The organism is Pukyongiella litopenaei, assembly GCF_003008555.2.
Taxonomy (GTDB): Bacteria; Pseudomonadota; Alphaproteobacteria; order Rhodobacterales; family Rhodobacteraceae; genus Pukyongiella; species Pukyongiella litopenaei.
In genome coordinates this window covers 2,795,418-2,853,088 of sequence record NZ_CP027665.1, presented here as the reverse complement: position 1 = coordinate 2,853,088, position 57,671 = coordinate 2,795,418, and the positions used below count along the sequence as shown (strand labels likewise).

Below are 57,671 nucleotides of genomic sequence, written 5' to 3'. Positions count from 1 at the left end.
GCCATCGTCGCCATCGTGTTCCTGCAACTGCCGCTTGCCACCGGGTCCGGGCGCAACGTGCGTTCGGATATGGTGCTGAACCGGCTGGGCCGCAGAGGCGGGCGCGGGGCCGACATGCTGAACGCGTTCCACCATGCGATCGGCACGCTGATGCTCGGCGTTCTTCTCTACTACATCGCGCCGGGAATATTTGCTTCGATCAGGGGGAACGAGACCGTCGGCCTCTACGGCATCTTCACGATGCCGCGCTGGCCTTTTGTGGTCTGCGTGCTGTCGGGATGCGCGCTGACACTGGCGCAATACGCGGTTCTGACCGTCGGTTTCGCGACCCGGGCCTTCGACAGGCGGACCGCATGAGCGGCGTCGAGATCGGGATCTGGTCCATCGTCGCGATCCTCGTGCTGATCCAGCTCGGGATGCATGTCGCCATCGCGCTGATGACGGTTTCGTTCTTCGGGGTCTACCTGGTCAAGGGCAAGATGGCGATTGCCGGCGCGCTGCTGAGCCAGGCGGCGCTGGACGGGGTCGAACGTTATTCCTTCGGGGTGATCCCGCTGTTCGTGCTGATGGGCGTCCTGGTCGGGGCCTGCGGGCTGGGGCGGGACGTGTTCGACGTGGCCGGGCAGATGTTCCGCCGGTTCCGCGGCGGGCTCGGGATCGCCACGGTATTCGCCAACGCCGTCTTTGCCGCCGTCAACGGCACCTCGATCGCGTCGGCGTCGGTGTTCACAAAGGTCGCGGTGCCCGAACTGGTGCGGCAGGGCTACACGCCGCGTTTCTCGGTCGGGGTGGTGGCCGGGTCGTCGGTGCTGGGCATGCTGATCCCGCCGTCGCTGCTGCTGATCCTGTTCGGCATCATCGCCGAGGTGTCCATCGGCGATCTGTTCACCGCCGGGATCGTCCCTGGCATTATCCTGTCGCTGTTCTTCTGCATCGCGATCCTGCTGATGGCCCGGTTCTTTCCCCGCTTCACCGGCAATCCCGGCGCGTCCGACCTGCCGATGATGAGCACGGGCACGATGATCCTGAAATCGGCGCCGATCGTGCTGCTTGTCGTGCTGGTTCTCGGTGGCATCTACGGCGGGTTCTTCACCCCGACCGAGGCGGGCGGGGTCGGTGCGCTCGGCGCGCTGGTGATCGCGCTGGTCAAGGGGCGGCTTTCCGCGCGCGAAATCGGGCGGATCATGATCGAGGTGGGGCAGGTCACGGCCTCCATCACCTTTCTCATCATCGCGGCACATATGTATTCGCGCCTGCTGGCGCTGACCGGGCTGCCGAATTCGATGACCGCGCTGCTGGCAAGCTGGGATCTCGGGCTATACGGTATCCTCGTGCTCTACCTGCTGGCCATCGTCCTGCTGGGCACCATCCTCGACAGTTCGTCGATCATCCTGATCCTGCTGCCGCTGATCCTGCCGGTGATCCAGCCCTTCGGCGTCGATCTCGTGTGGTTCGGGATCCTGACCATTATCGCGGTCGAGGTGGGGCTGCTGACGCCGCCGCTCGGGGTTGCGTGTTTCGTCATCAAGGCGAATATCGACGACCGCCGCGTCACGCTGAACGAAATCTTTGCCGGGGCCGCGCCCTTTGCGCTGATCATGGTGGTTCTGGTCGCGCTCGTGGTCGCGATGCCCTGGCTCGCAACCGGCCTGCTCTGACACGGAAGGAACGACCATGTATTCCGACACGAAACGCGAACTTCAGGATCTCGGCGACGGGCTCTTTGCCTGGGTGCAGGGCGACGGCAGCTGGGGCTGGAGCAATTCCGGCCTGATCACCGGCGCGGATGACAAGAGCCTCGTCGTTGACACGCTGTTCACCGGCCGCCTGACCGAGGACATGCTGGCGGCCTATCGCCGCGCCGATCCGGCCGCGGCGACGATCGACATGCTGGTCAACACCCATTCCAACGGCGACCACACCTTTGGCAACCACCTGGTCGGCGGTGCGCGGATCATAGCCTCCGAAGCGGCGCGCGACGAGATGGAGGAACGCCCGGCCGGGTTCTTCAAGGCGGCGGCGGCCGACCCGGACGCATATGGCGTCTTCGGTGAATTCCTGCACACCTTCATGGGAAAGACCTTCGACTTCTCCGATATCGAACACGTTCCGCCGACCGAGGTGTTCAAGGGCGCGCGCACCCTGACGGTCGGCGGGCGCACCGTGGAACTGACCGAGCTCGGCCCGGCGCATACCCGCGGCGACGTCATCGTCCATGTGCCCGACGCACGCGTCTGTTTCACCGGCGACCTGGTGTTTCACGGCGGGCACCCGATCATGTGGGCAGGCCCGGTCGGCAACTGGATCGCGGCCTGCGATCACATCCTGGGCCTCGATGTGGACGTGATCGTGCCCGGCCATGGCGCGGTGTCCGACAAGACGGCGGTGCGCGCGCTCAGGGACTATTTCGTGCATATTCTCGCGCAGACAACGACATGCTTCGAGGCGGGCCTGAGCTGGGAGGACGCCGCCTACGAGGTCGGCTACGCCGCCTTCGACAGCTGGCTGGATCGCGAACGGGTGGTCGCCAATGTCGCCACGATCTACCGCGACCTATCGGGCGGTTCGGTCGCCCCCGAACAGGCCGAGGTGCTGGCCCAGATGCTGCGTTATTCCCGCGGCGCGACCTGCCCGCATGACGAACCCTGCCAGTGCCACAAGGTCGGTTGAGGCCGCGGCCTTGCCGAGAAACGGATCGGAGACGACGCAATGAAACTCGTGACCTTCGAAAACGCCGCCGGAACGCAGGGCATCGGCATCCTCGACGGCGACCGGATCGCCGTGCTGGACGGCGACGCGAACCCGGCCTTCGCCTCCATGCTCGCGCTGATCGAGGCGGGCGAGGCGGGGCTGGATGCCGCGCGCAAGGCGCGCGCCGGTGCCGGCATGATCGACCTGGCCACCGTTTCCCTCCGCGCGCCGGTGCCGGTGCCGGTGCAGATGCGGGATTGCCTGACCTTCGAGAAGCACATCCGCCAGTGCCGGTCCACCATGTCGAAGCTCGATCCGAACGTGCCGGACCTGGAACCGGACGAGGTGCCGGTCGCGCAGGTCTGGTACGATCAGCCGGTCTATTACAAAGGCAACCGATTCTCGGTCTCGGGCATGGATGACGAAATCGTCTGGCCGCGGGGTGAAACGCGGCTCGATTATGAACTCGAACTGGGCATGATCACGTCCAGGGGCGGCGTGGACATCGCTCAGGCGGATGCGCTGGACCATGTGTTCGGCTTCACCATCTTCAACGACTTCTCGGCCCGCGATCACCAGATGCGGGAAATGGCGGGCGGTCTCGGCCCCGCCAAGGGCAAGGACTGGAAAACCGCGAACGCCATGGGCCCCTGTCTTGTCACCAGGGATGAGATCGGCGACGGATCGGGCCTGCAGATGGTGGCCCGCGTCAACGGCGAGGAATGGAGCCGGGGCAATTCCTCGACCATGCACCATTCCTTCGCCCGCATCCTCGAACATGTCAGCCGCGACGAGGAAATCCGCGCCGGCGAATTCTTCGGATCGGGCACCGTCGGGGGCGGCTGCGGATTGGAGCTGAACCGGTTCCTTTCGCCCGGCGACGTAGTCGAACTGGCAATCGAGGGCATCGGCATTCTGCGCAACCGGATCGGGGCGCGACAGCGATAACCCCGTTATCGGTGCCGGGAACACCGGCGGATGCCCCGGCCGGCCTTCGTCGGCGCGAGCCGGGCTATCTCCCTGTCCAACCCGCGCCTCCGCCGCGCGGTGTTGCAAGCGGTCCGGTTGGCCGTGCGGCAGCGGGTGGGCAGAGGCTTCGGCAAGCGGCGGGCAGATCTCGCCGTTTTATTTGCATCTTTCCGCAGATACTCGTCATTTTCAAATCTTTCCGAATAGAGTTGTTGCTTCTTTGCGGGTGGTCCGGACGGGGTTCGCGGCGCATATCTTGATCAAACAGACTCTTCCCACAGGAGCATCCATGAGCACCAAGTATTTCGCGCCGCGCGGGGGGCACCCCGGACAGGAACAACTCCTTACCGATCGCGCAATTTTCACGGATGCGTATGCCGTAATCCCGAAAGGCACAATGCGGGATATCGTGACGAGCTTTCTGCCGTTCTGGGAAGACACGCGGCTCTGGGTGATCGCACGCCCGTTGAGCGGCTTTGCCGAGACCTTTTCGCAGTACATCATGGAAGTGCAGCCCGGCGGCGGCTCCGACCGGGCGGAACTGGACCCCGAAGCCGAAGGCGTTCTCTTCGTCGTCGAGGGCGCCGCGACCCTGACGGTTGACGGCAAGACTTATGAAATGACCCCCGGCGGCTATGCCTACCTGCCGCCGTCCAGCGGCTGGACCCTGCACAACACGGGCAAGGAGGTTCTCCGTTTCCACTGGATCCGCAAGGCCTATGAAGCGGTGGACGGGCTGGACACGCCCGACGTTCTGGTGCTGAACGAAAACGATATCGAGCCGGCCCCGATGCCGGGAACGAATGGCAAATGGGCGACCACTCGGTTCGTCGATCCGACTGACCTGCGTCACGACATGCATGTAACCGTGGTCACATTCGAACCGGGCGGGGTCATTCCCTTCCTGGAAACTCATGTGATGGAACACGGGCTCTATGTGCTGGAAGGCAAGGCGGTCTACAATCTCAACAACGACTGGGTCGAGGTCGAGGCGGGCGATTACATGTGGTTGCGCGCGTTCTGTCCGCAGGCATGTTACGCGGGCGGTCCGGGCCGTTTCCGCTACCTGCTCTACAAGGATGTGAACCGGCATATGGCGCTGCGGCCGGGCGCGACCCATTCGCAGCCACAACGTCTCAGGACCGCGGCCGAGTAAGGCCACCCCCGATAGCCAGGGTCAGTTGATGGGCCGCCTCGATGACGGGGCGGCTCAGTCGTTCGACCTCGGACGCGCTGACCCTGCTCGTTGGCCCGGATACGGAAATGCCGGCAATGGCCTCTCTGTTCACGTCAAAGACAGGCGCCGCGATGCAGCGCATGCCTTCGTTCCTCTCTTCGTTGTCAACCGAATAGCCGGTTTCTCTTATGACTTCGAGGTTCCGCTTCAACGCGTTCGGATCGACAATCGAATGTTCGGTAAACCGGGCAAGCTCCACCGTTGCCAGCACCCGGCCCAGCCGCTCATCGTCCATCTGCGCGAGCAATGCCTTGCCGATGCCCGAGGCGTGCAGGGGCGACAAGGTGCCGGGCGGAAAGAAGGCGCGAATGCTCGCATGCGTTTCCACCTGGCTCAGGAAAAGCACGGCGCCTTCCTTCTCGATGCCGAGATTTGCCGTTTCGCCGGTCGCTTCCATGAGCTTGCGCATGATCGGGCGCGCGCGGTCAACGAGGCTCGTGCGCCTGAGAAAGCGGGCACCGATGACAAAGGCGCGTGGCCCGATATGCCAGAGCTGCTCCTCGTGATCGAACTCGACAAGCCCCCTGCCCTCCAAGGTCACGAGGATGCGATACACGGTCGCCGGGGATTGGCGCATTTCATCCGCCAGCAAGGTCAACGGCTTGCCCTGCGCTTCGCTGAGATATTCGAAGACCTCCATGGCCCGGTCCAGCGATTTGATGGTGTTCTGGGCGGTCTTGTCTTCCCATCCGCGCGGCCTGCCGCGCGCTTTTCGGGTCGGTCCGGATCTATTTTCTTGAAATTCCATAAGAAGCCTTCGTTTTTACATGAAAGACAAATTCATTATATGAAAAATATAAGACACTGACAATAATGAAGTATTGGCGGGCCTCCACGAAATGAAAGCGTTTTTCAAAATAGTATCCAGCTGATCTCGGGATATCTATTGTCAGGGCAACGACGGAAGGAGACCATCCATGAGCTTTCAAAATCCCGTTTTCATCCCGGGCCCGACCAACATCCCCGAGAGCCTGCGCAAGGCCTGCGACATGCCGACGATCGACCATCGCTCGCCGCTGTTCGGCCAGATCCTGCATCCGGCGCGCGCTGGTGTTCGCAAGGTCCTGAAAAGCGACAAGGCGGAAGTGTTCATTTTCCCCTCGACCGGAACCGGCGGCTGGGAAACCGCGCTGACCAACACCCTGTCCGCCGGTGACAAGGTCCTGGCCGCGCGCAATGGCATGTTCAGCCATCGCTGGATCGACATGTGCCAGCGGCACGGGCTGGAGGTTCACATCGTCGAGACCACCTGGGGCGAGGGCATTCCGGCGGATCGCTACGAAGAGATCCTGACCGCCGACAAGAACCACGAGATCAAGGTCGTTCTCGCCACGCATAACGAAACGGCAACCGGCGTGAAGTCGGACATCGCCGCGGTGCGCCGCGCCCTGGATGCCGCGAACCACCCGGCGATGCTGTTCGTCGACGGTGTGTCGTCGATCGCCTCGATGGATTTCCGGTTCGACGAATGGGGCGTGGACGTTGCCGTGACCGGCTCGCAGAAGGGCTTCATGCTGACCGCGGGCCTCGCCATCGTGGGTTTCTCGCCCAAGGCGATGGACGCCACCCGGACCGGCACCCTGCCCCGCACCTTCTTTGACGTCCATGACATGGCCAAGGGCTATGCCAACAACGCCTATCCCTACACGCCCGCGGTCGGCCTGCTGAACGGTCTCAACGAATCGTGCCGCATGCTGCTGGACGAAGGCCTGGAAAACGTGTTTGCCCGTCACCATCGTATCGCCGAGGGCGTGCGCGCGGCAGTGGGCGCATGGGGCCTGGATCTCTGCGCCGCCGATCCGTCCGTCTATTCCGACACGGTCAGCGCCATTCGCACGCCCGAAGGTTTCAACGCGACCGACATCGTGACCCATGCGGCAAACAATTTCGGCGTCGCCTTCGGCGTTGGTCTGGGCGAGGTCGCGGGCAAGGTGTTCCGCATCGGCCACCTCGGCAGCCTGACGGATGTCATGGCGCTGTCGGGCATCGCAACCGCGGAAATGTGCATGGCCGATCTTGGGCTTGATATCAGGCTCGGGTCCGGCGTCGCGGCGGCCCAGGAATATTACCGTGGGCATCCCTCCGCAGCACAGAAAGACGCTGCGTGATGAAGGGCACCGACATGCATATCCCTACTTACGAGGACATGCTCGAAGCTCACAAGCGGATCGAGCCGTATATCCGCCGCACGCCGGTTCGGACCTCGGACTACCTCAACGAACTGGCGGGTTGCGAGCTGTTCTTCAAATGCGAGAACTTCCAGGAGCCGGGCGCCTTCAAGGTGCGCGGCGCCTCGAACGCGGTGTTCGGGCTGGACGAGGAACAGGCCGTCCGGGGCGTGGCGACGCATTCGTCGGGCAACCACGCGTCCTGCCTGTCCTATGCGGCCATGAAGCGGGGTATTCCCTGCAACGTGGTCATGCCGCGCACCGCGCCGCAGGCCAAGAAAGACACGGTGCGGCGCTATGGCGGCGTCATTACCGAATGTGAGCCCTCGACGACCTCGCGCGAGGCAACCTTTGCCGAAGTGCAGGCGGCGACTGGCGGCGACTTCGTGCATCCCTACAACGATCCCCGCGTGATCGCCGGCCAGGGCACCTGCTCGAAGGAGTTCATCGAGCAGACCGACGGTCTCGACATGGTTGTTGCGCCGATCGGTGGTGGCGGCATGGTGTCGGGCACCTGCCTGACGCTGTCGACCCTGGCCCCGGAAACCAGGATCATTGCCGCCGAACCCGAGCAGGCGGACGATGCCTATCGCAGCTTCAAGGCCGGTCACATCATTGCCGACGATGCCCCCAAGACCATCGCCGATGGCCTTCTGGTGCCGCTCAAGGACCTGACGTGGCATTTCGTCTCGAACCATGTCACCGAGATCTACACCGCCTCCGAGCAAGAGATCATCGAGGCGATGAAGCTGACCTGGAAGCATCTTCGCGTGGTCATGGAACCCTCATCCGCCGTGCCCCTGGCGACGGTTCTCAAGAACCGGGACGCCTTCAGCGGCAAGCGCGTGGGCCTGATCATCACCGGCGGCAATGTCGATCTCGACAAGCTGCCGTGGATGACCGCGGCCTGACCCCGAACACCTTACTGAACTACCGACTGAGGAGCACGGACATGAAAGACATGACCAATCTCGACGACTTCGAAGTGGGCTTTGACATCCCGGCCAAGCCGGGCATGGACGAGGCCGACATCCAGACCCCCTGCCTCGTGCTGGACCTGGACGCGCTGGAACGCAACATCAAGAAGATGGGCGACTATGCCAGGGACCACGGCATGCGTCACCGCGCCCATGGCAAGATGCACAAATCCGTGGATGTTCTGAAACTGCAACAGGAGCTTGGCGCGGCTTGTGGCGTGTGCTGCCAGAAAGTGTCCGAAGCCGAGGTGTTCGCCCGTGGCGGGATCAAGGACGTGATGGTCTCGAACCAGGTCACCGACCCGGCCAAGATCAAGCGCCTGGCCGAAATGCCCAGGCTGGGTGCGCGTATCCTGGTCTGCGTGGACGACCCCGAAAACGTCAAGCAACTGTCGGATGCCGCCGTCGCCGCCGGAACCGAACTGGAAGCCCTGGTCGAAATCGACTGCGGCGCCGGGCGCTGCGGTGTCAGCACCACGCAGGATGTGGTGAACATCGCCAGGCTGATCGACGCCGCCCCGAACCTGAAATTCGCCGGTATCCAGGCCTATCAGGGTGCGATGCAGCACATGGATCTCTATGCGGACCGCAAGGAGAAGCTGGATATCGCGATCGCGCAGGTTGCCGATGCGGTTCAGGGCCTGAAAAGCAACGGCCTGGACTGCGACATCGTCGGCGGTGGCGGCACCGGTTCGTATTACTTCGAGAGCAACTCGGGCGTCTATAACGAGCTTCAGTGCGGTTCCTACGCGTTCATGGACGCGGATTATGGCCGCATCCTGGACAAGGACGGCAAACGCATCGACGAAGGCGAATGGGAGAACGCCCTGTTCATCCTGACCACCGTGATGAGCCATGCCAAATCGGACAAGGCGATCGTCGACGCGGGTCTCAAGGCCCAGTCGGTCGATAGCGGCCTGCCGCTCATCTACGGCCGCGATGACGTCGAATACGTCAAGTGTTCGGACGAACATGGCGTGGTGATGGATCCGAACGGCGCGCTGAAGGTCAACGACAAGCTCAAGCTGGTCCCCGGCCACTGCGATCCGACCGCCAACGTGCATGATTGGTATGTCGGTGTGCGGAACGGCAAGGTGGAATGCGTCTGGCCGGTCTCGGCGCGCGGCCACGCCTACTGACCCGGCCGATCCGAGGCAGGGAGGTCCGGCTCGGGAGGAGCCGGATAGCCGCCCGTGTGTATGCTCTCCTTCCGGCAGTGGCACACGGGCGCATGAGATAGAACGCGTTTCAGGGCTCTCTGATCCGCCTGGACCTGCGGCGCACCGTCTTCAGGGCTATCGGCGATCCATTCGGAGGCTCCTGGAACCGAACACCTGGAGAGAGACATGCTGATCGTACCTGAACGCGATATCGCCGACCTGATGACCCGCGAAGCGGCCTTTGATGCCGTCGAACAGGTCTTTGCCGCTATGGCATCCGGCGATGCCTACAATTTCCCCGTGGTTCGCGAAGCGATCGGCCATGAAGACGCTCTCTACGGCTTCAAGGGCGGGTTCGACCGGGCCGGTCTGACCCTGGGCCTGAAGGCGGGCGGCTACTGGCCGAACAATCTCGAAAAGCGCGGGTTGATCAATCACCAGTCCACCGTGTTCCTGTTCGATCCCGACACCGGCATGGTCAAGGCGATGGTCGGGGGCAACCTCCTGACCGCTCTGCGAACGGCGGCGGCCTCGTCGGTATCGATCCGGCATCTTGCCCGCGACGACGCGAAAGTCATCGGCATGGTCGGCGCGGGCCACCAGGCGACGTTCCAGCTGCGCGCCGCGCTGGAGCAGCGCAAGTTCGAAAAGGTGATCGGCTGGAACTACCACCCCGAGATGCTGCCGAATATCGAAAAGGTCGCCGCCGAGGCCGGCGTGCCGTTCGAGGCCGTCGATCTGCCCGGGATGCAAGAGGCCGACGTGATCGTCTCGATCACCTCCGCCTTCTCGCCGTCGCTGATGGCCGATCATGTCAGCCCCGGTTGCCACGTTGCCTGCATGGGCACCGACACCAAGGGCAAACAGGAGGTCGAAGCCGCGCTTCTGGCGCGCGCCACCGTCTTTACCGACGAGGTCGCTCAATCCGTCAGCATCGGCGAAGCCCAGCACGCGGTTGCCGAAGGGCTGATAGCGCAGGCCGATATCGCCCAGCTCGGTGCGGTCATCAACGGGACCAACCCGGGCCGCGTCTCGGCCGACCAGATCACCCTGTTCGACGGCACCGGCGTGGGACTTCAGGACCTGGCGGTCGCGGCGTCGGTGGTCGATCTGGCGGTCGAAAAAGGCATCGCCATCGAGGTGGATTTCTGATGACGGGCGCATCCGGTCTTTCGGGGCTCACGGGGGTTTCGGCCCTCGACGCCTGCCGGTCCTACCGCAGTTGAGACCCGGCCGGTCCTGTTCCGGCATGGCGGGGCGGCGCTCTGGTCCCTTTGTGTCCTGACCCCCGCCATGCAGCGACGATTTCGACGCCGGATTGCAGCGGCAGACCCGGTCAACGGGGCAGCGCCGGATGCGGGGGTTCGGCTGGAACGACGACGAATGGGGCTGCTCGGCCCGAATGCTTGAAATGGCGGAACGCCGCGCGGCGAGACCCTTGTGATTGGAGGAGAACGACATGGCTCTGGACGAGTCGAAAAAAGGCACCGAGCGGCAGGCCGCTCTGGATTACCACGAATTCCCCAGACCGGGAAAACTGGAAATCCGCCCGACGAAACCGATGGCAACGGCGCGCGATCTGTCGCGGGCATATTCGCCCGGGGTTGCAGACGCCTGCACCGAGATCGCCGGCGACCCCGCGCTTGCGACACGCTACACGGCCAAGCGCAACCTGGTAGCCGTCATCTCGAACGGAACGGCGGTTCTGGGCCTTGGCAACATCGGCGCCCAGGCATCGAAGCCGGTGATGGAAGGCAAGGCCGTTCTCTTCAAGAAATTCGCCGGCATCGACTGTTTTGACATCGAGGTGGACGAAGCGGACCCCGAAGCGCTGGCCGATCTCGTCTGCCGGTTGGAGCCGACCTTTGGCGCGGTCAACCTCGAAGACATCAAGGCCCCCGACTGTTTCACGGTCGAACGCATCTGCCGGGAACGCATGGGTATCCCCGTGTTTCACGACGACCAGCACGGCACCGCAATCGTTGTCGCGGCGGCGGCGCAGAACGCCTTGCAGATCGCGGGCAAGAAACCAGAAGACATCCGCGTCGTGGGCCTGGGCGCAGGTGCCGCGGGCGTCGCCTGCCTGACCATGCTGCACAAGATGGGTGTCCCGCTGGAAAACATCACCGTGTTCGATCGCTCGGGTGTCCTGCATGCCGCCCGCGAAGGGCTCGCCCCCGAACAGATGAGGTTCGCGACCGCGCAGGAGGGCACCACGCTCGAGCAGGCGCTGAAAGGCGCAGACATGTTCCTTGGCCTTTCCGGCCCCGGTGCCCTGCCCGCCGACCAGGTCCGTGCGATGGCCGACAATCCGATCATCTTTGCCCTGGCCAACCCGGTTCCGGAAATCATGCCGGAAGACGCGCGCGAGGCCTCTCCGGGTGCCATGATCGCCACGGGGCGCTCCGACTATCCGAACCAGGTCAACAACGTTCTGTGTTTCCCGTTCATTTTCCGGGGCGCGCTGGACGCCGAGGCCCGGGAAATCAACGACGCCATGAAGCTGGCCTGCGTTGACGCCATCGCCTCGCTGGCGCGGCAGACGACCTCGGCCGAGGTGGGCGAAGCCTATGAAGGCGAAAAGCTGACCTTTGGCCCGGAATACCTGATCCCGAAGCCGTTTGATCCGCGCCTGTTGCCGACGATTGCCGTTGCGGTTGCCCGGGCGGCAATCGAATCCGGCACCGCCCGCCGCACGCTGGATCTCGACGCCTACCGACAGGCGCTGGAGGCCGAGGTCTTCAAGTCCTCCATGATCATGCGTCGCGTTTTCGAGACCGCCCGCCAATCGAAACGCCGTATCGTCTTTGCGGAAGGCGAGGATGATCGCGTGCTTCGTGCGGCGCAGGCGATGGTGGAAGACGGCGTGGATACCCCGATCCTGGTCGGACGCCCCGAGGTCATCGACCAGAGGCTGGAACGCGCGGGCCTGACCATCAAGGCAAATATCGACTTCGAGATCGTGAACCCGGAAAACGACGATCGCTATCGCGACTATTGGAAGGCGTATCATGGCGTCATGCAGCGCCACGGCGTTACGCCGGACCTTGCCAAGGCGGTGATGCGCACGAACACGACCGCGATTGCCGCGACGATGGTGCATCGGGGCGACGCCGACAGCATGATCTGCGGAACGTTCGGCCAGTATCTCTGGCATCTGAACTATGTGGCGCAGATGTTGCAGACCGGCGATCTGTCCCCCGTCGGGGCGCTGTCCCTGGTCATCCTGGACGATGGGCCGCTGTTCGTGGCCGATACCCATGTGAATGTAGAGCAAACGCCGGAGACGCTGGCCGCGACGGTGCTTGCCGCTGCCCGCCATGTGCGTCGCTTCGGGCTGGAACCTCGCATCGGCCTGTGTTCCGGGTCGCAGTTCGGCAATCTCGATTGCCGGTCGGGGCGCACGATGCGGGGTGCCCTGGAAATTCTCGACGGCAAGGCGCGGGATTTCGAATACGAAGGCGAGATGCACACCGATGCGGCGCTGGATCCGGAGCTGCGCGAACGCCTGTTGCCGGGCAATCGCCTGACCGGGCGCGCAAACGTGCTGGTCTATGCGAACACGGACGCGGCGGGGGCGGCACGCAACCTGCTCAAGAGCGCCGCGGGCGGCCTGGAAGTCGGGCCGATCCTGATGGGCATGGGCAATCGCGCCCACATCGTGACGCCCGGCGTCACGCCGCGCGGCCTGCTCAACATCGCCGCTTTGGCCGGCTCGGACGTCTCGAGCTACAGCTGATCTATCAACCCGGCCGGATCTGGAGCATCCGGCCAAACCAAACCCCGACCCCAGCAGATGGGGTTCTGTTTAGAGGAGGAGTGACAAATGCCATCTGATATGACGGTCGATACCGTCGATATGGGAGCGACCCACGCGGTCGATGAAAAACTGCCCGGCGGCAAGCTTTTGACGCTGGGCCTGCAACATGTTCTGGTGATGTATGCCGGTGCCATTGCCGTTCCGCTCATCGTGGGCCGCGTCTTGCATCTCAACCCGGAACAGGTTGCGTTCCTGATCTCCGCCGACCTTTTCGTCTGCGGTCTGGTCACGATCATTCAATCGCTCGGTGCCACCAAATGGTTCGGCATCAAGCTGCCGGTCATGATGGGCGTTACCTTTGCCTCGGTCGGCCCGATGGTGGCGATCGCGGTGGCGAACCCCGGCACCGAGGGCGCGCGCATGATCTTTGGCGCGATCATGGGCGCGGGCATCATCGCGATGCTGATCGCCCCCCTTGTCAGCCGGATGCTGCGTTTTTTCCCGCCGGTCGTGACCGGGACGATCATCCTGGTGATCGGGGTGACATTGATGCGCGTCGGCATCAACTGGATCTTCGGCGTTCCGGTTGGCCCGACCGCTCCGCAGATCGTCGACCCTGCCCACGCGGACTGGCTGAACCAGGTCAAGGACCTTGGCGCGGGTGCGGTTCCGGCCATCCCCGAGGGCCTGAAGCTCGCCGCGACGGTCGACAACGTGAATTACGCCACGCCCCAGAACATGATGATATCGGCCATCGTTCTGGCGACGATCATCACCATCATGAAGTTCGCCAAGGGTTTCCTCGCCAACATTTCCGTCCTGCTCGGGATCGTCGTCGGAGCCATCGTTGCGACCGCGCTCGGGATCATGCATTTCGATCATGTCGCCTCGGCGGACTGGTTCGCGCTGATCACGCCTTTCCACTTCGGCATGCCGATCTTTGATCCGATCATGATCCTGACGATGACGCTGGTCATGATCGTTGTCATGATCGAATCCACCGGCATGTTCCTTGCGCTTGGCGACATCTGCGACAAGAAGATCGAACGCCCGTCGCTGTCGGCCGGGCTGCGCACCGATGGTCTGGGCACCCTGATCGGCGGCCTGTTCAACACCTTCCCCTACACCTCGTTCAGCCAGAATGTCGGCCTTGTCGGCGTGACCGGCATTCGATCCCGCTATGTCTGTGTGACCGGTGGCGTGATCATGATCGTCCTCGGCCTCGTGCCCAAGATGGGCGCGCTGGTTGAATCGCTGCCGGTCGCGGTCCTCGGCGGTGCCGGTCTGGTGATGTTCGGGATGGTGGCTGCAACCGGTATTCGCATCCTCAGCAACGTGGATTTCAAGGAAAACCGCTTCAACGGCCTGATCGTCGCGATAACCCTGGGTCTTGGCATGATCCCGCTGATTGCGCCGCAATACACCATGTGGTTGCCGCATTCGATCGAACCCCTGATCCATTCGGGCATTCTGCTTGCGTCCATCGCCGCGGTTGTCCTGAACGTTATCTTCAACGGCGCGAAAAACGTCGATGAGGACGAGCTGCGCGAAGCCGCTCTCCAGGCCGAAGGCGGGCACTAACCCACCGCAGGCCATCCCGCGAAGCCAACAGCCCCCCGGACGGATCCGTTCGGGGGGCTTTCGTTTGGGAAGACTGGCGTGGACAGGCGGTTCAGGACCGCAACGACCCGTTCATCCCTGTCGCGACATTGCTGCGCAATGTGTCGACAGGCCCAGAACGCAGGCCGATAGTCTGACAGCCGTCATTGCCTTTTCCGCCGCCCTTCATGGCTCCGGAAACTCGGAAAACAGCGCCCCTTGCGTGGTTTGGGCATCCTGACCTCAACCGTCCCGGCGCGGGTTTCCAAAGCTCCGAGCCGGCATCCCCCCGCCCGGCAGGTGGCTGCGCAATCGCCTGCCGGGCAGTGGTTGCGCCGGTTTACCCGTTCGGTGCCGGAACTCCCCTACAAAACGCGCATGAGGCCGTCCTTGACAGGACGGCCTCGTGAGTTGCGAGAAGGATCAATCCACGGGTGCCCTGTCATAGGCTCGACAGGGCACAGCGGATCGGGTCGCTATCTTTTCTTTGGCGGCATCAGATCCGTGATCGTGCCCTCGAACATCTCGGCGGCAAAGTTCACCGTTTCCGACAGGGTCGGGTGCGGGTGGATCGTGTGCCCCAGGTCAACCGCATCGGCGCCCATCTCGATGGCCAGCGCCACTTCGGAAATCAGGTCACCGGCATTGGTGCCGACGATACCAGCCCCGATCACGCGATCGTCTTCGGGATCGAACAGGAGCTTGGTGATCCCCTCGCTCCGACCGATCGACAGTGACCGGCCCGAGGCCGCCCACGGGAACACGCCCTTTGCATATTTGATGCCCTGCGCTTTGGCCTGCGTTTCGGTCACACCGCACCACGCCACTTCCGGGTCGGTATAGGCGACCGACGGGATCAGCTGCGCGTCGAAGAACCGCTTGTGACCGGCCGCCACTTCAGCGGCGACCTTGCCTTCGTGCACGGCCTTGTGCGCCAGCATCGGCTGGCCGACCACGTCGCCGATCGCAAAGATATGCGGCACGCCCGTGCGCTGCTGGTTGTCCACGGCGATGAAACCACGGTCATCCACGGCCACACCCGCCTTTTCGGCGTCGATCAGCTTGCCATTCGGCCTGCGGCCGACGGCGACCAGAACCTTGTCGAACGTGTCGTCAAAACTCTCGCCCTTGTCGTTCTCGAACGTGACCCTGAGACCTTTCTTCTGCGCCTCGACAGCGGTCACCCGGGTCTTGAGCCAGATGTTTTCGTATCGGCCCTCGATCCGTTTGTGGAGCGGTTTGACGATGTCCTTGTCGGCCCCCGGCATCAACTGGTCCATGAATTCCACAACCGAGACCTTCGAACCCAGCGCGTCATAGACGCAGGCCATTTCCAGCCCGATGATACCGCCGCCGAGCACCAGCATCCGTTTCGGGATGTCCGTCAGCTCCAAAGCTCCCGTCGAATCGATCACCCGCGCGTCGTCATGCGGAATGAAGGGCAGGTTCACGGGGTCCGAACCGGCCGCAATGATGCACTGGTCAAAGCTGACATTGGTCCTGCCGCCGTCACCGATCACTTCGATCATGTTCGGCCCGGTGAAGGTGCCGTAGCCTTGCACCACCTCAACCTTGCGCCCCTTGGCAAGCCCGCTCAGGCCACCGGTCAACTGTCCAACCACGCTGTTCTTGAAGTCGCGCAGCTCGTCGAGGTCGACCTTCGGCTTGCCGAAGCTGATCCCGTGCGATGACATTTCCTCGGCCTCGGTGATCACCTTGGCCACATGCAGCAGCGCCTTGGAGGGGATACAGCCGACATTCAGACACACACCGCCCAGCGACGGGTATTTCTCGATCAGAACGACCTTCCTGCCCAGGTCGGCCGCGCGGAAGGCGGCGGTGTAGCCGCCGGGGCCAGAGCCCAGGACCACCACCTCGGCATGCACATCGCCCTTGCCGGATGCGGTGCCAGATGCGGTGCCGGTTGCGGCAACGGGTTGCGGCGCTGCGGGCGCATCCTCTGCCGCCTTCGCAGCCTCGTCCGCCCCGGCCTCCGCGCCTTCGATCACCATGATCACGGTGCCTTCGGACACCGTGTCGCCTTCGGACACCTTGATCTCGGTGATCCTGCCTGCCGCAGGCGACGGCACTTCCATCGTCGCCTTGTCGGATTCCAGTTCGATCAGCGGGTCTTCTGCGCTGACCGTGTCACCCACGCCGACCAGAACGGTCACGACGGGTACGTCCTTGAAATCCCCGATATCGGGTACCTTGATATCCATCGGATCGCCCCCCTTACCACATCAACTTGCGCATATCGCCCAGCAGCGTCTTGAGCGTCACGCAGAAGCGCGCGGCCAGGGCGCCGTCGACGGCACGGTGATCATAGGACAGCGACAGCGGCTGCATCAGGCGCGGCACGAATTCCTCGCCATTCCAGACCGGGGCCATCTTCGACCGGGTCAGGCCAAGGATCGCCACTTCGGGGGCGTTCACGATCGGGGTGAAACTGGTGCCCCCGATCCCGCCCAGCGACGAGATGGTAAAGGTCGCGCCCTGCATGTCCCTGGACTTGAGGTTGCCTTCCCGTGCGGCCCCGGACAGGTCCATAAGTTCCCGGGAAATCTCGACCAGCCCCTTGCGGTCCGCATCCTTGATCACCGGAACCATCAGCCCGTTCGGCGTGTCTGCCGCAAAGCCGATATTGTAGAACGCCTTCCTGATCAGCTTGTCGCCATCGGGATGGATCGACGAGTTGAATTCCCAATGCTCTTTCAGAGCGGACACCGACGCCTTGATGACGAATGACAACAGGGTCACGCGATAGCCGTTTTCCTTGGCCATCGTGTCCATTTCCCTGCGATACCTGTCCAACTCGGTGATGTCCGCCTCGTCATTATGCGTGACATGCGGAATGTTGAGCCATGACCGATGCAGCGCGGGGCCCGAGATCTTCTTGATCCGGGGCATTTCCACGTCTTCGACCGGGCCGAATTTGGAGAAATCCACTGCCGGGATCGGCGGGATGCCCATGCCGCCCTGCGCGACCCCACCGCTGGCCGCGGCAGGCACGGTCTGGGCCTTGAGCGCCTTTTCCACGTCCTCGCGCAGGATGCGGCCCTTGCGCCCGGTGCCGTTCACCTGTGACAGATCGATCTCGACCCGACGCGCATAGGCACGCACCGACGGCGAGGCGTGGACCCGGCCGAAACCGGCATCCGTCTTTGCAGGCGCCGGGGCCGGAGCCGGCACATCGGCAGGCACTTCGGCTTTCGGCGCCTCTGCCGCGGCTGCGCCTTTCGGTTCTTCCCTGGGGGCCTCGCCCGCGCCGTCGCCTTCGAGGACGAGGATCAGTGATCCTTCCGACACGTTGTCGCCTTCCGAGACCCTGATCTCTTTCACCACGCCCGCAGCCGAGCTGGGCACTTCCATGGTCGCCTTGTCGGACTCCAATTCAACGATCGGGTCTTCTTCTGCAATCGTGTCACCGACGCTGACCAAAACGGTTACGACAGGCACGTCCGTGAAATCGCCGATGTCTGGCACTTTTACTTCGATAGTCATGATTTGTTTCTCCTGCCCGTCACTTACACCAGACGGGGGTTCGGCTTTTGGCCGTCGATGTCATATTTCCTGAGAGCGAGCTCCAGGTCCTTTCTGGTCACGCGGCCTTCCTGATAGAGGTCCACGATGGCCGCCGCCGCGATATGGTTCGCGTCCACCTCGAAGAAGCGGCGAAGGTTCACACGGCTGTCGGACCGGCCAAAGCCGTCGGTGCCCAGAACCGTGAACCGCCCCGGCACAAAGGCACGGATCTGTTCGGCGTAGTTCTTCATGTAGTCGGTCGCCGCGATGATCGGGCCTTTTGCCTGCCCGAGCTGCTGCGTCACATATGGCACCTTCGGATCGCTCAGCGGGTTCAAGCGGTTGTGACGCGCACAATCCTGGCCCTCGCGCGCCAGTTCGTTGAGCGATGTCGCCGACCAGATATCCGAGGTCACGCCGAAATCTTCCTTCAGCATCTCGGCCGCCCTGATCGCCTGGACGAGGATCGTGCCGGAGCCCAGAAGATTGACATGCTTCTTGCCCGGCTTCGCGGTTTTCCGGAACCGGTAGAGACCCTTGATGATCCCGTCTTCCGCGCCCATCGGCATCACGGGATGCTGATAGTTCTCGTTCATCAGCGTCAGGTAGAAATAGACGTCTTCCTGATCGGCAAACATGCGCTGCAACCCGTTCTGCACGATCACCGCGACCTCGTAGGAAAAGGTCGGGTCATAGCTGATGCAATTCGGGATCGTGCCGGCAAGGATGTGGCTGTGCCCGTCCTCGTGCTGCAACCCTTCGCCGTTCAGCGTGGTCCGGCCAGCGGTTCCACCCAGCATGAAGCCGCGCGCGCGGCTATCGCCTGCGGCCCAGGCCAGATCACCGATCCGCTGGAAACCGAACATCGAATAGTAGATGAAGAACGGGATCATCGGCACGCCGTGGTTGGAATACGACGTTGCCGCCGCGATCCAGTCCGCCATCGCGCCCGCTTCGTTGATGCCTTCCTGCAGAACCTGGCCGTTTTCGGATTCCCGGTAGAACATCATCTGTTCTTTGTCTTCGGGCGTGTATCGCTGGCCCAGCGGGTTGTAGATGCCGACCGACCGGAACAGGCCTTCCATCCCGAAGGTGCGGCTTTCGTCCGGCACGATCGGCACGACATGCTTGCCGACCTGCTTGTCCCGCAACAGGGTGGTCAGGATCCGCACGAACGCCATCGTGGTCGAGATTTCGCGCTCGCCGGTCGATTCGAGCTGACCTTTGAACCGGTCCAATGCCGGGATTTCCAGCTTGGGTGCGTCGCGCCAATCCCGCTTTGGGAAATCGCCACCCAGGTCTTTGCGGCGGTCGGCCAGATAGGCCTTCTGCGCGTTGTTCAGGCTGACGAACGGAATGTCCTTTTCCAGCTCTTCATCGGTCACGGGGATCTGGAACCGGTCCCGCATCGCCTTGAGCTGATCCAGTTGCAGCTTCTTTTGCTGGTGCGAGGTGTTCATACCTTCTCCGCCAGAGCCCATCCCGTATCCCTTGACGGTTTTCACCAGCAGACAGGTCGGGCTGCCCTTGGCCCGGGTCGCGCGCAGGAAGGCGTTATAGACCTTCTGGGGATCGTGACCGCCGCGCCGCAGCGCCCAGATCTGCTCATCCGTCCAGTCCTCGACCAGTGCCGCCGTCTCCGGATAGGTCCCGAAGAAATGCTTGCGGATATAGGCACCATCCTTGGATTTGAACGTCTGGTAGTCGCCATCGACGGTTTCATCCATCAACTGACGCAGCTTGCCGGAGGTGTCGCGCTCGAGCAGGTCGTCCCAGCCCTTGCCCCAGAGCAGCTTGATGACGTCCCAGCCCGCACCGCGGAAACCGCCTTCAAGCTCCTGCACGATCTTGCCATTGCCGCGAACCGGGCCATCCAGGCGCTGCAGGTTGCAATTCACGACGAAAATCAGGTTGTCGAGCCCCTCACGTTTGGCGAGGTCGATGGCGCCCCGGCTTTCGGGCTCGTCCATCTCGCCATCGCCGAGGAAACACCAGACCTTGCGGTCGGCGGCATCGATCAGACCCCGGTTGTGCATGTATTTCATGAACCGCGCCTGATAGATCGCCATCAGCGGCCCGAGCCCCATCGAGACGGTGGGGAACTGCCAGTAATCGGGCATCAACCACGGGTGCGGATAAGAACTCAGTCCGCCGCCATTCACCTCCGAACGGAACGCTTCGAGCTGCTCGGTGCTGATGCGGCCTTCCATGAAGGACCGCGCATAGATGCCCGGGATCACATGGCCCTGAAAGAACACCAGGTCGCCACCATGGATCGCCGATTTCGAGCGCCAGAAATGGTTGAGGCCGATATCATAGAGCGCGGCAGACGATGCGAAGGACGCGATATGCCCGCCATATTCGCTGCTGACCTTGTTGCGTTTCACGACGGTCGCCATCGCGTTCCAGCGGTTGATGGTCCGGATGCGCCATTCCATTTCCGTGTCGCCGGGGATGTCGACTTCGTCATCCGGCGCGATGGTGTTCTGATACGGCGTCGTCGCCGAGAACGGCAGGTTGGCACCGGCGGCCCGTGCTTGCTGGACGGCCTTGTCGAGTAGCTGATGGGCTCGGTTCGCACCGTCGCGTTCGATGACATCGGCGATGGCATCCTGCCATTCCTGGCTTTCGATCGGATCTATGTCCGCGTGGTCGTTGGGCATGGTTGGTCGCTCCCGCGTCGCAGGTTGAGGGGATTTCGGTGAGGAATTGCTGTTTGTGGTGATCCCGGAAAACGGGAGGGTGGCATCAGTAATCTATGGCAAGGGCGGCACCTCTCTGGATGCCGCCCCTGGTGGCATCAGACGTGGTCGTCCTGCGGCAGCGAGCCGTGGCCGTGACCGGCCATGCCGCCCGAAACCTCCTCGGTGGCTTCGTCCGCAAGCTCCTCGGGCAGGATCAGGTTCAGCGCGATCGCGATCAGGGCCGCGGGCAGAAGGCCCGATGTCAGCAGGATACGCGCCGTGTCGGGCATGTGCTGCAGGGCGCCCGGTTCGAGCTGCAGCCCCAGCCCGATCGACAGGGCGATGGCGAAGATCACCATGTTGCGACGGTTCCAGTTCACGTCCGACAGCATCGAGATACCGGCCGCGACCACCATGCCGAACATGACGATCACGCCGCCGCCCAGCACTTCGATCGGAACGGTGCGGATCACGCCGCCCACTTTCGGGACCAGTCCGCAGATGATCAGGAAGATCGCGCCGCAGGTGACGACGTGGCGGCTCATCACGCCGGTCATGGCGATCAGGCCCACGTTCTGGCTGAACGAGGTGTTCGGGAAGGCGCCAAAGCAACCGGCCAGCGCGGTGCCCAGACCATCGGCATAGGTCGCGCCCTGGATTTCCGTGTCGGTGGCTTCGCGGCCGGCGCCACCCTTGGTGATCCCCGACACGTCGCCAACCGTTTCGATCGCCGAGATGAAGGCCATCAGGCAGAAGCCGATGACGGCGGCGGCGGAGAACTCGAACCCGTATTTGAACGGCTGCGGCAGGGCGAAGGCCGCCGAGCGTTCCCAGGACCCGGTGATCGCGTCAACCGACAGGATGCCGACGAAGATCGCATAGACGTAGCCGACGATCAGGCCGATCAGCACCGCCGAGATCGACACCATGCCCTTGGTAAAGAATTTCAGGCCCAGCGTGACGAGGATCACGACCAGGGCGGCCGACCAGTTCAGAAGCGAGCCATATTCCGGCGTGCCGATCGCGGGGACGCCGCCGGCGGCATACTGGATGCCCACCTTCACCAGCGCCAGGCCGATCATGGTCACGACCAGGCCCGTCACAAGCGGCGGCAGGGCAAAGCGGATCTTGCCGATGAACATGCCGATACAGGCATGGAACAGGCCGCCAATGATGACACCGCCAAACAGCGCGGCGAGCGCGTCAACGCCCTTGCCCGCAACCAGCGGGATCATGATCGGCAGGAACGCAAAGGATGTCCCCTGCACGATCGGAAGCGCCGCGCCAACCGGACCCAGCGTGACCGTCTGCAGGAGCGTCGCGACACCCGCGAACAGCATCGACATCTGGATCAGGTAGAGCAGCTCGGGAAAGTCCGGGCTGTTCGATCCAAAGCCGAACCCCGCCGCCCCCGCAACGATGATCGCTGGTGTTACGTTCGACACGAACATCGCCAGAACGTGCTGGATCCCCAGCGGCACCGCCTTGTGCAGCGATGGAGTGTAGTTTGGATCGCGGAGCTGCTCCGGCGTTCCTATGGATACATCTGCCATGGTTTATTGTTCCTCCCCTGTTGATGCCAAAGCCGGCTCCTCTTTCCGACAAGTTATGTTTCAGCGTTCGATGACAAACGGTTCGTCGAACCAATGTTCTTCGAGGTTGGGCCCATCGGTGACACGGTCGACGACCATGAACAGGCCGGGATCGGACAGCGGGCACAGAACGCCGTGCCAGACGTTCCGACCGATGTTCACGCCCTGGCCCGCCCCGGCGATGAAGGCGCGTGGCGCGTGCGGGGCGCCGTCCCTGTCCTCGGCCAGCACGACCAGATATTCGCCTTCCTGCATCGGCAGAAAAGCCTGGCTGCCATGCGGGTGGCGTTCCATCATTTCCATCCTGAACGGCATGGCGAAGGAATCGGATTTGAAGACGCTGATTCCGGCGTCTCCCGCGATGTCCAGGGTTGCCCGGTCATGGAACCGGCCGCAAAGCCCCTGGTTGATGAGCTTGTCCGGCGTGCCCGAGGCTTCGACCAGTTCGGCAAGCCCCGCGATGGCATCGCTGCTGATGGGTGCGGCTTTCAGCGTCCGGCTCATGATGCGAACTTCTCGATCAGGCGCAGCTCCGCGATACGTTCGACCTGTCGGCAGGCCTCTGCAAACTCGGTGTCACGGTCGTTCCCGATGCGGCGCTGAAAGGCCTCGAGGATGCCGGGCTTTGTGTTGTCCTTGACCGCGATGATGAAGGGAAAGCCGTGGCGTTCGACATACTCGGCGTTCAGCTTCTGGAAGGTCTCGCGTTCCTCGTCGGTCAGCATGTCGAGCCCCGCGCCGGCCTGTTCAGCGGTCGATTCCGCGGTCAGGCGCCCGGCCGCGGCCAGTTTTCCGGCCAGGTCGGGATGCGCGGTCAGCACGCCCAGGCGTTGCTCTTCTGACGCGGTGCGGAACACGCGGGCCAGGGCGTTATGGACGCCGGCCGCGTTGTCATGGGTCGGGCCAAGCTCCAGATCAAAGGCGCCTTCGGCAATCCAGGGGCTGTGCTCGAAGATGCCGCCGAACTCGGAAACGAACGTCGCCTTGTCCATTGTCGAGGGCGTCAGGCCGGATACCGGCGGATGCTGTTTCGCCCAGTGATCGGCGATCTGTTCACGGGTGGCGAACCATACGCCATCATGCTTCATGAAATGTTCGAGCACGCGCTTGAGCGCCATGGCCCGGCCAGGCCGCCCGATGAGGCGGCAATGCAGGCCGATGGACAGCATCTTGGGCGCGCCCGCCTGCCCTTCGGCGTAGAGCATGTCGAAACTGTCCTTGAGATAGCTTTCGAACTGGTCGCCGCTGGTATATCCAGCCTGGATTGCAAACCGCATGTCGTTGCAATCCATCGTGTATGGCATGATCAGCTGATCCTTGCCGCCGGCCTTGACCCAATAGGGCAGATCGTCGGCATAGCTGTCGGCGATATAGGCAAAATTGCCCTCCTCGGCTGCGAGATCGACCGTGTTCATCGAACACCGCCCAGTATACCAGCCGCGGGGCGCGGTTCCTACAACTTCGGTATGCAGGCGGATCGCCTCGCGGATCTGGGCGCGTTCCTCCTCCGCGCTCATGTCCTTGTGCTCGATCCATTTCAGCCCGTGGCTGGCAATCTCCCAGCCTGCGTCTTTCATGGCCTTGAGCTGCTGCGGCGCACGGGCCAGCGCGGTCGTGACACCGTAGACCGTGATCGGCGTATCCCTGAGCAGGCTGTGCACGCGCCAGAACCCCGCGCGGCTGCCATACTCATAGATCGATTCCATGTTCCAATGCCGTTGACCCGGCCAGGGGGCGGCGCCGGTGATTTCCGACAGGAACGCCTCTGACGCGGCATCGCCGTGCAGGATGTTGTTTTCACCGCCCTCTTCATAGTTCAGAACGATCTGAACGGCAATCTTTGCACCGTTCGGCCAATTTGCCGCGGGTGCCTGGCTGCCATAGCCGGTCATGTCTCTGGGGTAACGTGTCACGCAGATGTTCCTTCTTCTCGAGCACTGAATAAACCAGAAAATGCCAGATGTTTTTCAAAAAAAATAGAAAGGAGCCTTCTGTCAGACCGGCTTTGTCACCCGAAGGGCTTTCGGCATAGATACGCCAAACGTATCAGGAGGCGCTCAAAATGACCGGATATCTCACGACCCATGTCCTCGACACCGCACGGGGATGCCCCGCCGAGGGGCTCAGGATCGAATTGTTCCGCATCGAAGGGTCTGACCGGACGCTCCTCAAGACGCTTGCGACGAATGATGACGGCCGGACGGACGAACAGATCCTGCCCGAGGCGGAGTTTGCAACCGGCGAATATGAACTCGTGTTCCACGCCGGCGCATATCTCGATGCAACCGGCACCCCGCCCGAAGATCCCCGTTTTCTTGACATCATCCCGATCCGCTTCGGCATGTCCGAGCCGCTGCATTACCATGTGCCCCTGCTGCTCTCGCCGTTCGGGTATTCGACATACCGGGGCAGCTGAGGCCTCAGCTCCGCTGATCGGTCGCCTTGATAATCGCGGCGACCCGATCGATCATGAATTCCATGAACAATCGCGTCTTGGGGTCCTGTCTCCTGCGATGCGTGAACAGGCAGGCCATCTGGATGGGTTCCGGCGGCGTTTTCCCGGCGACCGGCACCAACGTGCCCGCCCTCAGATGGTCGGCGATTTCATAGACGGGCTTCATCGCCACACCATGCCCGGCGAGCGCCCAGTCTGTCAGGACATCCCCGTCATCGGATTCGTAACGCCCGGAGACGCGAAAGCGCTTTGGGCCGGCCGGGGTGGTCAGCAACCACTGGAATTCGGTGGCGCCCGGGAACCGCAGCGACAGGCATTCATGCCCGTCCGAGACAAGGTCACTGCCACTTTCCGGCATCCCACGGCGTTCGACATAATCCGGCGACGCGCACAGGATGCGTTCGACATCGGCAATCTTGCGGATACGAAGATTGCTGTCTTCGGGCTGCCCCAGGAAAAAGGCGAGATCCAGGCCTTCGGTGGTCAGGTCAACCTTCCGGTCCGTCAGTCGCAACCGCACATTGACCTCGGGATATTCCTTCAGAAAATCCGGAACCTGCGGCGCGATCAGGCGGCGTCCAACGCCCAGCGGCGCCGCGACATATAGCGAGCCCTTCAGGTTCTCGGTGATATTCACGATCTGCGCTTCCGCACTCTCGACCGCCTCCAGAATGTCGGTCGCCCCCCGGTAGAAGGACTTTCCCTGTTCGGTCGGTGTCAGGCTGCGCGTCGTTCTCTGGAACAGCCTGACGCCAAGATGCTCTTCCAGTTGCGAAATCCGCGACGATGTCACGGCCGGAGAAACCCGCAGATCACGGCCCGCGGCCGACATGCTGCCCAGTTCATAGACACGGACAAAGGTGCGGATATTGTCGAAATAGGACATTATTCCGATTTTTTTGATGCTGCTTGATCTTTCACAGCAATACCAGAACAAAGCCGTCTCGCCTAGAGTGCACTGGAATTCGAATCTTGGGAGGCAGGCCATGTATGACTTGGCAATCGTTTGGGACTGGATCGCGTTTTCCGTCCGCTGGCTGCATGTGATCACCGCGATGGCGTGGATCGGTGCATCGTTCTACTTCATCGCGCTCGACCTGATGCTGAAACCGAATGAAGCCCTGCCCGAAGGCGCCTATGGCGAGGAATGGGAAGTGCATGGCGGCGGGTTCTACCACACGGTCAAATACCTGGTTGCCCCGGCCCGGATGCCCGAGCACCTGACCTGGCACAAATGGCAAAGCTACTCGACCTGGCTCTCCGGTGCCGCGCTGCTGATGATCGTCTATTGGGTGGGCGGAGAACTGTTCCTGCTGGACCCGACCAGGGCCGAGCTTTCCCTGTGGCAGGGCATCCTGATTTCGGGCGGCTCCCTGACCATCGGCTGGCTGCTCTATGACGCGATGTGCAAGTCCCGACTGGCCGACACCCCGACGGTTCTGATGCTGCTTTTGTTCGTCATCCTCGTGATCATGTCCTGGGGCTACAACCAGATCTTCACCGGCCGCGCCGCGCTGCTGCATCTCGGCGCCTTCACGGCAACGATCATGACCGCGAACGTGTTCTTCCAGATCATGCCGAACCAGCGGATCGTCGTCGAAGACCTGAAGGCGGGACGCACGCCCGACGCCAAATACGGCAAGATTGCCAAGGTCCGTTCGACCCACAACAACTACCTGACGCTGCCGGTCGTGTTCCTGATGCTGTCCAACCACTATCCGCTGGCCTTCGGGACCGAATACAGCTGGATCATTGCCAGCCTGATCTTCCTGACGGGCGTCACCATTCGCCACTACTTCAACACCATGCACAAGACCGGAACCGGTCCGCACTGGACCTGGGCGGTCACGGTTCTGCTCATGGTCCTGATCGCCTGGCTGTCGACGGTGAAGACAGGCGACACCTGGGAAGAAGCCGAAGCCCGTGAGTTGACCGCCTACGAGCAGAAATACGCCTCGGCGGCGGGATTTGAGGATGCCTATGACACCGTCACGGGCAACTGCTCGATGTGTCACGCGCGCGAGCCCGCCTGGGGCAATATGCAGTGGGCGCCCAAAGGCGTTTATCTCGAGACCCCCGGAGACGTTGCCCGACATGCCGACCAAATCTATCTGCAAGCCGGATTGAGCCACGCCATGCCGCCCCCGAACGCGATCCAGATGGATGAGGAAGCGCGGCAGACCATCGTCGCCTGGGTGCGCGAAGTCCGCGATCAATAAACGCGTTCGGTCGGGGTTGGCAGCATCGGGTGAGAGCGTCACAAGCCGTTCTCTGCCCAGACCGACTGCAGCTGTCCCCCGCCTTGTCGTCCGCTCGGAACGGCAGATCCACCGACCCTACGCCACGAACTGCCGGTTGCCGACCTCCGCTTCTGCGCCTCGGCCGCGATGAACGGGGCGTATTTTGCCACACGGCGGCTCAGGGCAGCGTGGTCGATTTGCACCGATTGCTCGGCAAGGATCTCTCCGAGATTGCAGCAGGAGACGGCATAGCGGACATAGCCAGACGCCGCGTGGAGGATGACATGTTTCGGATACTGGCTGCCCTTGAACCTGATCACCCCCTTCGATGAAAAGTACCCGCACTCATCGCAAGAGCTGCTGACGCCGGGCAAGGCCCGTGTTACACCGCCCCAGACCCTGAAGGCTGCCGCCTGACAAGAGGCCAATGCGACAGTTCAAGCAGGCGGAAAACGAGTTGAACATTCAGGATCACTTGTCCATGAAGGGTGCAGCATGAAGAAATGCGTTGTCATAACGGGCACTGGCCGGTCGGGTACGTCATTGACGGCAGGGCTGTTGTACCGGGCCGGCGTCGTCATGTCAGAGGACATGGTAGAGGCAAGTGCGCAAAACCCACGCGGCAGCTATGAAGATCGGCGCATCCAGCTGCTTCAACGGGAGATGTTATCGCAACTGGGGCCATTGACGATGCCGCCGCCCAAGGACTGGCTCAAAACTCCGGCGGTCGCAAACTCCCTACCGAAGCTCCGTGATGTGGTGCGGGAAGGTATCGAGAGCGCGCGCGGCGCGCCCTGGGGTTTCAAAGACCCCCATTCCGCCTTCACGATGCCGCTTTGGACCCGAATTTTCAACGAACTCAAGGTTGTCCCGTCCACGTTCCTGTGCGTACGAGAGCCATCGGCCGTAATCACCTCACTGATCCGGCAGTATGATTTTGACAGCGCGACGGCCGAAGTGTTCTGGTTGACCAAGATTATCCGGCCCATTCTCGACACCGGCGCCGACCTGTTCATTGTCAACTACGAGACCTTGCTGACGGGTGACAAAGCCACGCTGACGGCGATGTTGGATCACGCGGGGGTCTCCGGCCCCGAATCCCTGGACGAGGTTACTGGTTTCATCGAGCCCAAGCTGAACCGTAGTGGGACAAATTCCTACAAGATCACCAACCCGAGGGTGGATCGCTTGTGGGCCGCCCTCGCAGATTGCCAAGGGGCGGACTTTGATCGTGATGCACTGATGCGAACCGCTCAGGAAATCCAATCAGACATGGCGCAATGGTCAGGTCTGATGAACGAGATCTATCGTTTCCATCAAGCCGCTGTGAATGCTGGTCCGGCCAGACAGGAAAGGGCACAATCCGCAGAGTTGGAGGCGGCACGCCAAACGATCGCAACTCAGCAGCGCGAGCTCGAAACAGCACGCGAAATGGCAGCAACTCAACTGCGCGAGCTTGAAACAGCCCAGGGACACATGCAGGACGCCGCTGAAGAGATTTCCCGGCTGAGAGTGTTTGCAAAATCCCTTGCAAGGAATGAACCCAGTATTCGGGCGGAAGCGCGCAAGAAAGTCGAAGCCTTGAAGCAGGAGCAGGATCGTCAGAAAGCCAAAATTTCCGCCCTTCAGAAAGAGCGGGATCGTTACAAGGACGAGATCATCGGGCTTTATGGATCAACGACATATCAGGCCGGTCGGCATTTGCGCGAGATCCGTGATCGCCCCATAAGCGGCCTCATACGCTTGCCATCCAGGCTCAGAAACCTGCTGCGCGCCCAGCGTTCGAAACAAAGCCGTGGATTGCTTTAGAGACCAGAGGTGATCCCGCCGCCAGGGCGCGCAACAAGATAGTTCGCGCCTCGCATCGCTTCGTCCGATCCCCCGGACGCGCTGGAGGGCCATCAGGCCCGGACTCGGGGCGATGCCCGGGGGCGATATCGCAAGGCGTTCGACGAACTGACCTGATCCGCGTTTCCTGGCACATCAGGTCAAAACAAATTGCGGAGATATGGATTTTCCCATAGTCCTGCATGGGTTAAAGTTTACTCTGTGGCAGACACCTGCGGCAGCACAAGAAACGGGGAAAATATGGGCGAAACCACATCCCCTGGTGATGTTGATCTGTCCCGTGACTGGGGACATCTGCTACCTGGCTTTGCACGGTCCCAAGTTGACGGACCGCGCGCGCTCCGAGGCGTTCTGGCATGGGACGCCCCGATAACACCCACGCCTTTGCGCCAAGCCAACTGGCGGTCGCTCGATGTCGCCGTAATAGGAAGCCGGCGCTTGCTTGATGGGCTACGGCCGCTGTGCTCACCGATCCAACTGACCCGGCAAAACTGGCGCGCCGTCCGCGACATACTCCGTCCGGTCCTTGTCATCGTCGACGCCTTCACCACGTCCGCAGATGGGCGCTGGTCTCTCGATGATCTGAGCAACAGCGCCCCGGATGACGAGAACTCGGTGGCGGCGATCCTGCGCGGGTTCAAGAGCGCCGGGGTGCCAACTGTCTTCTGGAACACGTTCGATGTCATCTATGCAAATCGCCTGGCAGATCTGGCCAGGACATGCGACGTGGCGGTCTGCAGTGACGGTCGACATAGATCTCGCGTCTATGGCGGGCATCTCCCGCCGGCTTGCGCGCCGTCAGTGCAATCCGCTCTGGCTGCGCCGGGGCGGCGTTCAAAAGAAGACAGGGCTCTCATCAATGTTGCGGAACCCGCTTCGCTGGCGGTGTTCGACGGTTGGGCCAATCTTGTTCGCAATCGCTCGGAGTTGTCGTTTCTGGACAAGCTCGGCCCGAAAGGCTTGGCGATTGTAGACTCTCGCTATCGCATCTGGGCCAACCAGAAAGAGGCGTTGGGCGAATTGGGTAGCGCCTTGCTGGGCTGTGTCACGCGCCCCAGCTTGTGGTCCCTGATGCGCAAGACCAATATTCGTCTTGCCTCGACAACGACTCTGACGACTGAACACGAAATTCTGTGGGACACGCTCGAGGCGGCCTCATGCGGCACCGCCACGGCGTTACGCGGCAACCGGCCCAAGGACCTGCCCAAGGCGATGTGTCACGCCTACAAGTCAGACCAAGCCATTGTCGATGCCGTGCACGCTCTTGGTGACGACCCCGTCGAGCAACTGGTCCAAAGCCAGCACGCCTGGCGGCATGCGATGGAAACGGGCACCTTTGCACATCGTCTGGACGCGATTTTTAACATCCTGGGATTGGAGGGTGGTTTTGCCAAACGACCTCTGGTCACGGTCCTGTGCGCGACCTTCCGCACCGAGTATATCGGACATATTCTATCGCATTTTGACGCCCAGACCTATCCCAGCAAAGAGCTTGTGATGGTGGTCAACAGTTCTTCCCTGACCGAAGCCAAGGTGCGCGAGATAGTGGGGCCGCGCAAGGACGTGCGTATCTCTGTCGTGCCGGCAGAACGCGTCGAGGCCGGGAGCCTGAACCATGGCATCGCGATGGCGCAGGGTGAATACATCGTGAAAATGGACGACGATGATATTTATGGCCCACATTACGTATCGGACATGATGCACCACGCCCTGTCCCACGATCTCGATCTCTTTGGGAAAACCAACCGCTTCTTCTATTTCACCGAGCAAGACGCCTCTTACATGCGGCACGCAAAATCAGACTGCACGATGGTCGCGCCCAATGAACTGATGGCAACGCATATCGGAGGTGCGTCACTCTCTGGCCGCCGGGATTTCTTCCGGCGCCACCCCTACCGCGAAGGCAACTTTTCAGCCACAGATTCACATTACTACGCCAACCTGGAAAACCATGTCGCCGACAATCGGGTCGCTGTACTCGACGATACCGGATTTCTCTATCGCCGACGCAGTGCCTCGGAACACAGCTGGACGGTTAATAATGATAAACTGATGTCTGAAATGAGCAGATTTTGCGATGGCATCCTGGAACGCATACTGGACTAGAAAGAAGGTAAGATGGCATTGACCCAAACTGGCACACCCTCCAGGGCCGACCGCCTTCTGGCAAAAGCGACACAGTACAACAAGAGTCACAGTATCGCCGGTTACACCACGCAGACTTTGGCCAATATGGCCCGACAGGTCGATTTCGAAGACGCGCGTGTGCTGGAATTCGGCGGTTGGAACATCCCGACAGACATCACCCTGGGCGATCTGGGGGCCCGCAGCTGGTTGTCGGTGGACATGATCGGCAGCCTGTCCGGCACCTATCAACAGAAACGGTTTTCCCACCTCAAGGACATAGAAATATTCGACTATGTTCAAGGCGCGGACCGTATCGAGAGAGACGGGTTCACAGTTGTTGATGGAGACGCGACGATGCTCCCCGAGCCCTATTTCGGGAAGTTCGATATCGTCGTCACGATTGCCACGATCGAGCATGTGCTGGACATGGTTACCTTCCTGGAAAAGGCGTGGCGGGCGCTGAAGCCGGGCGGGACGCTGGTCACACGGTTTGGACCGGTTTGGGCCAGCCATATCGGCCACCATGCGTTCGTCTCTCCCGAGATCAATTTCCAGAAGCCCGAAGGCCCCATAGGCCCCTGGGGACATCTCTTGCACCGCCCCGGCGACATGCAGGATATTCTGAGCAAGGCGGGTGAACCGGGAAACGTAATCGCCAGGACAATTCACCAGCTTTACACGTCGCCGCGTATCAACCGGTTGTTCAACGAAGATTACCACGCTCTCTTTGCCAATTCGCGGTTCGATGAGACGACCTGGACCCCGTGCTGGGGCAAGAAACCCGACCAAGACATGTTTGACCGTCTACGCCTGGCTCATCCCCACGCGCATGATTTTTCGACCGGGGCATGGGAAACCGTCAGCCGCAAAGGCTGACCATCCGCTTTGCGGGATAGCAAATCGATCCCGCAGGTCGGCGTTGCCTTCACCGGCTGCCGAACACGGGCGGGTCTCGGGAACGAGATCACCCCTGGCCCTTTGGGACCGCGGTTTCCCTGCGGCGGGAACCGGCGTTCAGGCCAGCATCACCACCGGATTTTCCAGGTTGTCCACGATCGCCTGCAGCAGTTTTGCACCCAGCGCCCCGTCGATGACCCGGTGATCGACCGAGAGCGTCACCGACATCACCGTGGCCACGGCCAGTTCGCCATCTTCGCCAACGACGGGTTTCTTCACGCCAGCGCCGACCGCCAGGATCGCCCCATGCGGCGGGTTGATCACCGCGTCGAAATTGTCGATCCCGAACATGCCCAGGTTGGAGATGGCAAAGCTGCCGCCCTGGTATTCATGCGGCGCCAGTTTGCGGTCGCGGGCGCGGGTGGCGAGATCCTTCATCTCGGCCGACAGCGCCGACAGCGATTTGGTGTCGGCGTCCCGCAGGACCGGGGTGAACAGCCCGCCCTCGATGGCAACGGCAACCGCAACATCCGACGGTTTCAGCCGGAGCATCCGGTCGCCGGCCCAGACCGCGTTGGCGTCGGGCACCGCCTGCAGCGCGTTGGCGCAGGCCTTGATGATGAAATCATTGACCGACAGCTTGACCCCGCGCGCGTCCAGCTGCCGGTTCAGCTGGGACCGGAACGCCAGCAGCGCATCGAGGCGGATGTCGCGGCGCAGGTAGAAATGCGGGATCGACTGCTTGGCCTCGGTCAGCCGCGCGGCGATGGTCTTGCGCATGCCGTCGAGCGGGACTTCGTCGAAGTTGCGATCTTCGTATATGCGCGCGACCATGTCGGCGGACGGCCCCGCCGCCAGAGCGGCCACGGGCGCGGGGGCCTCGGAGATCGCCGCCGCCGGGGCGTCAGCAGGGGTCGCAACAGGGGCCGCAATGGCCCCTTCGACATCGGCCCTGACGATGCGGCCATGCGGGCCCGAGCCCTTGACGGCGCCCAGGTCCAGACCCTTTTCGGCGGCGATGCGCCGGGCCAGCGGCGAGGCGAAGACGCGGGCGCCGCCGGTCTGGACAGGAGCGTTGGCAGGGGCCGGTGCTGGCGGCGCGGCTTTCTCGGAGCCCCCTGCCGGGGCCGCCTCGGCAGCCGTGTCGGCCTGGGCGGCCTCCGGCGCCGCGGCAGCGGAGGGCGCGGCCGCGATATCGCCCGGCTCTTCGCCCTCTTCGACCAGAATGGCGATGGGCGAATTGACCTTCACGCCCTCGGTGCCCTCGGCCACGAGGATCCTGCCGACGACGCCTTCATCGACGGCCTCGAATTCCATCGTCGCCTTGTCGGTTTCGATCTCGGCCAGCAGATCACCGGAGTTGACGGTGTCTCCTTCCTTGACCAGCCATTTGGCGAGCGTGCCCTCCTCCATCGTCGGGCTCAGCGCGGGCATCAGGATTTCGGTGGCCATGGGGGCATGTCCTCTTAGTTCGAGAATGAGTAGAGCAGCGTGACGACATCGATCAGCAGGATCGCCGCGCAGAACGTCACGAATAGTCCGATGACCAGCGTCCGCGCGCGCGAGATCCGGGGGTGGTTCCGGTTCAGCCAATGGGCAAAGCCGCCCAGCGCGGTGGCATCGCGGTGTTCATGCACCGCCAGGTAGTCGAGACCGAGTTGCAGCCGCTGCTGGTCGAGCACGATATAGAGCACGGCGGCATAGGATACCGCGCAGGCAACGCAGAGCATGGCCCGGATCGGCCAGGACCCGGTCAGGCTGCCCTGCACGGCCAGCAGATCGAAGCTGATCGCATCGACGGCGCCGAGATTGAACGCGACCGAAACGAAGGACAGAACGAGAAACGCCCCGCAGACATAGAGAAGGTTGCGGTCGTTGTCCTTGCGCGAGGCGACGATGCTTTCGAAAAGCCAGTCGCCGCCTGCCGGCATCCTGTCACCGTCGATCGTCATGTCCTAGCGATAGGTCACTTGCTTGACCGCCGCGATCACCTCGTCGGTGGTCACCAGCGCCAGCTTTTCCAGGTTGGCGGCATAGGGCATCGGCACGTCCTTGCCGGTGCAGTTGATCACCGGTGCATCCAGCCAGTCGAACGCCTCCTGCATCAGCACCGACGAGATGTAGCTGCCCACCGATCCCTGCGGCCAGCCTTCCTCGACCGTGACGCAGCGGTTGGTTTTCATCACCGAACGGATCACCGTGCCGGTATCCATCGGCCGCAGCGTGCGCAGGTCGATCACCTCGGCCGAAATCCCTTCCGCGGCCAGCCTGTCGGCCGCCTCGAGCGCGTATTGCATCCCGATGCCGAAGCTGACGATGGTCACGTCGTCGCCCTCGCGCCAGATCCGGGCCTTGCCGAAGGGGACGGTGAAATCGTCGAGTTCCGGCACGTCGAAACTGCGGCCATAGAGGATTTCGTTTTCCAGGAAGATCACCGGGTTCGGGTCGCGGATCGCCGATTTCAGCAGCCCCTTGGCGTCAGAGGCCGAATAGGGCATCGCCACCTTCAGGCCCGGCACCTGCATATACCAGGCGGCATAGTCCTGGCTGTGCTGGGCCGCGACGCGGGCCGCCGCGCCATTGGGGCCGCGAAACACCATCGGGCAACCCATCTGGCCGCCGGACATGTACAATGTCTTGGCCGCCGAGTTGATGATCTGGTCGATCGCCTGCATGGCAAAGTTGAAGGTCATGAATTCGACGATGGGCCTGAGCCCGCCAAAGGCCGAGCCGACCGCGATCCCGGCAAAGCCGTGTTCGGTGATCGGGGTGTCGATCACCCGCCGGTCGCCGAATTCGTCCAGCAGACCTTGGCTGATCTTGTAGGCACCCTGATACTCGGCCACCTCCTCGCCCATGAGATAGACGGTCTCGTCGCTGCGCATCTCTTCGGCCATCGCGTCGCGCAGGGCCTCGCGCACGGTCTGGGCCTTCACCGCGGTGCCTTCGGGCCAGTCCGGCGACTGGTCGACCACAGGCGCTTCCGGTGCGGCGGCAGCAGGCGCGGGTGCTACGGGCTGTGCTGCGGGGGCGGCGGGAGCAGCGGTTCCGGCAGCCACGTCGCCCACCTCCTCGCCCTCTTCGACCAGGATGGCGATGGGCGAATTGACCTTCACGCCCTCGGTGCCCTCGGCGATCAGGATCCTGCCGACGATGCCTTCATCGACGGCCTCGAACTCCATCGTCGCCTTGTCGGTTTCGATCTCGGCCAGGATGTCGCCGGACGACACTGTGTCGCCTTCCTTGACCAGCCATTTCGCCAATGTGCCTTCTTCCATGGTGGGGCTCAGCGCGGGCATCAGGATTTCGGTTGCCATGTCGTGTTCCCCTCAGGCGTAGATGTCGGTCCAGAGTTCGTCCACGGACGGCTCGGGGCTTTCCTTGGCGAAATCGGCGGCGGAATTCACCACGTCCTTTATCTCCTTGTCGATGGCCTTGAGATCGTCCTCGGTCGCGTGCTTTCCGGTCAGCAGCATCTGCCGCACATGTTCGATCGGGTCGCGCTCCTCTCGCATCTTCTGCACCTCTTCGCGGGTGCGGTACTTGGCCGGGTCGGACATCGAGTGGCCGCGATAGCGGTAGGTCTTGATCTCGAGGATATAGGGCCCCTTGCCCGCGCGGCAATGCGCCACCGCCTTCTCGCCCGCCGCCTTGACCGCCAGCACGTCCATGCCGTCGACGGTTTCGCCGGGAATGCCGAACGCCTCGCCACGGGTGTAGATGTCCGGCGTCGAGGTGGACCGTTTCTGCGCCGTTCCCATCGCGTACTGGTTGTTCTCGATCACGAACACCACCGGCAGGTCCCACAGCGCGGCCATGTTGAAGGTCTCGTAGACCTGACCCTGGTTCGAGGCGCCGTCGCCGAAATAGGTGAACGTGACCCGGCCGTTGCCCAGATACTTGTCGGCAAAGGCAAGCCCCGCCCCCAGCGGCACCTGCGCGCCGACGATGCCGTGGCCGCCGTAGAAATGCTTCTCTTTCGAGAACATGTGCATCGAGCCGCCCTTGCCCTTGGAATAACCGCCCTCGCGCCCGGTCAGTTCCGCCATGACCCCGCCGGCATCCATGCCGCAGGCCAGCATGTGGCCGTGATCCCGGTAGGAGGTGATGCGCTTGTCGCCTTCCTCGGCGGCGGCCTCGAGCCCGACCACGACGGCCTCCTGCCCGATATAGAGGTGACAGAAACCGCCGATCAGCCCCATGCCATAGAGTTGCCCGGCCTTTTCCTCGAATCGGCGGATCAGCAGCATCTCGCGGTAGTAGGTCTTGAGCTCATCTGCGGAAATGTTTGGTTTCTTTGCGCTTTTCCGGGCAGCCATGCGTGTCGATCCCCTTCTGGAAAAGATAGTTTAGCGTTAAACTATCTAATAGCGGAAATCGGCCACGGTTGCGAGTGGAAATTGTGACGCCGGGTCGCCGGCCCGGATCGCGCCGGGCTCAGCGGATCACGATCTCGTCGGCGCGCAGCAGGCCCAGCACCTCGCGTGCCTGCTGGTCGAGCAGGTCGAGATCGAGATAGTCGTCGGACAACCGCCGGGTCAGGTTCTCGATCCGCGCGATGTCTTCGTTCAGGCGGTCGCGTTCCGCGCCCAGCGCCTTGGTTTCGGCCGCCAGCTCGACCCGCCGGAACAGTCCGAAATCTCCCTGCACGGCGGCGAAGGTGAAATAGACACACAGCGCAAATGTGGTCGCGAAATAGATCAAGGTGCCGATGCCGGCACGTCTGGTACGGGTCACTCTGCCTTGCCTCATTGTCGCCGCTTGCCGGGCGTTGATCGCATATTGGCACAGCCGCCCGGCATTGTGAATCCCCGGCTGCCGCGTCCCGCCGACGCGGCGTAAGCTGTGTTCGTGACGCCACGACCGGCTGACGCATCGGCCAGCGGCACGCTATCCTGGGCCCAAAGGAGGAGCCCCCATGACCATGCCCGTATCCGCACCCCGCATCGAGTTGGGCACCCATGACGTGGCGAACCAGCCCGTCCCGCGCGCCGGCCGCGATCTCTGGTCCGAGGACCTGATGCTGCAGGATCACGCGACCGCCCACGGCGCACAGCTGTCCAGCCTCGCAATGGCCGGTGCCAGCTATGGCGCGGCCGAGCAGTTCGAGGCCGCCGCCGAGGCCCGCCGCGACCCGCCGCGCCTGCAGCTGTTCGACCGCGCCGGGCGCCGGCTGGACGAGGTTGCGTTCAATCCCGGCTATCACCGGATGATGGACGTGGCCAAATCCTGCGGCTACGCGTCGGTCGCGTGGGAGGGCCGGCCGGGCGGTCACGTCACCCATGCCGCGCAGGTCTACATGCTGGCGCAGGTCGAACCGGGCGTGTGCTGTCCCATGACCATGACCTACGCCGCGATACCGGCGCTGGCCGCGGATGACAGGCTGAGCGCGGACTGGCGGCCCAAGCTGCTGTCGCGCAGCTATGATCCGTCACTGCGCCCCGTCGCGCACAAGGCGGGCGCGACGCTGGGCATGGCGATGACCGAGAAACAGGGCGGTTCGGACGTGCGCGCCAACACCACCCGCGCCCTGCCCGACGGCGATCATTACCGCCTGACCGGGCATAAATGGTTCTGCTCGGCGCCGATGTCGGACGGGTTCCTGACACTGGCGCAGGCCCCCGGCGGATTGACCTGTTTCCTCGTGCCGCGCTGGCTCGAGGGCGAGCGCAACGGCATCCGCCTGCAACGGCTCAAGGACAAGCTGGGCAACCAGGCCAACGCCTCGTCCGAGATCGAATATGTCGATGCGCTGGCCTACCGGCTGGGCGACGAGGGCGCGGGCGTGCGCACCATCATCGAGATGGTCCACCACACGCGGCTGGATACGGCGATGGCGCCGGCGGGGCTGATGCGCGCGGCGATCACCGAGGCCCATTGGTGGGTGCAGGGGCGCAGCGCGTTTCAGCGGCGGCTGATCGACCAGCCGCTGATGCGGGCGGTGCTGGCCGACCTGGCGCTCGATACCGAGGGCACGCTGGCGCTGGGGCTGATGATGGCCGCCGCCTTCGACCGGGCGGATGACGACAGCCGGGCGCTGGCCCGGATCGGCGTGGCGCTGGCCAAGTATCTGGGCAACAAGCGCTGCATCCCCGTCATCGGCGAGGCGATGGAGGTGCTGGGCGGCATGGGCTATGTCGAGGAAACGCCAATGCCGATGCTCTACCGCGAGGCGCCGCTGAACGGGATCTGGGAAGGGTCCGGCAACGTGATCTGCCTGGACATCCTGCGCACGCTGGCGCGCGAGCCCCGCGCCGGCGAGGTATTGGCGGCGGTGCTGGACGAGGCGCGCGGCGGCGACCGCAGGTATGACGCGGCGCTGGAGGCCCACCGCGCCCGCTGGCCGGGGTTGCCGCCCGAGGCGCAGGCCCGCTGGTATGCGGAAAGCCTCGCCACCCTGCTGACCGCCGCATCGCTGATCCGGCACGCCCCCGCGCCGGTCGCCGAAGGTTATGTGACCGGCCGGATTGCGGGGGACCGCGGGTCGCTGCCCGGCTCGGTCGCGGATATCGACACCGATGCGATCCTGGCGCGGCTGGGGTGAGACGTCTCAGCCCAGCAGCGCGGCCACGCCGGGCAGGGTCTTGCCTTCCATCCACTCAAGGAACGCGCCGCCCGCGGTCGAGACATAGGTGAATTCATCGGCCACGGCGGCGTGGTTCAGCGCCGCCACCGTGTCGCCGCCGCCCGCCACCGACACCAGCCCGCCATGCAACGTGCGCGCGGCGGCCTTCTGCGCGGTCGCGATCGTGGCCGCGTCGAAGGGCGAGATTTCGAATGCCCCCAGCGGGCCGTTCCAGATCAGCGTTCTTGCCTCGGTCAGCGCCTCGTTCACCTCGGCCACCGTTTCCGGCCCGGCATCGAGGATCATCGCATCGGCCGGGCAGGCATCGGCCGGCACCACCTCTTGCGGGGCGCCTTCGCGGAATTCACGCGCCACCACCACGTCCACGGGCAGCATCACCCGGCAGCCGGTGGTTTCCGCCTTGGCGAGAATGTCGCGCGCGGTGCCCGCCATGTCATGTTCGCACAGCGAGGTGCCGACCTCGACACCCCTGGCGGCCAGAAAGGTGTTGGCCATGCCGCCGCCGATCGCGAGGATGTCCACCTTCTCGACCAGGTTGCCCAGCAGGTCCAGCTTGGTCGACACCTTGGCTCCGCCGACCACCGCCATCAGCGGGCGCACCGGGTCGCCCAGCGCGGCATCCAGCGCCGACAGTTCCGCCTGCATCAGCCGACCGGCGCAGGCGGGCAGCAGCCGCGCCAGCCCTTCTGTCGAGGCGTGGGCGCGATGGGCGGCGGAAAACGCGTCGTTGCAGTAGATGTCGCCCAGCCCGGCCATCTCGGCCGCCAGCGCGGGATCGTTCTTTTCCTCGCCGGGATGGAACCGGGTGTTTTCCAGCAGCAGCACCTGGCCGTCGGGCAGGGCGTCGGATGCGGCCTGTGCCGCCGGGCCCCGGCTGTCGGCGCAGAACATCACCGGCACGCCGAATGCCTGTTCCAGCGCCGGGACCAGCGGCCGCAGCGACATCGCGGGCACATGCCGCCCCTTGGGCCGGCCGAAATGCGCCAGCAGGATCGGCCGGCCGCCACGCGCCAGGATATCCGCCACGGTCGGCGCGACCCGCCGGATGCGCGTATCGTCGGTCACGGCGCCGTCCTGCACCGGAACGTTGATATCCACCCGCACCAGCACCCGCTTGCCCGCAAGCTCCATGTCGTCCAGCGTCTTCCAGCCCATGTCGCGCCCTCTTCTCAACGATGGGGGCTTTTCCCCTACCCGGCCGCATGGCGTCAATGGCTCTCTTGGCATTCGGTCCCGCGCGCCTTAGGAACGGGTCCGACCCAAGGAACAGGAGGCCACCATGGCCGAGATCAAAGATCCCGAAAACACCATCCTGATGGAACTCAAGGACGGCACCGTCACCATCGAGCTGCTGCCCGACGTCGCGCCCCGGCATGTCGAGCGGATGAAAGAGCTCGCGCGGTCGGGCGCCTATGACAACGTGTGCTTTCACCGCGTGATCGACGGCTTCATGGCCCAGACCGGCGACGTGAAGAACGGCAATATGGAAGACGGCTTCAACCTGCGCATGGCCGGGACCGGCGGGTCCGACCATCCCGACCTGCCGGCGGAGTTCTCGAAACTGCCGCATGATCGCGGCACGCTGGGCGCCGCCCGGTCGGCCAATCCCGACAGCGCCAATTCGCAGTTCTTCATCAACTTCAAGGACAACCATTTCCTGAACGGCCAATACACCGTCTATGGCCGCGTGGTTTCCGGGATGGAGCATGTCGATGCGATCACCCGTGGCGAGCCGCCCGCGGAACCGGACCGGATGGTTTCGGTCAAGGTTGCCGCCGATGCGTAAGCTGGCCGCACTGTTCGCCCTGCTGGCCGGCCCGGCGCTGGCCACGGGGCTCGAGATCGAGGTCGCGGGCGACGGCGCCAACGGCACTGTCGTGATCGACCTCGCCGATGACGTGGCGCCGGGCCATGTCGCGCGGATCGCCGAACTGGCGCGATCGGGCGCCTATGACGGGGTCGTGTTCCACCGCGTCATCGACGGGTTCATGGCCCAGACCGGCGATGTCAAACACGGCCGCGAGGGCGGCGACCTGAGCCGCGCCGGCACCGGCGGGTCGGACGGCGCCAACCTGAAGGCCGAGTTCTCGGACCTGGATTTTGAGCGCGGCGTGGTCGGCATGGCCCGGTCGCGCAGCGTCGACAGCGCCAACAGCCAGTTCTTCATCATGTTTGCCCCGGCCCCGCATCTGAACGGGATGTACACCGTGGTGGGCAAGGTAACATCGGGCATGGAGGTGATCGACGCGATCACCCGCGGCGACGGCGCGAACGGCGCCTTCGTCACCGCCAGCCCCGACGTGATGAAAAAGGTCACCGTGACCGACTGACCCAGTGACCCGGCGCACCGCGCCGGGCCGCCCCTGCCCCAGATCGGCCTGACCCTGTCGATTCGATATGTCGGATTGGAGCGGGTAGCGGGAATCGAACCCGCGCGTTCAGCTTGGGAAGCTGACAGGCTACCATTACATCATACCCGCCGCGCCGCTTTGCATACTTGGCCATGCGGCGGGTTACAAGACTGTTTCGCGCCCCGCGGTGCCGCGTTTTGGCCCGCCGCTAGCCGGTGCGGCGTTCGTCGAAGCTGAGCGCGATGAAGCTGGGCAGGTGATCGCCCATGCCGACCACGCCCTTGCCGCCGCCCTTGCCATCTCCCTGGCGATCGTGCCGCGGTTTCGACCGCGCGGGTTTCTCGGGGCTGTCGGCCTGCTGCGGGGTTTCGGCGTCATCCGCCGCCTTGCTCTTCGCTGGCTTTTCCCTGGCCGGCTTTTCTCTGGCCGGCTTGTCCCTGGCCGATTTTTTCCTGGCTGGCTTGTCCCCGGAGGCGTCGTCATCCGCATCGGATTTCGCCGCCACGTCATCGGCCGCCGATTTCAGCGGGTTGTCGCGGCGCGGGATTTCCTTCTGAACCAGCCGTTCCACCGCATCCAGCGCTTTTTCGTCGCGCGGCGTGCAGATGGTCAGCGCCGTGCCGTCGCGGCCCGCGCGGCCGGTGCGGCCGATGCGATGCACATAATCCTCGGCATGGCCGGGCACATCGTAGTTGAACACATGGCTGACGCTGGGCACGTCCAGCCCGCGCGCGGCCACGTCCGAGGCCACCAGGATCCGCAGTGACCCGTCGCGAAACCCGTCCAGGGTGCGGGTGCGCTGGCTCTGATCCAGGTCGCCATGGATCGGCGCGGCGTCATAGCCGTATTTCTTCAGCGACTTGGCGACGATATCCACATCCGTCTTGCGGTTGCAGAAGATGATCGCGTTGGTGCATTTGTCGCCCTCTTCCTCGATCAGGGCGCGCAGCAGCTTGCGCTTTTCGCTGCCTTCGCGGTCGCGGCGGCTGGCCTTGAACAGCACGACGCCCTGGGCGATGTTTTCGCCGGTGGTGGCCTGCCGGGCCACCTCGATCCGTTCCGGGTTGGACAGGAATGTATTGGTGATCCGCTCGATCTCGGGCGCCATGGTGGCCGAGAAGAACAGCGTCTGCCGGGTGAACGGCGTCAGCGAGAAGATGCGTTCGATATCGGGGATGAACCCCATGTCGAGCATCCGGTCGGCTTCGTCCACGACCATGATCTGCACGCCGGTCAGCAACAGTTTGCCGCGCTCGAAATGATCCAGCAGCCGGCCCGGCGTGGCGATCAGGACATCGACACCACGGTCGATCAGCGCGTCCTGTTCCTTGAACGACACGCCGCCGATCAGCAGCGCCTTGGTCAGTTTCACATGCTTGGCATAGGTGTCGAAATTTTCGGCCACCTGCGCGGCCAGTTCACGCGTGGGGCACAGCACCAGGCTGCGCGGCATCCGCGCACGCGCACGGCCGCGGGCCAGCGCGGTGATCATCGGCAGCGTGAAGCTGGCGGTCTTGCCGGTGCCGGTCTGCGCGATGCCCAGGACATCGCGCCCTTGCAGGGCGGGGGGAATCGCACCGGCCTGGATCGGCGTGGGGGTTTCATAGCCGGCCTCGTCAATGGCCTTGAGGACCTTGGGGTTCAGGTCGAGATCGCTGAATTTCGTCATATGTGTCCGATTGTTGCGGACACTGATCACGGCCCGCGCGGCTGAACGAGCCGGACCCGGATGGTCCTGCGCAACCTGCGCATGGTGGCTCTGGGCTGCGACTTAGCAAATCATGCACATTGCGTCAAACGCCATGCGGGACCATGGCTGCGCAAGTGTTGCCCTGCCGCCGGCCGGACTCGACAAAACGCACCCGAAACGCTAGAGCAAAGGCAAATACTTTATGCTTGAAATATCTCGGGAGAGCCTGCCGTGACCGATTTTGCAGCAACGCGGGGCATGTTCGATCTGCCCGACGGCGTGATCTATCTGGATGGCAATTCGCTGGGCCCCCTGCCCCGCAGCGCGCCGGGCCGGATGGACGGCGTGATGGTCGAGGAATGGGGCAAGCTGCTGATCACCGGCTGGAACAAGGCGGGCTGGATGGCCAGATCGGTCGCGCTCGGCGACCGCATCGCGCGGCTGATCGGGGCCGAACCGGGCCATGTGGTCGTCGGCGACACGCTGTCGATCAAGGTCTACCAGGCGCTGGCGGCGGCGCTCGAGATGAACCCGGACCGCAAGGTGATCCTGTCGGATACCGGCAATTTCCCCTCCGATCTCTACATAGCCGAGGGGCTGATCGGTTCGCTGAAACAGGGGCACGAGCTGCGCACGGTCGCGCCCGAGGACGTGGAGGCCGCGATCACCGACGAGGTGGCGGTGCTGATGATCACCGAGGTCGACTACGGCACCGGGCGGCTGCATGACATGAAGGCGCTGACCGAAAAGGCCCATGCGCACGGGGTGGTGACGGTCTGGGACCTGGCCCATACCGCCGGCGCAACCGAGGTGAAGCTCGCCGCTTGCAACGCCGATTTCGCGGTCGGCTGCACCTATAAATACCTCAATGGCGGCCCCGGCTCGCCCGCCTTCATCTATGTTGCCCCGCGCCACGCCGACACCGCCCGGCCCGCGCTGGCCGGCTGGCTGGGCCATGACGCGCCCTTTGCCTTCGAACAGACCTATCGCCCGCATGCCGGGATCGAACGGATGCGCGTCGGCACGCCCCCGGTGCTGGCGATGGCCGCGCTCGATGCGGCGCTGGATATCTGGGACGGCGTGGACATGGCGGCGCTGCGGCGCAGATCGGTGGAACTGACCAGCCTGTTCATCGATGAGGTCGAGGCCGCCTGCCCGATGCTGACCCTCGCCAGCCCGCGCGCGGCTGACCGGCGCGGCAGCCAGGTGTCGTTCCGCTTTGCCGATGGCTATGCCGCGATGCAGGCGCTGATCGCGCGCGGCGTGATCGGCGATTTCCGCGCCCCCGACATCATGCGGTTCGGGTTTGCCCCGCTCTACATCGACGAAGGCGACGTGCGGCAGGCGGTTGCGATCCTGTCGGACGTGATGGGCAACCGGCTGTGGGACAGGCCCGAATACAAGACCCGCGCGGCGGTGACATGATCCGCCACCTGCCCGCCAGCGCCCTGCCGCCCCTGTGCCGGCCCGCCGGCTGGATCGCGCTGTGGCGCCGCATCGCGCTGGCGGGCAACCTGAACCGGAGACGTGACCTTTTCCCTTGCCAGACTGATACCGAGGAAAGGACACGACATGACCCAACCCAAAGATACCGCCCGCTATGATCCCGCCGACGATGGCGCCCAGATGGATTTCGACGGGCTTATGTCCTATGGCGACTACCTGCATCTCGACGCGCTGCTGACCGCGCAGGAACCCTGCAGCGACACCCATGACGAGATGCTGTTCATCATCCAGCACCAGACATCCGAGCTTTGGATGCGGCAGGTGATCCACGAACTGGACGCGGCCCGCGATACGCTGATCTCGGGCCAGGCGCGCCCGGCCTTCAAGATGCTCGCCCGCGTGGCCCGCATCTTCGAACAGCTCAACAATGCCTGGGACGTTCTGCGCACGATGACGCCCAGCGACTACACCGCCTTTCGCGACAAGCTGGGACAAAGCTCGGGCTTCCAGTCCCACCAGTATCGCCAGATCGAATTCATGCTGGGCAATCGCAACCGCGCGATGCTGCGCCCCCATGCGCACAAGCCGCAGGTCCTGGCGCTGCTCGAGGCCGAGTTGCAGAAACCGTCGCTCTATGACGTTGCGTTGCGGCAGCTGCATGCCGAGATTGCCCTGCCCGACGCGGTGCTGTCGCGCGCGCCCGAGTTGCCGCACGAGGAAAACGCCGGGGTGGCGGCGGCTTGGACGCAGGTCTATCGCGCGCCGCAGGACCACTGGACGCTGTATGAACTGGCGGAAAAACTGGTGGATCTCGAGGACTATTTCCGCCGCTGGCGTTTCAACCATGTCACGACCGTCGAACGCGTGATCGGCTTCAAGCGCGGCACCGGCGGCACCGGCGGGGTGAGCTATCTGAAACGGATGCTGGCGGTCGAGCTGTTCCCCGAACTCTGGCACCTGCGCACCGAGCTCTAGGCCCGCGCAGGCGGCTGGCGCCTCAGCCGCCCAGCCCGTTCCCGATCAGCCGGGCCAGGCGTGACAGCTTGGCCCGGTAATCCTGCGGCGACGTGATGATGGATTTCAGCCCGTGCTTGGCGGCCAGGATGACAACGGCGGTTTCGGCCGGGTCGTCCACCCCCCGCCGTTCGAGCCATTGCGCGAACAATCCGACGATCCGCGCCTCGCCCTCACGGGCGATATCGGCGGCCGAATTTGCCTTGGTATCAAGCAGCTCTTCGCCATGGGGCGACGACAGCAGCGCCACGAACGCGGCCCCGCCATAGGCCTCGAAGGCGGCGCACAGCACCGCGTCCGCCGGGCCCTCCGCCTCGAGCGCCGCCGCCACGTCCTGCGCCGCCCGGTCGTAGAAGGCGGCAGACAGCGACCGGAAGATGTCTTCCTTGTTGCGGTAATGCAGGTAGAGCGCGGCACGCGACATGCCCGCCTCGCGGGCAATGTCGGCCATCGCGGTGCGACGGAACCCGTAGCGGGCGAACACGGCAAGCGCCGCGTCGAGAATCGCCGCCTGCTTGTCACGGGCCGCCGGATCATGCGCGGCCTGATCACCGAATTCCACATCCATGCCTGACGTGCTGACATCAAATACAAATATTGTCAATTGACATACTGACACTATTGGGCGATTTTGTCAGAGGCTGCGATGAGGAGACCCATGCCATGACCACCACGCTCAGGATCAACGGCGAGACCCACGAGGTCGATCTGCCCGGCGAGGTGCCCCTGCTGTGGGTGCTGCGTGACGAGATCGGGCTGACCGGCACCAAGTTCGGATGCGGCGTCGCCGCCTGCGGCGCCTGCACCGTGCATGTGAACGGCGTGGCCGTGCGCTCCTGCCAGCTGGCGCTGGACGATGTCGACGGCGAGGTGACGACGATCGAGGGGCTGGGCGGCCCCGACGCGCTGCATGCGATCCAGGCGGCCTGGGTGAAACACCAGGTGGCCCAGTGCGGATACTGCCAGTCGGGCCAGATCATGCAGGCCGCCGACCTGTTGGCACGCAACCCCGCCCCCAGCGACGCCGAGATCGACGCGGCGATGCAGGGCAACCTGTGCCGCTGCGGCACCTATCCGCGTATCCGCGCCGCCATCCATGACGCCGCCGCCGCGATGAAAGGAGCCTGACATGTCCCGTATCGGCACGATCGCCCGCCGCAGCTTTCTGATCGGAACCGCCGCCATCGCCGGCGGTGTGGCCTTTGGCGTCTATTACGCGAAAAAGGGTGTCGCCAACCCGCTGAGCCCGCGCGACGGCGAGGCGACGCTGAACCCCTATGTCCTGATCGACCGGCAGGGGGTGACCATCATCGCCCCGCGCGCCGAGATGGGCCAGGGCACCCGCACCACGCTCGCCGCACTGGTGGCCGAGGAACTGGACGTGGCCTGGGAAGAAATCCGGGTGCTGCACGGCCCGCCGGCGCAAGCCTATTACAACGGCGCCATCGGGGCGGCGCTGCTGCCCTATCCCGAATACCGGCTGACCGATCTCCAGCGCAGGATCGGCGGCGGGCTCGGGGTGGTGGGCAAGGCGATGAGCCTGCAGATCACCGGCGGATCGACCGCGATGATCGACGGGTTCAAAAAGATGCGCCATGCCGGTGCCAGCGCCCGTGAAACGCTGAAGGAAGCCGCCGCGAAACGGCTGGGCGTGGCGCGGGCCTCGCTGAAGACCGAAAACGGCCGGGTGATCGCGCCCGACGGCACCGAACTGGCCTATGTCGACCTAGCCCCCGAGGCGGCGGGCATCGACCCGCCAAAGGTAGGCCTGCGCCCGTCCAGCGACTGGAAATATCTCGGCAAATCCATGCCGCGGGTGGACATGGTGGGCAAATCCACCGGAACGGCGGTCTTTTCGATCGACGTGCGCCCCGAGGGGCTGAAATTCGCCGCCCTGCGGCGGAGCCCGTATCTGGGCGGCGGCATGACCGGCTTTGACGCCGGTGCCGCCGAGACCATGCCCGGCGTCGACCGGGTGGTGGACATGGGCGACGGCATCGCCGTTGTCGCTTCGAACACCTGGCTGGCCATGCAGGCCGCCGAGGCGGTCGAAGTGGACTGGGCGCCCAGCCCGCATCCCGCGACCATGGCCGATATCTCGGCGCGGCTGGCGGCCGCCCTTGACGGCGAGGCCAATTCGGAGATGCGCAGCGACGGCGATGCCGACACGGTGCCCGAGGGCGCCACTCTGGTCGAGGAAGAGTATCACATGCCCTATCTGGCCCATGCCACGATGGAGCCGATGAACGCCACCGCGCTCTATACCGGGGACAGCCTGACCATCTGGGCCGGCACCCAGGCGCCGATCATCGCCCGCGACAAGGCCGCCACCGAGGTCGGGCTGACCCCCGGACAGGTCACCGTCTACACGACGCTCATGGGGGGCGGCTTCGGCCGGCGCAACGAATATGATTTCGTGGTTCACGCCGCCCGGCTGGCCAAGGCGATGCCCGGCACGCCGGTCAAGCTCACCTGGCCGCGCGAAGAGGACATGACCCACGATTTCTATCGCCCGATCGCCATGGCCCGCTATCGCGGCGCGGTCAGGGACGGGCGCGCGGTGATGCTCGACGGGCAGGTGGCGACGCAATCGGTCGGCCGGCAGGCCGGTGGCCGGATGATGGGCATGGAGCCGGGCGGCCCGGACAAGTCCAGCGTCGAAGGCGCGTTCGACCAGCCCTATGCGATCCCCAGTTACCGGCTGCGGGCCTATCTCGCCGATCTCGATCTTCCGGTCGGGTTCTGGCGCTCGGTCGGGTCGTCCTTCAACGCCTTCATGTTCGACAGCTTCCTCGACGAGATGGCCCATGCCGCCGGGGCCGACCCGCTGGAGTTCCGCCATGCGATGATGAAGGACGAACACGCGCCTTCCGCCGGGACGCTGGCCGCGGTGCGCGAGATGTCGGGCTGGACCGGCCAGACGCCCGACGGGGTGGGCCGCGGCGTCGGGTTCTGCTTTTGCTTCGGCACGCCCGTCGCCACGGTGATCGAGGTCAAGGACGAGGATAGCGGCATCCGCATCGACCGCGCCTGGATGGCCTGCGACGTGGGCACCGCGCTCGATCCGTCGATCATCGAGGCGCAGATGTTCGGCGGGCTGATCTTTGGCCTGTCAGCGGCCTGTTTCGGTGAAATCACCTTTACCGACGGCGCGGTGGACCAACTGAATTTTCCCGATTACGACGCGCTGCGGATGCACAATGCGCCCAAGGTCGAGGTGCGGGTGCTGGAAACCAACGCCCATATGGGCGGCGTCGGCGAACCCGGCACGCCGCCGGGCATGTCGGCGCTGGCCAACGCCATCTTCGATCTCACCGGCAAACGCGCCCGGTCGCTGCCGCTGATGCACGAATTCGACCTGCTGGCCTGAGCGGGTCAGACGCTGTGCAACTGGCCCGCAGATCCCGCAGACCCCGCAGAGGCTGACGCGGTGCCCGCCGCCCAGCGTCGCACGGCATCGCCGAAGGCCACGAATAGCGGGCGCGACACCGGGTCGGTGGCCGCGTTCCATTCCGGGTGCCACTGCACCGACAGGGTGAAACCGGGGGCGCCGTCGATATAGATCGCCTCGGGCGTGCCGTCGGGCGCGTGCCCGTCGATCACCACACCGCTGCCCGGCCGCTTGATCCCCTGCCCGTGCAGCGTGTTGGTCATCACCTCGGAGGCGCCGAACAGGCGCTGGAACGGGCCGCCCTCGGAGAACCGGACCCGGTGGCGCAGGGCAAATTTCTCTTCCAGCGAGCCATCGGGCGGCATCCGGTGGTTGTCGCGCCCGGGAAGGTCGCGGATCTCGGGATGGAGCGACCCGCCCATGGCCACGTTGACCTCCTGGAAACCGCGGCAGATACCCAGGAACGGCTGACCGCGTTCGACGCAGGCGCGCACCAGCGGCAGCACGATCGCGTCGCGGGCGCGGTCGAACTCGCCATGCGCGTCGGTCACCGGTTCGCCATATTCCTCGGGATGCACATTGGGCCGCCCGCCGGTCAGCACGAACCCGTCGCAGGCCTCGAGCAGTTCGGACACGCTCATGTAGCGCGGGTCCGCCGGCACCAGCAGCGGCAGGCAGTCGGACACCTCGGCCACGGCGGCCGAGTTCATCTTGCCCCCCGCGTGGGTCGGATATTCATCGTTGATCAGGTAGGAGTTACCGATGATTCCGACGATGGGTCGCGCCATGTGGTTTGCCTGTTCGTTTTCCCTGTGGACCACACGATAAGGTGAGCGCGCAGCAGCGACAACCATCGAGCCACCCATCCGGGCGCGCAAGGGGCTGTGCCATGTCGCACAGATAGCCCCCAGCCCCCAGGTCGAACCGTCACAAGCGCCCCACCTCTGCCGCGATCGACACCGGCGAGCTGACGGAAACCCTGAAGGGCGATGGGCCGTTGACCGTGGTGGCGCCGACCGATGCCGCGCTTGCCGCGCAATGCGGTGAATATCGCACCGGTGTCGGTCTCGCCGGCACCGGTTCGCAACCTGAAGCTCGGCGGCGCCTTTGTCACCGGTGCGGGGCCGTTCAGCCCTGCGCCGCCTTCAGTTCCAGCCGGCGCGCATGCAGCACCGGTTCGGTATAGCCCGATGGCTGCTCCCGCCCCTTGAACACCAGGTCGCAGGCCGCGAGGAAGGCGATGCCGTCGAATCCCGGCGCCATCGGGCGATAGGCCGGATCGCCGGCATTCTGGCGATCCACCACGGCGGCCATCTTCTTCATCGCCGCCATCACATTGTCCGCGTCCACGATGCCGTGATGCAGCCAGTTGGCCAGCGCCTGCGACGAGATCCGGCAGGTTGCGCGGTCTTCCATCAGGCCCACATCGTTGATGTCGGGCACCTTGGAACAGCCGACACCCTGGTCGATCCAGCGCACCACATAGCCCAGGATACCCTGCGCGTTGTTCTCGACCTCGCGCGTGACCTCCTCCGCGGACAGGTTGCGGCCCTCCATCACCGGGATGGTCAGCAGATCCTCCAGCGTGCCGCGCGCACCGCCGGCGGCAATCTCGTCCTGCCGGGCCAGCACGTCGACCCGGTGGTAATGGGTGGCATGCAGCGTCGCGGCGGTGGGCGACGGCACCCAGGCGCAGTTCGCCCCGGCCATCGGGTGGCCGATCTTGGTTTCGAGCATCTCGCCCATCCGGTCGGGCATCGCCCACATGCCCTTGCCGATCTGCGCCCGCCCGCGCAGCCCGCAGGCCAGCCCGATATCCACGTTGCGATCCTCGTAGGCGGCGATCCAGGGCGTCGATTTCATCTCGCCCTTGGGCAGCATCGGCCCCGCCTCCATGCTGGTGTGGATCTCGTCGCCGGTGCGGTCGAGGAACCCGGTATTGATGAACGCCACCCGGTCCCTGGCGGCGCGGATACAGGCCTTGAGGTTCGCCGAGGTGCGCCGTTCCTCGTCCATGATCCCCAGCTTCACCGTATTGCGCGGCAGACCGAGAATGTCCTCGACCCGGTCGAAGATCTCGACTGCGAAGGCCACTTCGGCGGGGCCGTGCATCTTGGGTTTGACCACATAGACCGAGCCGTGCCGCGAATTGCCGCCATCGCGTTTGAGATCGTGCATGGCGATCAGCGTCGTGACCAGCGCATCCATCAGCCCCTCGCCGATCTCGGCGCCGTCGCGATCCAGCACGGCGGGGTTGGTCATCAGGTGACCCACGTTGCGCACCAGCATCAGCGACCGGCCCTTGAGCGTGGCGGGCCTGTCATCCGGGGCCGTATAGGCCAGGTCGTCGGCCAGTTTCCGGGTGAACGTGTCACCGCCCTTGGTCACGTCTTCGGACAGGTCGCCCCGCATCAGGCCGAGCCAGTTGGCATAGGCCTGCACCTTGTCGGCGGCATCGACCGCGGCCACCGAATCCTCGCAGTCCATGATCGTGGACATGGCCGATTCCAGCCGCATGTCGTTGATACCCGCCGGATCGGCGGCGCCGATTGTGCCCTGCCGGTCGATCACCAGCTGCACATGCAGCCCGTTGTTCTTCAGCAGCACGAAGGCGGGCGCGCCGGCATCGCCGCCATGGCCGGCGAACTGCGCCGGATCGGCCAGCGCCGGAACCAGCGCGCCGGCGTCGACGCGCAGCGCCCCGGCATCGGCCCAGGAGCCGCCGGCCAGCGGCGCGACCTCGTCAAGGAACGACTTGGCCCAGGCGATCACGCGGGCGCCGCGCGCGGCATCGTAGCCGCCCGGTTCGGGCAGGTCGCCCAGCGCATCGGTGCCGTAAAGCGCATCATAGAGACTGCCCCAGCGGGCATTGGCCGCATTCAGCGCGAAACGCGCATTGGTGATCGGCACCACCAGCTGCGGGCCGGGCACGGTGGCAATCTCGGGGTCGACATTCTCGGTGCCGATGGCGAAATCCTCGCCCTCGGGCAGCAGATAGCCGATTTCTGCGAGAAAGGCCCGATAGGCCGCCGCATCACGGTCCGCATCATGGGCCTGGCCACGCCGGTCGCGATGCCAGCCGTCGAGACGGGCCTGGATCGCGGCGCGTTCGTCCAGCAGGGCGCGGTTCTTCGGGCCAAGCTCATGCACGAGCACTGACAGGCCGGCCCAGAACGTCTCGGCCGGCACATCGGTGCCCGGCAACGCCTCAGCCTCGATGAAACGCACCAGTTCGTCCGCAACCTTCAGCCCGTGCCGCTCCTGTCTGCCGCCCATGACCTGTCTCCTGTCATTTCGTGTGCAATGGTATGCCGGCTGTTTAGGGGCAAAGTTTCCGATAGGCAACATCCGGTCACATCCGCGACAAACCCGCCGGGCGCCCCGCGCTTGCAGCCCGGCATCCTTGCCCCTAACGTCCCCGCGAACACCCATAGCGAGGCCAGAATGCGCGACGCCGCCCCCACCACCGTCCATCTGAAAGACTACACGCCGTTCGGCTTCACCATCGACAGCGTGGAGCTGACCTTCCGGCTGGCGCCCTCGGCCACCCGCGTCATCAGCCGCATCGCGTTCCGTCCCAACCCCGAAACCGGCGACCGCCGGTTCTTTCTGCATGGCGAGGGGCTGACGCTGGTCCGCGCCACCATCGACGGGGACGAGGTGACCCCCGAGATCGTCGATGGCGGGCTGACCTGCCCGGTGCCCGACGCGCCGTTCACCTGGGAATCCGAAGTCGAGATCGACCCGGCGGCGAATACCGCGCTCGAAGGGCTCTACCTGTCAAACGGCATGTATTGCACCCAATGCGAGGCCGAGGGCTTCCGCAAGATTACCTATTACCCCGACCGGCCCGACGTGATGGCGACCTTCACGGTGCGGATCGAAAGCGACCTGCCGGTGCTGCTGTCGAACGGCAACCCCGGCGACCGGGGCGAGACCTGGGCCGAATGGCACGATCCCTGGCCGAAACCGGCCTATCTGTTCGCGCTGGTGGCCGGCGACCTGGTCGCCCATGCCGACCGGTTCACCACCTGTTCGGGCCGCGAGGTGGCGCTGAACCTCTGGGTGCGTCCCGGCGACGAGGACAAATGCGCCTTTGGCATGGAGGCGCTGAAGACATCGATGACCTGGGACGAACAGGTCTATGGCCGCGAATACGACCTCGATGTGTTCAACATCGTCGCGGTCGATGATTTCAACATGGGCGCGATGGAGAACAAGGGGCTGAACATCTTCAATTCGTCGGCGGTGCTTGCCAGCCCTGAAACCTCGACGGACGCCAATTTCGAACGGATCGAGGCGATCATCGCCCATGAGTATTTCCACAACTGGACCGGCAACCGTATCACCTGCCGCGACTGGTTCCAGCTGTGCCTGAAAGAAGGCCTGACGGTGTTCCGCGATGCCCAGTTCACCGCCGACATGCGCAGCGCGCCGGTGAAACGCATCACCGACGTGATCGACCTGCGGGCGCGCCAGTTCCCCGAGGACAACGGCCCGCTGGCGCATCCGGTGCGGCCCGAGAGCTTTCAGGAGATCAACAATTTCTACACGGCAACCGTCTATGAAAAGGGCGCCGAGGTGATCGGGATGCTGAAACGGCTGGTGGGCGACGAAGCCTATGCCGAGGCGCTCGAGCTCTACTTTGCCCGCCATGACGGCCAGGCCTGCACGATCGAGGACTGGCTGAAGGTGTTCGAGGATGTGACCGGCCGCGACCTGGGCCAGTTCAAGCGCTGGTATTCACAGGCCGGCACCCCGCGCCTGACGGTTCGCGACTACTGGACCGACGGAACCTATACGCTGAGCTTCACCCAGGTCACGCCGCCCAGCGCCGCCAGCCCCGATCCGCAGCCGCAGGTCATTCCCGTCGATGTGGGCCTGCTGGGGCCAAATGGCGACGAGGTGCGCCCCACCGAGACGCTGGAGATGACCGGCGCGACCCAGAGTTTCCGCTTCGAAGGGCTGGCGGCGCGGCCGGTGCCCTCGATCCTGCGCGGGTTTTCCGCCCCGGTGATACTGGACCGCGACAGTTCCGACAGCGAACGCGCCTTTCTGCTGGCCCATGACACCGATCCGTTCAACCGCTGGGAAGCCGGGCGCATGCTGGCCGCCGAAACGCTGATCGCCATGGCCGCCGGGGACGCCGCGCCGGGGTCCGACTACCTGGACGGGATGCTGGCGGTGCTGCGCGACGACACGCTCGACCCGGCCTACCGGGCGCTGATGCTGGCATTGCCGGGGCAATCGGAACTGGCCGGGACGATGGCGGATCGCGGGATCACCCCCGACCCCGATGCGATCTGGTCCGCCGCCGAGGCCCTGCGGCTGGCGCTGGCGCAGAAGGCGCAGGACGTTCTGCCGCGCCTGGCCGAGGACATGCGGGTCGACGCGCCCTATCGCGCCGACGCGGACCAGGCGGGCAAGCGGGCACTGGCGGGCGCGGTGCTGGGGCTGGTCACGCGGCTGGACGGGGGCATCGCGGCCGCCGCGCAATACGCCGCCGCCGACAACATGACCCTGCAGCTATCGGCGCTGGGTTGCCTGCTGAACGCGGGCAAGGGCAAGGCGGAACTGGCGGCCTTCCGCGACCAGTGGGGGCATGACCGGCTGGTGATGGACAAGTGGTTCGGGCTGCAGGTGATGCAGGCCGCCCCGGCGGATGCGGCGGATGCGGCCCGGCAGCTGACCGAAGACGCCGATTTCAACTGGAAGAACCCCAACCGGTTCCGCGCCGTGCTGGGCGCGCTGGCGGGCAACCATGGCGGGTTCCATCACGCCGGTGGCGCCGGCTACGCGCTGCTGGCGGACTGGCTGGTCCGGCTCGACCCGGTGAACCCGCAGACCACCGCGCGGATGTGTTCGGCCTTCCAGACCTGGCGGCGCTACGACGCGGACCGGCAGGCGCTGATTCGCGCCCAGCTCGACCGCATCGCGGCCCGGCCCAGCCTGTCGCGCGACACCTCCGAGATGGTCACCCGCATCCTGTCGGCGTGACCCCGCCCGTCTATCGGTTTGCCCGTCATGGGCGGACATGGCGGCTGGGCCTGGTCCTGCTGGCGATCTGGGCCGCGATCCTGGCCGCCGTGGTCCGGCTCGACGCCGCGCCGTGGCTGATGGCGCTGCTCGGGCTGCTGACCCTGCCGGCGCTGCGCGATTTCGTGACCAACGCCTCCAGCGGGCTGCGGATCGGCGGCGGCGACCTGCACTGGCACAGCGGCCGGCGCAGCGGGCAGCTGCCGCTATCCGCGATCGACCATGTCCGGCTGGATACCCGCTGGGATTTCTCGGTCCGCGCCACCGTGCGGCTGAAGGCTGGCAAGCCGGTGCGGCTGCCCGACGAATCGCTGCCGCCGCACCGGGTGTTCGAGGCCGAGCTCCTGGCCCGCGGCATCCGGGTGGAACGGCACCATTTCCGGGTGTTCTGAAGCAGCGCGCGCCCCTTGCCCCGCCCCGCCCGCTGGCCTAGAACCTCACCCTGACCGCAGCCGCAGCGAAAGGCGCAGACCATGCTCGACCTGACCTACGAAACGCCCAAGGCGAAAACCATCGCCGGGGCGAAACATGACTGGGAACTGGTGATCGGCATGGAGGTCCACGCGCAGGTGTCATCCAGCGCCAAGCTGTTTTCCGGCGCCTCGACCGCGTTCGGCGCCGAGCCCAATTCCAACGTTTCCTTCGTCGATGCGGCGATGCCGGGCATGTTGCCGGTGATCAACGAATTCTGCGTCGAACAGGCGGTGCGCACCGGGCTGGGCCTGAAGGCCGAGATCAACCTGAAATCGGCCTTCGACCGCAAGAACTATTTCTACCCCGACAACCCGCAGGGCTATCAGATCAGCCAGCTCTACCACCCGATCGTGGGCGAGGGCGAGGTGATCGTGGACATGGAGCCCGGCATCGCCCGCCGGGTGCGGATCGAACGGATCCACCTGGAACAGGACGCGGGCAAGTCGATCCATGACATGGATCCGAACATGTCGTTCATGGATTTCAACCGCACCGGGGTGCCGCTGATGGAAATCGTCAGCCGCCCCGACATTCGCGGCCCCGAGGAAGCGGCCGCCTACATGATGAAACTGCGCCAGATCCTGCGCTATCTGGGCACCTGCGACGGCAATATGCAGAACGGCAACCTGCGCGCCGATGTGAACGTGTCGGTCTGCCGCCCCGGCGATTACGAACGCTATCAGGAAACCCAGGATTTTTCCCATCTGGGCACTCGCTGCGAGATCAAGAACATGAACTCGATGCGGTTCATCCAGGCCGCGATCGACTATGAGGCGCGGCGCCAGATCGGGATCCTCGAAGGCGGGGGAACGGTCGAGCAGGAAACCCGGCTCTATGATCCCGACCGGAACGAAACGCGGTCGATGCGGTCCAAGGAAGAAGCGCATGACTATCGCTATTTCCCCGACCCCGACCTGCTGCCGCTCGAGATCGAACAGGACTGGGTGGACGGCATCGCCGCCGGCCTGCCGGAACTGCCCGACGCCAAGAAGGCCCGGTTCATGGGCGATTTCGGACTGACCGACTATGACGCCAGCGTGTTGACCGCCGAGGTCGAATCCGCCGCCTATTTCGAGGACGTGGCGCAGGGCCGCGACGGCAAGCAGGCCGCCAACTGGGTCATCAACGAACTGTTCGGGCGGCTCAAGAAGGAAGACCACGCGATCACCGAAAGCCCGGTGTCGCCCGCGCAGCTGGGCGGCATCATCGACCTGATCGGCAAGGGCGACATCTCTGGCAAGATCGCCAAGGACCTGTTCGAGATCGTCTATACCGAAGGCGGCGACCCGGCGCAGATCGTCGCGGATCGCGGCATGAAGCAGGTCACCGATACCGGCGCCATCGAGACCGCGGTGGACGAGATCATCGCCGCCAACCCCGCGCAGGTGGAAAAGGCCAAGGTGAACCCGAAACTGGCGGGCTGGTTCGTCGGCCAGGTGATGAAGGCCACCGGCGGCAAGGCCAATCCCAAGGCGGTGAACGACATCGTGCAGGCCAGGCTGGGGCTGTAGCCCGACCGCCGCCACGCGCCACCCGAGCAGGAGCCCCACATGACCGCCCCCTTCATGTCCAGCCTGATGGAAGTGAAACCGGACTGGATCGACTATAACGGCCATCTCAACATGGCCTATTACAGCGTGCTGTTCGACCAGTGCGGCGATCAGGTCTATGAGCAGCTCGGGCTGGGTCCGGACTATGCGTCCAGCCGGGGCTTCACCACCTATACCGCCGAGTTTCACATCCGCTACAGGCGTGAGCTGCATGTGGGCGACAAGGTGCGCTGCTCGTTTCAGCTGCTCGACCACAATGACCGCAGTTTCCATTCCTATCAGGAACTGTTTCACGAGGACGGCTGGCTGGCGGCAACCGGCGAGGCGCTGGGCCTGCATATCGACCGGTCCGGGCCACGGGTGGCGCCGTATCCGCCCGATATCGCCGAAAAGATGGCCGCCATGCACGCGGCCCATGCGTCCCTGCCCCGGCCCGACGGCGCGGGCGGCTCGATCGCGATCCGGCACCGGTCACGCTGAGCCCGCACGGACCGGCCGCCGGTCGATCCGCGCCGGGAAGCCGTTGTTTCTGTTTCAATACCGGCCGGAAACCGGTTAGGGTTCCGCAAAAAACGCAGCGACGGGGGACTGGACGACCAGATGCGGCGATATGAATACAAGGTGGTGCCCGCGCCTCAGAAGGGGCTCAAGGAACGCGGCGTGCGCAGCGCCGAGGGCCGGTTTGCCTTTGCGGTGGAAACCACGCTGAACGACATGGGGGCCGAAGGCTGGGAATACCTGCGCGCCGAGCTGCTGCCGAGCGAGGAACGTTCGGGCCTGACCGGGTCGGTCACCAACTGGCGCAACGTCCTGGTGTTCCGGCGCGCGCTGGACGGGACCATGTCCGAAACGGCAGCCGACGACCGCCCTGCCCCGGATCCCGAACCCGACCCGGATGACGCGGACGACACCCGACGCGGCCCCGCGCTGCCGCCGGAACCCTTGGGGCAGCCGCAGATGACCGCGGGCGAAGGCGTCGTGCCGCCGGCGGTATCGGCCTCTCCCGCCCCGGAGCCGCCGTTGCGGGCCGTTCGCGATGCCACGGCGGATGACGCTGGCCGCGGCAACGGGGACGCCGCCGGAAACGGCGACAGCGCACGGCGCTGATCTGCGCTGACTTGCGCTGACCTTCTCTGGCCACGAACCGGGTCTGCACTGCCGGGCAGGACGACCGGAGCGGGCAACCGGCCGCAAAGGTGACCCG

General features: G+C 64.4%; 46 protein-coding genes and 1 tRNA gene (1 of these 47 only partly in view). 28 read left to right on the top strand and 19 right to left on the bottom strand.

All coding sequences use genetic code 11. The features are described from left to right. From C6Y53_RS14150 to C6Y53_RS14130, 5 genes are all read left to right on the top strand, one after another. Nucleotides 1-357, top strand: the 3' portion of a protein-coding gene (locus C6Y53_RS14150; protein WP_211299393.1) for a TRAP transporter small permease subunit. It extends 201 nt beyond the left edge of the window; 357 of the gene's 558 nt are visible here — the last part of the coding sequence; its start codon lies off the left edge, out of view; it ends in the stop codon at nt 355-357. Further along, the gene (locus C6Y53_RS14145) at nt 354-1,658 is read left to right on the top strand and encodes a TRAP transporter large permease (protein WP_106473013.1); all 1,305 of its coding nucleotides are present in this window, start codon (nt 354-356) and stop codon (nt 1,656-1,658) included. The genes C6Y53_RS14150 and C6Y53_RS14145 overlap by 4 nt, the downstream gene beginning before the upstream one ends. A gap of 16 nt (nt 1,659-1,674) precedes the next feature. Further along, nucleotides 1,675-2,670, top strand: coding sequence for an MBL fold metallo-hydrolase (locus C6Y53_RS14140; protein ID WP_106473012.1), 996 nt, complete (start codon nt 1,675-1,677; stop codon nt 2,668-2,670). A gap of 39 nt (nt 2,671-2,709) precedes the next feature. Further along, nucleotides 2,710-3,639, top strand: coding sequence for a fumarylacetoacetate hydrolase family protein (locus C6Y53_RS14135; RefSeq protein ID WP_106473011.1), 930 nt, complete (start codon nt 2,710-2,712; stop codon nt 3,637-3,639). A 310-nt stretch (nt 3,640-3,949) separates the two neighbouring features. Next, nucleotides 3,950-4,816: a bifunctional allantoicase/(S)-ureidoglycine aminohydrolase gene (locus tag C6Y53_RS14130; protein ID WP_106473010.1), complete on the top strand. Its 867-nt coding sequence runs from the start codon at nt 3,950-3,952 to the stop codon at nt 4,814-4,816. Here the strand turns inward: C6Y53_RS14130 and bhcR are convergent. After that, entirely contained in the window at nt 4,797-5,645 is an 849-nt protein-coding gene (gene bhcR / locus C6Y53_RS14125) for an HTH-type transcriptional regulator BhcR (RefSeq protein ID WP_106473009.1), read from the bottom strand. The two genes, C6Y53_RS14130 and bhcR, sit on opposite strands and share 20 nt — an antisense overlap. A 169-nt stretch (nt 5,646-5,814) precedes the next feature. Between bhcR and bhcA the strand changes: the two genes are divergently transcribed. From bhcA to C6Y53_RS14095, 6 genes are all read left to right on the top strand, one after another. Beyond that, nucleotides 5,815-7,005, top strand: coding sequence for an L-aspartate--glyoxylate aminotransferase BhcA (gene bhcA, locus C6Y53_RS14120; RefSeq protein ID WP_106473008.1), 1,191 nt, complete (start codon nt 5,815-5,817; stop codon nt 7,003-7,005). Then, a complete protein-coding gene (gene bhcB, locus C6Y53_RS14115) occupies nt 7,005-7,976 on the top strand; it encodes a beta-hydroxyaspartate dehydratase BhcB (RefSeq protein WP_106473007.1) in 972 nt (323 codons plus the stop codon). The genes bhcA and bhcB overlap by 1 nt, the downstream gene beginning before the upstream one ends. Nucleotides 7,977-8,017: 41 nt before the next feature. Then, the gene (bhcC, locus tag C6Y53_RS14110) at nt 8,018-9,181 is read left to right on the top strand and encodes a 3-hydroxy-D-aspartate aldolase BhcC (protein ID WP_106474119.1); all 1,164 of its coding nucleotides are present in this window, start codon (nt 8,018-8,020) and stop codon (nt 9,179-9,181) included. Between the two features lie 207 nt (nt 9,182-9,388). Continuing rightward, the gene (gene bhcD, locus C6Y53_RS14105) at nt 9,389-10,354 is read left to right on the top strand and encodes an iminosuccinate reductase BhcD (protein ID WP_106473006.1); all 966 of its coding nucleotides are present in this window, start codon (nt 9,389-9,391) and stop codon (nt 10,352-10,354) included. Between the two features lie 307 nt (nt 10,355-10,661). Further along, nucleotides 10,662-12,941 carry an NADP-dependent malic enzyme gene (locus C6Y53_RS14100; RefSeq protein ID WP_106474118.1) on the top strand — a complete coding sequence of 760 codons (2,280 nt, stop codon included), beginning with the start codon at nt 10,662-10,664 and terminating at the stop codon, nt 12,939-12,941. Nucleotides 12,942-13,028: 87 nt separating this feature from the next. Beyond that, the gene (locus C6Y53_RS14095; RefSeq protein ID WP_244614844.1) at nt 13,029-14,543 is read left to right on the top strand and encodes a nucleobase:cation symporter-2 family protein; all 1,515 of its coding nucleotides are present in this window, start codon (nt 13,029-13,031) and stop codon (nt 14,541-14,543) included. A 494-nt stretch (nt 14,544-15,037) separates the two neighbouring features. Here the strand turns inward: C6Y53_RS14095 and lpdA are convergent, their stop codons facing one another. From lpdA to puuE, 6 genes are all read right to left on the bottom strand, one after another. Next, entirely contained in the window at nt 15,038-16,783 is a 1,746-nt protein-coding gene (lpdA, locus tag C6Y53_RS14090) for a dihydrolipoyl dehydrogenase (protein WP_106473004.1), read from the bottom strand. Between the two features lie 13 nt (nt 16,784-16,796). Continuing rightward, nucleotides 16,797-18,065, bottom strand: coding sequence for a dihydrolipoyllysine-residue acetyltransferase (aceF, locus tag C6Y53_RS14085; RefSeq protein WP_106473003.1), 1,269 nt, complete (start codon nt 18,063-18,065; stop codon nt 16,797-16,799). Between the two features lie 23 nt (nt 18,066-18,088). Then, complete coding sequence (gene aceE / locus C6Y53_RS14080) at nt 18,089-20,749, bottom strand: pyruvate dehydrogenase (acetyl-transferring), homodimeric type (RefSeq protein WP_106473002.1); 2,661 nt, start codon at nt 20,747-20,749, stop codon at nt 18,089-18,091. Between the two features lie 137 nt (nt 20,750-20,886). After that, on the bottom strand, nt 20,887-22,323 hold the full coding sequence (locus C6Y53_RS14075) for a uracil-xanthine permease family protein (protein ID WP_106473001.1): 1,437 nt from the start codon (nt 22,321-22,323) through the stop codon (nt 20,887-20,889). A gap of 60 nt (nt 22,324-22,383) precedes the next feature. Then, on the bottom strand, nt 22,384-22,866 hold the full coding sequence (locus tag C6Y53_RS14070; RefSeq protein WP_106473000.1) for an ureidoglycolate lyase: 483 nt from the start codon (nt 22,864-22,866) through the stop codon (nt 22,384-22,386). Then, nucleotides 22,863-24,275, bottom strand: a complete 1,413-nt coding sequence (puuE, locus tag C6Y53_RS14065; RefSeq protein WP_106472999.1) for an allantoinase PuuE — start codon at nt 24,273-24,275, stop codon at nt 22,863-22,865. The genes C6Y53_RS14070 and puuE overlap by 4 nt, the downstream gene beginning before the upstream one ends. Before the next feature lie 149 nt (nt 24,276-24,424). Here puuE and uraH point away from each other — a divergent pair, with 149 nt between their 5' ends. Further along, on the top strand, nt 24,425-24,778 hold the full coding sequence (gene uraH, locus C6Y53_RS14060; RefSeq protein ID WP_106472998.1) for a hydroxyisourate hydrolase: 354 nt from the start codon (nt 24,425-24,427) through the stop codon (nt 24,776-24,778). A 4-nt stretch (nt 24,779-24,782) separates the two neighbouring features. On the opposite strand, the gene C6Y53_RS14055 is transcribed toward uraH, so the two are convergent. Further along, nucleotides 24,783-25,703, bottom strand: a complete 921-nt coding sequence (locus C6Y53_RS14055) for a LysR family transcriptional regulator (protein ID WP_106472997.1) — start codon at nt 25,701-25,703, stop codon at nt 24,783-24,785. A gap of 100 nt (nt 25,704-25,803) precedes the next feature. Here C6Y53_RS14055 and C6Y53_RS14050 point away from each other — a divergent pair, with 100 nt between their 5' ends. From C6Y53_RS14050 to C6Y53_RS14035, 4 genes are all read left to right on the top strand, one after another. Beyond that, the gene (locus C6Y53_RS14050) at nt 25,804-27,036 is read left to right on the top strand and encodes a urate hydroxylase PuuD (protein WP_106472996.1); all 1,233 of its coding nucleotides are present in this window, start codon (nt 25,804-25,806) and stop codon (nt 27,034-27,036) included. 516 nt (nt 27,037-27,552) lie between these two features. Next, nucleotides 27,553-28,866, top strand: coding sequence for a sulfotransferase family protein (locus C6Y53_RS14045; protein WP_106472994.1), 1,314 nt, complete (start codon nt 27,553-27,555; stop codon nt 28,864-28,866). A gap of 477 nt (nt 28,867-29,343) precedes the next feature. Beyond that, entirely contained in the window at nt 29,344-31,011 is a 1,668-nt protein-coding gene (locus C6Y53_RS14040) for a glycosyltransferase family A protein (protein ID WP_211299392.1), read from the top strand. Nucleotides 31,012-31,023: 12 nt separating this feature from the next. Beyond that, nucleotides 31,024-31,908, top strand: a complete 885-nt coding sequence (locus C6Y53_RS14035) for a class I SAM-dependent methyltransferase (protein ID WP_106472992.1) — start codon at nt 31,024-31,026, stop codon at nt 31,906-31,908. A 138-nt stretch (nt 31,909-32,046) separates the two neighbouring features. Here the strand turns inward: C6Y53_RS14035 and C6Y53_RS14030 are convergent, their stop codons facing one another. The 5 genes from C6Y53_RS14030 to C6Y53_RS14010 form a co-directional block, all read right to left on the bottom strand. Further along, nucleotides 32,047-33,381 carry a pyruvate dehydrogenase complex dihydrolipoamide acetyltransferase gene (locus tag C6Y53_RS14030; RefSeq protein WP_106472991.1) on the bottom strand — a complete coding sequence of 445 codons (1,335 nt, stop codon included), beginning with the start codon at nt 33,379-33,381 and terminating at the stop codon, nt 32,047-32,049. 14 nt (nt 33,382-33,395) lie between these two features. Beyond that, nucleotides 33,396-33,881, bottom strand: coding sequence for a hypothetical protein (locus C6Y53_RS14025; RefSeq protein WP_106472990.1), 486 nt, complete (start codon nt 33,879-33,881; stop codon nt 33,396-33,398). 3 nt (nt 33,882-33,884) lie between these two features. Next, nucleotides 33,885-35,246, bottom strand: coding sequence for a pyruvate dehydrogenase complex E1 component subunit beta (locus C6Y53_RS14020; RefSeq protein WP_106472989.1), 1,362 nt, complete (start codon nt 35,244-35,246; stop codon nt 33,885-33,887). Between the two features lie 12 nt (nt 35,247-35,258). Beyond that, nucleotides 35,259-36,248: a pyruvate dehydrogenase (acetyl-transferring) E1 component subunit alpha gene (gene pdhA, locus C6Y53_RS14015; protein WP_106472988.1), complete on the bottom strand. Its 990-nt coding sequence runs from the start codon at nt 36,246-36,248 to the stop codon at nt 35,259-35,261. 118 nt (nt 36,249-36,366) lie between these two features. Continuing rightward, entirely contained in the window at nt 36,367-36,666 is a 300-nt protein-coding gene (locus C6Y53_RS14010) for an FtsB family cell division protein (RefSeq protein ID WP_244614843.1), read from the bottom strand. Between the two features lie 187 nt (nt 36,667-36,853). Between C6Y53_RS14010 and C6Y53_RS14005 the strand changes: the two genes are divergently transcribed. After that, nucleotides 36,854-38,473, top strand: a complete 1,620-nt coding sequence (locus C6Y53_RS14005; RefSeq protein ID WP_106474117.1) for an acyl-CoA dehydrogenase family protein — start codon at nt 36,854-36,856, stop codon at nt 38,471-38,473. Nucleotides 38,474-38,479: 6 nt separating this feature from the next. Here the strand turns inward: C6Y53_RS14005 and C6Y53_RS14000 are convergent, their stop codons facing one another. Beyond that, nucleotides 38,480-39,670 carry a phosphoglycerate kinase gene (locus C6Y53_RS14000; protein WP_106472986.1) on the bottom strand — a complete coding sequence of 397 codons (1,191 nt, stop codon included), beginning with the start codon at nt 39,668-39,670 and terminating at the stop codon, nt 38,480-38,482. A gap of 124 nt (nt 39,671-39,794) precedes the next feature. Here C6Y53_RS14000 and C6Y53_RS13995 point away from each other — a divergent pair, with 124 nt between their 5' ends. After that, on the top strand, nt 39,795-40,301 hold the full coding sequence (locus tag C6Y53_RS13995; RefSeq protein ID WP_106472985.1) for a peptidylprolyl isomerase: 507 nt from the start codon (nt 39,795-39,797) through the stop codon (nt 40,299-40,301). Then, nucleotides 40,294-40,845: a peptidylprolyl isomerase gene (locus tag C6Y53_RS13990; protein WP_106472984.1), complete on the top strand. Its 552-nt coding sequence runs from the start codon at nt 40,294-40,296 to the stop codon at nt 40,843-40,845. The genes C6Y53_RS13995 and C6Y53_RS13990 overlap by 8 nt, the downstream gene beginning before the upstream one ends. Before the next feature lie 76 nt (nt 40,846-40,921). Here C6Y53_RS13990 and C6Y53_RS13985 read toward each other — a convergent pair. Together C6Y53_RS13985 and C6Y53_RS13980 are read right to left on the bottom strand one after the other, a co-directional pair. Further along, nucleotides 40,922-40,995, bottom strand: a tRNA-Gly gene (locus C6Y53_RS13985). Nucleotides 40,996-41,074: 79 nt separating this feature from the next. Further along, nucleotides 41,075-42,535, bottom strand: coding sequence for a DEAD/DEAH box helicase (locus tag C6Y53_RS13980; protein WP_106472983.1), 1,461 nt, complete (start codon nt 42,533-42,535; stop codon nt 41,075-41,077). A gap of 252 nt (nt 42,536-42,787) precedes the next feature. Here C6Y53_RS13980 and kynU point away from each other — a divergent pair, with 252 nt between their 5' ends. Both kynU and kynA read left to right on the top strand, forming a co-directional pair. Then, nucleotides 42,788-43,981, top strand: a complete 1,194-nt coding sequence (gene kynU, locus C6Y53_RS13975) for a kynureninase (protein ID WP_106472982.1) — start codon at nt 42,788-42,790, stop codon at nt 43,979-43,981. 147 nt (nt 43,982-44,128) lie between these two features. Beyond that, on the top strand, nt 44,129-44,977 hold the full coding sequence (gene kynA, locus C6Y53_RS13970) for a tryptophan 2,3-dioxygenase (protein ID WP_106472981.1): 849 nt from the start codon (nt 44,129-44,131) through the stop codon (nt 44,975-44,977). Between the two features lie 22 nt (nt 44,978-44,999). On the opposite strand, the gene C6Y53_RS13965 is transcribed toward kynA, so the two are convergent. Further along, nucleotides 45,000-45,584, bottom strand: coding sequence for a TetR/AcrR family transcriptional regulator (locus C6Y53_RS13965; protein ID WP_106472980.1), 585 nt, complete (start codon nt 45,582-45,584; stop codon nt 45,000-45,002). A 95-nt stretch (nt 45,585-45,679) separates the two neighbouring features. Between C6Y53_RS13965 and C6Y53_RS13960 the strand changes: the two genes are divergently transcribed. Next, a complete protein-coding gene (locus C6Y53_RS13960) occupies nt 45,680-46,144 on the top strand; it encodes a (2Fe-2S)-binding protein (protein WP_106474116.1) in 465 nt (154 codons plus the stop codon). A gap of 1 nt (nt 46,145) precedes the next feature. Beyond that, nucleotides 46,146-48,386: a xanthine dehydrogenase family protein molybdopterin-binding subunit gene (locus C6Y53_RS13955; protein WP_106472979.1), complete on the top strand. Its 2,241-nt coding sequence runs from the start codon at nt 46,146-46,148 to the stop codon at nt 48,384-48,386. Between the two features lie 5 nt (nt 48,387-48,391). Here C6Y53_RS13955 and C6Y53_RS13950 read toward each other — a convergent pair whose 3' ends face one another. Further along, nucleotides 48,392-49,195, bottom strand: coding sequence for a gamma-glutamyl-gamma-aminobutyrate hydrolase family protein (locus C6Y53_RS13950; RefSeq protein ID WP_106472978.1), 804 nt, complete (start codon nt 49,193-49,195; stop codon nt 48,392-48,394). 340 nt (nt 49,196-49,535) lie between these two features. Further along, a complete protein-coding gene (locus C6Y53_RS13940; RefSeq protein ID WP_106472977.1) occupies nt 49,536-51,683 on the bottom strand; it encodes a malate synthase G in 2,148 nt (715 codons plus the stop codon). Between the two features lie 168 nt (nt 51,684-51,851). Here C6Y53_RS13940 and pepN point away from each other — a divergent pair, with 168 nt between their 5' ends. The 5 genes from pepN (at nt 51,852) to C6Y53_RS21285 (ending at nt 57,574) form a co-directional block, all read left to right on the top strand. Further along, nucleotides 51,852-54,404 carry an aminopeptidase N gene (gene pepN, locus C6Y53_RS13935; protein ID WP_106472976.1) on the top strand — a complete coding sequence of 851 codons (2,553 nt, stop codon included), beginning with the start codon at nt 51,852-51,854 and terminating at the stop codon, nt 54,402-54,404. Continuing rightward, nucleotides 54,401-54,835: a hypothetical protein gene (locus C6Y53_RS13930; RefSeq protein ID WP_106472975.1), complete on the top strand. Its 435-nt coding sequence runs from the start codon at nt 54,401-54,403 to the stop codon at nt 54,833-54,835. The genes pepN and C6Y53_RS13930 overlap by 4 nt, the downstream gene beginning before the upstream one ends. A gap of 81 nt (nt 54,836-54,916) precedes the next feature. Continuing rightward, the gene (gatB, locus tag C6Y53_RS13925; RefSeq protein ID WP_106472974.1) at nt 54,917-56,428 is read left to right on the top strand and encodes an Asp-tRNA(Asn)/Glu-tRNA(Gln) amidotransferase subunit GatB; all 1,512 of its coding nucleotides are present in this window, start codon (nt 54,917-54,919) and stop codon (nt 56,426-56,428) included. Between the two features lie 39 nt (nt 56,429-56,467). Continuing rightward, the gene (locus C6Y53_RS13920) at nt 56,468-56,947 is read left to right on the top strand and encodes a thioesterase family protein (RefSeq protein ID WP_106472973.1); all 480 of its coding nucleotides are present in this window, start codon (nt 56,468-56,470) and stop codon (nt 56,945-56,947) included. A gap of 120 nt (nt 56,948-57,067) precedes the next feature. Continuing rightward, nucleotides 57,068-57,574: a DUF4177 domain-containing protein gene (locus C6Y53_RS21285; RefSeq protein ID WP_244614842.1), complete on the top strand. Its 507-nt coding sequence runs from the start codon at nt 57,068-57,070 to the stop codon at nt 57,572-57,574. Nucleotides 57,575-57,671 lie beyond the last annotated feature (97 nt).

What these genes read in the sequence shown, in the direction of transcription:
- C6Y53_RS14095 (WP_244614844.1), top strand. Translation starts at nt 13,029, where the DNA reads ATGCCATCTGATATGACGGTCGATACCGTCGATATGGGAGCGACCCAC.
- C6Y53_RS13990 (WP_106472984.1), top strand. Translation starts at nt 40,294, where the DNA reads ATGCGTAAGCTGGCCGCACTGTTCGCCCTGCTGGCCGGCCCGGCGCTG.
- bhcB (WP_106473007.1), top strand. Translation starts at nt 7,005, where the DNA reads ATGAAGGGCACCGACATGCATATCCCTACTTACGAGGACATGCTCGAA.
- C6Y53_RS13960 (WP_106474116.1), top strand. Translation starts at nt 45,680, where the DNA reads ATGACCACCACGCTCAGGATCAACGGCGAGACCCACGAGGTCGATCTG.
- C6Y53_RS14005 (WP_106474117.1), top strand. Translation starts at nt 36,854, where the DNA reads ATGCCCGTATCCGCACCCCGCATCGAGTTGGGCACCCATGACGTGGCG.
- C6Y53_RS14000 (WP_106472986.1), bottom strand. Translation starts at nt 39,670, where the DNA reads ATGGGCTGGAAGACGCTGGACGACATGGAGCTTGCGGGCAAGCGGGTG.
- C6Y53_RS14135 (WP_106473011.1), top strand. Translation starts at nt 2,710, where the DNA reads ATGAAACTCGTGACCTTCGAAAACGCCGCCGGAACGCAGGGCATCGGC.
- C6Y53_RS13950 (WP_106472978.1), bottom strand. Translation starts at nt 49,195, where the DNA reads ATGGCGCGACCCATCGTCGGAATCATCGGTAACTCCTACCTGATCAAC.
- bhcA (WP_106473008.1), top strand. Translation starts at nt 5,815, where the DNA reads ATGAGCTTTCAAAATCCCGTTTTCATCCCGGGCCCGACCAACATCCCC.
- C6Y53_RS14050 (WP_106472996.1), top strand. Translation starts at nt 25,804, where the DNA reads ATGTATGACTTGGCAATCGTTTGGGACTGGATCGCGTTTTCCGTCCGC.
- C6Y53_RS13920 (WP_106472973.1), top strand. Translation starts at nt 56,468, where the DNA reads ATGACCGCCCCCTTCATGTCCAGCCTGATGGAAGTGAAACCGGACTGG.
- aceE (WP_106473002.1), bottom strand. Translation starts at nt 20,749, where the DNA reads ATGCCCAACGACCACGCGGACATAGATCCGATCGAAAGCCAGGAATGG.
- C6Y53_RS14035 (WP_106472992.1), top strand. Translation starts at nt 31,024, where the DNA reads ATGGCATTGACCCAAACTGGCACACCCTCCAGGGCCGACCGCCTTCTG.
- lpdA (WP_106473004.1), bottom strand. Translation starts at nt 16,783, where the DNA reads ATGGATATCAAGGTACCCGATATCGGGGATTTCAAGGACGTACCCGTC.
- C6Y53_RS14070 (WP_106473000.1), bottom strand. Translation starts at nt 22,866, where the DNA reads ATGAGCCGGACGCTGAAAGCCGCACCCATCAGCAGCGATGCCATCGCG.
- C6Y53_RS14140 (WP_106473012.1), top strand. Translation starts at nt 1,675, where the DNA reads ATGTATTCCGACACGAAACGCGAACTTCAGGATCTCGGCGACGGGCTC.
- uraH (WP_106472998.1), top strand. Translation starts at nt 24,425, where the DNA reads ATGACCGGATATCTCACGACCCATGTCCTCGACACCGCACGGGGATGC.
- C6Y53_RS14030 (WP_106472991.1), bottom strand. Translation starts at nt 33,381, where the DNA reads ATGGCCACCGAAATCCTGATGCCCGCGCTGAGCCCGACGATGGAGGAG.
- C6Y53_RS13940 (WP_106472977.1), bottom strand. Translation starts at nt 51,683, where the DNA reads ATGGGCGGCAGACAGGAGCGGCACGGGCTGAAGGTTGCGGACGAACTG.
- C6Y53_RS14055 (WP_106472997.1), bottom strand. Translation starts at nt 25,703, where the DNA reads ATGTCCTATTTCGACAATATCCGCACCTTTGTCCGTGTCTATGAACTG.
- kynA (WP_106472981.1), top strand. Translation starts at nt 44,129, where the DNA reads ATGACCCAACCCAAAGATACCGCCCGCTATGATCCCGCCGACGATGGC.
- C6Y53_RS14130 (WP_106473010.1), top strand. Translation starts at nt 3,950, where the DNA reads ATGAGCACCAAGTATTTCGCGCCGCGCGGGGGGCACCCCGGACAGGAA.
- C6Y53_RS14045 (WP_106472994.1), top strand. Translation starts at nt 27,553, where the DNA reads ATGAAGAAATGCGTTGTCATAACGGGCACTGGCCGGTCGGGTACGTCA.
- pepN (WP_106472976.1), top strand. Translation starts at nt 51,852, where the DNA reads ATGCGCGACGCCGCCCCCACCACCGTCCATCTGAAAGACTACACGCCG.
- C6Y53_RS13995 (WP_106472985.1), top strand. Translation starts at nt 39,795, where the DNA reads ATGGCCGAGATCAAAGATCCCGAAAACACCATCCTGATGGAACTCAAG.
- aceF (WP_106473003.1), bottom strand. Translation starts at nt 18,065, where the DNA reads ATGACTATCGAAGTAAAAGTGCCAGACATCGGCGATTTCACGGACGTG.
- C6Y53_RS13955 (WP_106472979.1), top strand. Translation starts at nt 46,146, where the DNA reads ATGTCCCGTATCGGCACGATCGCCCGCCGCAGCTTTCTGATCGGAACC.
- C6Y53_RS13980 (WP_106472983.1), bottom strand. Translation starts at nt 42,535, where the DNA reads ATGACGAAATTCAGCGATCTCGACCTGAACCCCAAGGTCCTCAAGGCC.
- C6Y53_RS14020 (WP_106472989.1), bottom strand. Translation starts at nt 35,246, where the DNA reads ATGGCAACCGAAATCCTGATGCCCGCGCTGAGCCCCACCATGGAAGAA.
- C6Y53_RS14075 (WP_106473001.1), bottom strand. Translation starts at nt 22,323, where the DNA reads ATGGCAGATGTATCCATAGGAACGCCGGAGCAGCTCCGCGATCCAAAC.
- C6Y53_RS14100 (WP_106474118.1), top strand. Translation starts at nt 10,662, where the DNA reads ATGGCTCTGGACGAGTCGAAAAAAGGCACCGAGCGGCAGGCCGCTCTG.
- gatB (WP_106472974.1), top strand. Translation starts at nt 54,917, where the DNA reads ATGCTCGACCTGACCTACGAAACGCCCAAGGCGAAAACCATCGCCGGG.
- C6Y53_RS13965 (WP_106472980.1), bottom strand. Translation starts at nt 45,584, where the DNA reads ATGGATGTGGAATTCGGTGATCAGGCCGCGCATGATCCGGCGGCCCGT.
- C6Y53_RS21285 (WP_244614842.1), top strand. Translation starts at nt 57,068, where the DNA reads ATGCGGCGATATGAATACAAGGTGGTGCCCGCGCCTCAGAAGGGGCTC.
- bhcR (WP_106473009.1), bottom strand. Translation starts at nt 5,645, where the DNA reads ATGGAATTTCAAGAAAATAGATCCGGACCGACCCGAAAAGCGCGCGGC.
- C6Y53_RS14145 (WP_106473013.1), top strand. Translation starts at nt 354, where the DNA reads ATGAGCGGCGTCGAGATCGGGATCTGGTCCATCGTCGCGATCCTCGTG.
- C6Y53_RS14025 (WP_106472990.1), bottom strand. Translation starts at nt 33,881, where the DNA reads ATGACGATCGACGGTGACAGGATGCCGGCAGGCGGCGACTGGCTTTTC.
- pdhA (WP_106472988.1), bottom strand. Translation starts at nt 36,248, where the DNA reads ATGGCTGCCCGGAAAAGCGCAAAGAAACCAAACATTTCCGCAGATGAG.
- bhcC (WP_106474119.1), top strand. Translation starts at nt 8,018, where the DNA reads ATGAAAGACATGACCAATCTCGACGACTTCGAAGTGGGCTTTGACATC.
- bhcD (WP_106473006.1), top strand. Translation starts at nt 9,389, where the DNA reads ATGCTGATCGTACCTGAACGCGATATCGCCGACCTGATGACCCGCGAA.